Annotated in this window: 48 protein-coding genes (1 of these 48 running past the window's edge); 32 read left to right on the forward strand and 16 right to left on the reverse strand. The window is 34.1% G+C overall.

What is annotated here, in order from left to right; all coding sequences use genetic code 11:
* Positions 1 to 227 precede the first annotated feature (227 nt).
* Positions 228 to 380, reverse strand: coding sequence for an SsrA-binding protein (locus tag FGF67_RS12695; protein WP_139698133.1), 153 nt, complete (start codon positions 378 to 380; stop codon positions 228 to 230).
* Between the two features lie 560 nt (positions 381 to 940).
* On the opposite strand from FGF67_RS12695, the gene FGF67_RS12700 reads away from it, so the two are divergent.
* Both FGF67_RS12700 and FGF67_RS12705 read left to right on the forward strand, forming a co-directional pair.
* Positions 941 to 1492 carry a lipid-binding SYLF domain-containing protein gene (locus FGF67_RS12700; RefSeq protein ID WP_139698134.1) on the forward strand — a complete coding sequence of 184 codons (552 nt, stop codon included), beginning with the start codon at positions 941 to 943 and terminating at the stop codon, positions 1490 to 1492.
* A 176-nt stretch (positions 1493 to 1668) separates the two neighbouring features.
* Positions 1669 to 2610 carry a calcium/sodium antiporter gene (locus tag FGF67_RS12705; RefSeq protein ID WP_139698135.1) on the forward strand — a complete coding sequence of 314 codons (942 nt, stop codon included), beginning with the start codon at positions 1669 to 1671 and terminating at the stop codon, positions 2608 to 2610.
* A gap of 95 nt (positions 2611 to 2705) precedes the next feature.
* Here the strand turns inward: FGF67_RS12705 and FGF67_RS12710 are convergent, their stop codons facing one another.
* A complete protein-coding gene (locus FGF67_RS12710; RefSeq protein WP_139698136.1) occupies positions 2706 to 3728 on the reverse strand; it encodes a glutamine synthetase beta-grasp domain-containing protein in 1023 nt (340 codons plus the stop codon).
* 266 nt (positions 3729 to 3994) lie between these two features.
* Between FGF67_RS12710 and FGF67_RS12715 the strand changes: the two genes are divergently transcribed.
* The 4 genes from FGF67_RS12715 (at position 3995) to FGF67_RS12730 (ending at position 11225) form a co-directional block, all read left to right on the forward strand.
* Positions 3995 to 6181: a glutamine synthetase III family protein gene (locus FGF67_RS12715; protein WP_139698137.1), complete on the forward strand. Its 2187-nt coding sequence runs from the start codon at positions 3995 to 3997 to the stop codon at positions 6179 to 6181.
* Between the two features lie 80 nt (positions 6182 to 6261).
* Complete coding sequence (locus FGF67_RS12720; protein ID WP_139698138.1) at positions 6262 to 7440, forward strand: AIR synthase related protein; 1179 nt, start codon at positions 6262 to 6264, stop codon at positions 7438 to 7440.
* 76 nt (positions 7441 to 7516) lie between these two features.
* Positions 7517 to 8479, forward strand: a complete 963-nt coding sequence (locus FGF67_RS12725) for a DUF3078 domain-containing protein (protein ID WP_139698139.1) — start codon at positions 7517 to 7519, stop codon at positions 8477 to 8479.
* A 190-nt stretch (positions 8480 to 8669) separates the two neighbouring features.
* Positions 8670 to 11225: an adenosylcobalamin-dependent ribonucleoside-diphosphate reductase gene (locus tag FGF67_RS12730; RefSeq protein WP_139698140.1), complete on the forward strand. Its 2556-nt coding sequence runs from the start codon at positions 8670 to 8672 to the stop codon at positions 11223 to 11225.
* A gap of 38 nt (positions 11226 to 11263) precedes the next feature.
* On the opposite strand, the gene FGF67_RS12735 is transcribed toward FGF67_RS12730, so the two are convergent.
* Positions 11264 to 11947, reverse strand: a complete 684-nt coding sequence (locus FGF67_RS12735; protein WP_139698141.1) for an ATP-binding cassette domain-containing protein — start codon at positions 11945 to 11947, stop codon at positions 11264 to 11266.
* 402 nt (positions 11948 to 12349) lie between these two features.
* Here FGF67_RS12735 and prfA point away from each other — a divergent pair, with 402 nt between their 5' ends.
* Genes prfA through FGF67_RS12750 form a run of 3 tightly spaced genes read left to right on the forward strand, consistent with a single transcriptional unit; the run spans position 12350 to position 15072 of the window.
* Positions 12350 to 13426: a peptide chain release factor 1 gene (gene prfA, locus FGF67_RS12740; protein ID WP_139698142.1), complete on the forward strand. Its 1077-nt coding sequence runs from the start codon at positions 12350 to 12352 to the stop codon at positions 13424 to 13426.
* A 10-nt stretch (positions 13427 to 13436) separates the two neighbouring features.
* Positions 13437 to 14249, forward strand: a complete 813-nt coding sequence (gene pyrF / locus FGF67_RS12745) for an orotidine-5'-phosphate decarboxylase (RefSeq protein WP_139698143.1) — start codon at positions 13437 to 13439, stop codon at positions 14247 to 14249.
* A gap of 13 nt (positions 14250 to 14262) precedes the next feature.
* The gene (locus tag FGF67_RS12750; RefSeq protein ID WP_139698144.1) at positions 14263 to 15072 is read left to right on the forward strand and encodes an ABC transporter substrate-binding protein; all 810 of its coding nucleotides are present in this window, start codon (positions 14263 to 14265) and stop codon (positions 15070 to 15072) included.
* Between the two features lie 186 nt (positions 15073 to 15258).
* Here FGF67_RS12750 and FGF67_RS12755 read toward each other — a convergent pair whose 3' ends face one another.
* The 4 genes from FGF67_RS12755 to purU form a co-directional block, all read right to left on the reverse strand.
* Positions 15259 to 15444, reverse strand: a complete 186-nt coding sequence (locus tag FGF67_RS12755) for a Lacal_2735 family protein (protein ID WP_139698145.1) — start codon at positions 15442 to 15444, stop codon at positions 15259 to 15261.
* A gap of 77 nt (positions 15445 to 15521) precedes the next feature.
* Positions 15522 to 15719 carry a Lacal_2735 family protein gene (locus tag FGF67_RS12760; RefSeq protein ID WP_139698146.1) on the reverse strand — a complete coding sequence of 66 codons (198 nt, stop codon included), beginning with the start codon at positions 15717 to 15719 and terminating at the stop codon, positions 15522 to 15524.
* A gap of 480 nt (positions 15720 to 16199) precedes the next feature.
* Positions 16200 to 16904, reverse strand: coding sequence for a DUF4197 domain-containing protein (locus FGF67_RS12765; protein WP_139698147.1), 705 nt, complete (start codon positions 16902 to 16904; stop codon positions 16200 to 16202).
* Positions 16905 to 16982: 78 nt separating this feature from the next.
* Positions 16983 to 17837 carry a formyltetrahydrofolate deformylase gene (purU, locus tag FGF67_RS12770; protein ID WP_139698148.1) on the reverse strand — a complete coding sequence of 285 codons (855 nt, stop codon included), beginning with the start codon at positions 17835 to 17837 and terminating at the stop codon, positions 16983 to 16985.
* 145 nt (positions 17838 to 17982) lie between these two features.
* On the opposite strand from purU, the gene FGF67_RS12775 reads away from it, so the two are divergent.
* Positions 17983 to 21411, forward strand: a complete 3429-nt coding sequence (locus FGF67_RS12775) for a methylmalonyl-CoA mutase family protein (RefSeq protein WP_139698149.1) — start codon at positions 17983 to 17985, stop codon at positions 21409 to 21411.
* A gap of 649 nt (positions 21412 to 22060) precedes the next feature.
* Here FGF67_RS12775 and FGF67_RS12780 read toward each other — a convergent pair.
* Entirely contained in the window at positions 22061 to 22456 is a 396-nt protein-coding gene (locus FGF67_RS12780; RefSeq protein ID WP_139698150.1) for a hypothetical protein, read from the reverse strand.
* Between the two features lie 123 nt (positions 22457 to 22579).
* Between FGF67_RS12780 and FGF67_RS12785 the strand changes: the two genes are divergently transcribed.
* On the forward strand, positions 22580 to 23026 hold the full coding sequence (locus FGF67_RS12785) for an Lrp/AsnC family transcriptional regulator (protein WP_139698151.1): 447 nt from the start codon (positions 22580 to 22582) through the stop codon (positions 23024 to 23026).
* 3 nt (positions 23027 to 23029) lie between these two features.
* Here the strand turns inward: FGF67_RS12785 and FGF67_RS12790 are convergent, their stop codons facing one another.
* The 3 genes from FGF67_RS12790 to FGF67_RS12800 are packed head-to-tail and all read right to left on the reverse strand — an operon-like array spanning position 23030 to position 25613.
* Positions 23030 to 23407, reverse strand: coding sequence for a VOC family protein (locus tag FGF67_RS12790; protein ID WP_139698152.1), 378 nt, complete (start codon positions 23405 to 23407; stop codon positions 23030 to 23032).
* A 2-nt stretch (positions 23408 to 23409) separates the two neighbouring features.
* The gene (locus tag FGF67_RS12795; RefSeq protein WP_139698153.1) at positions 23410 to 24387 is read right to left on the reverse strand and encodes a YpdA family putative bacillithiol disulfide reductase; all 978 of its coding nucleotides are present in this window, start codon (positions 24385 to 24387) and stop codon (positions 23410 to 23412) included.
* Positions 24384 to 25613 carry an MDR family MFS transporter gene (locus FGF67_RS12800; protein WP_139698154.1) on the reverse strand — a complete coding sequence of 410 codons (1230 nt, stop codon included), beginning with the start codon at positions 25611 to 25613 and terminating at the stop codon, positions 24384 to 24386. The genes FGF67_RS12795 and FGF67_RS12800 overlap by 4 nt, the downstream gene beginning before the upstream one ends.
* A 366-nt stretch (positions 25614 to 25979) precedes the next feature.
* On the opposite strand from FGF67_RS12800, the gene FGF67_RS12805 reads away from it, so the two are divergent.
* Positions 25980 to 26588: a DUF1684 domain-containing protein gene (locus FGF67_RS12805; RefSeq protein ID WP_139698155.1), complete on the forward strand. Its 609-nt coding sequence runs from the start codon at positions 25980 to 25982 to the stop codon at positions 26586 to 26588.
* A 4-nt stretch (positions 26589 to 26592) separates the two neighbouring features.
* Here the strand turns inward: FGF67_RS12805 and FGF67_RS12810 are convergent, their stop codons facing one another.
* Entirely contained in the window at positions 26593 to 27615 is a 1023-nt protein-coding gene (locus tag FGF67_RS12810; RefSeq protein ID WP_139698156.1) for an SRPBCC family protein, read from the reverse strand.
* A gap of 184 nt (positions 27616 to 27799) precedes the next feature.
* On the opposite strand from FGF67_RS12810, the gene FGF67_RS12815 reads away from it, so the two are divergent.
* The gene (locus tag FGF67_RS12815) at positions 27800 to 29839 is read left to right on the forward strand and encodes a dipeptidyl-peptidase 3 family protein (RefSeq protein ID WP_139698157.1); all 2040 of its coding nucleotides are present in this window, start codon (positions 27800 to 27802) and stop codon (positions 29837 to 29839) included.
* A 483-nt stretch (positions 29840 to 30322) separates the two neighbouring features.
* The gene (locus tag FGF67_RS12825; protein ID WP_139698159.1) at positions 30323 to 30709 is read left to right on the forward strand and encodes a pyrophosphohydrolase domain-containing protein; all 387 of its coding nucleotides are present in this window, start codon (positions 30323 to 30325) and stop codon (positions 30707 to 30709) included.
* A 24-nt stretch (positions 30710 to 30733) separates the two neighbouring features.
* On the opposite strand, the gene FGF67_RS12830 is transcribed toward FGF67_RS12825, so the two are convergent.
* Positions 30734 to 31801 (reverse strand): branched-chain amino acid aminotransferase, encoded by a 1068-nt coding sequence (locus tag FGF67_RS12830; protein WP_139698160.1) that lies wholly within the window; start codon positions 31799 to 31801, stop codon positions 30734 to 30736.
* A 244-nt stretch (positions 31802 to 32045) separates the two neighbouring features.
* Here FGF67_RS12830 and mnmD point away from each other — a divergent pair, with 244 nt between their 5' ends.
* Entirely contained in the window at positions 32046 to 32735 is a 690-nt protein-coding gene (gene mnmD, locus FGF67_RS12835) for a tRNA (5-methylaminomethyl-2-thiouridine)(34)-methyltransferase MnmD (RefSeq protein WP_139698161.1), read from the forward strand.
* Between the two features lie 103 nt (positions 32736 to 32838).
* Positions 32839 to 33744 (forward strand): TIGR01777 family oxidoreductase, encoded by a 906-nt coding sequence (locus tag FGF67_RS12840; protein WP_139698162.1) that lies wholly within the window; start codon positions 32839 to 32841, stop codon positions 33742 to 33744.
* 7 nt (positions 33745 to 33751) lie between these two features.
* Here FGF67_RS12840 and FGF67_RS12845 read toward each other — a convergent pair whose 3' ends face one another.
* Both FGF67_RS12845 and FGF67_RS12850 read right to left on the reverse strand, forming a co-directional pair.
* The gene (locus FGF67_RS12845) at positions 33752 to 34309 is read right to left on the reverse strand and encodes a hypothetical protein (RefSeq protein WP_139698163.1); all 558 of its coding nucleotides are present in this window, start codon (positions 34307 to 34309) and stop codon (positions 33752 to 33754) included.
* Positions 34310 to 34439: 130 nt separating this feature from the next.
* Positions 34440 to 35099 (reverse strand): YceI family protein, encoded by a 660-nt coding sequence (locus FGF67_RS12850; RefSeq protein WP_139698164.1) that lies wholly within the window; start codon positions 35097 to 35099, stop codon positions 34440 to 34442.
* A 151-nt stretch (positions 35100 to 35250) separates the two neighbouring features.
* On the opposite strand from FGF67_RS12850, the gene FGF67_RS12855 reads away from it, so the two are divergent.
* The 7 genes from FGF67_RS12855 (at position 35251) to FGF67_RS12885 (ending at position 42484) form a co-directional block, all read left to right on the forward strand.
* Positions 35251 to 35802, forward strand: coding sequence for a nucleotide exchange factor GrpE (locus FGF67_RS12855; RefSeq protein ID WP_139698165.1), 552 nt, complete (start codon positions 35251 to 35253; stop codon positions 35800 to 35802).
* 8 nt (positions 35803 to 35810) lie between these two features.
* Positions 35811 to 36926 (forward strand): molecular chaperone DnaJ, encoded by a 1116-nt coding sequence (gene dnaJ, locus FGF67_RS12860; protein WP_139698166.1) that lies wholly within the window; start codon positions 35811 to 35813, stop codon positions 36924 to 36926.
* A gap of 303 nt (positions 36927 to 37229) precedes the next feature.
* Complete coding sequence (locus FGF67_RS12865) at positions 37230 to 38156, forward strand: ABC transporter ATP-binding protein (protein WP_139698167.1); 927 nt, start codon at positions 37230 to 37232, stop codon at positions 38154 to 38156.
* On the forward strand, positions 38157 to 39464 hold the full coding sequence (locus tag FGF67_RS12870) for an ABC transporter permease (RefSeq protein WP_139698168.1): 1308 nt from the start codon (positions 38157 to 38159) through the stop codon (positions 39462 to 39464).
* An 11-nt stretch (positions 39465 to 39475) separates the two neighbouring features.
* Positions 39476 to 40408, forward strand: coding sequence for a mechanosensitive ion channel family protein (locus FGF67_RS12875; protein ID WP_139698169.1), 933 nt, complete (start codon positions 39476 to 39478; stop codon positions 40406 to 40408).
* Between the two features lie 21 nt (positions 40409 to 40429).
* A complete protein-coding gene (locus FGF67_RS12880) occupies positions 40430 to 41314 on the forward strand; it encodes a DUF6268 family outer membrane beta-barrel protein (protein WP_139698170.1) in 885 nt (294 codons plus the stop codon).
* 6 nt (positions 41315 to 41320) lie between these two features.
* Positions 41321 to 42484 carry a sigma-54-dependent transcriptional regulator gene (locus tag FGF67_RS12885; protein ID WP_139698171.1) on the forward strand — a complete coding sequence of 388 codons (1164 nt, stop codon included), beginning with the start codon at positions 41321 to 41323 and terminating at the stop codon, positions 42482 to 42484.
* Positions 42485 to 42532: 48 nt separating this feature from the next.
* Here the strand turns inward: FGF67_RS12885 and FGF67_RS12890 are convergent, their stop codons facing one another.
* Positions 42533 to 43294 carry a hypothetical protein gene (locus FGF67_RS12890; protein WP_139698172.1) on the reverse strand — a complete coding sequence of 254 codons (762 nt, stop codon included), beginning with the start codon at positions 43292 to 43294 and terminating at the stop codon, positions 42533 to 42535.
* Between the two features lie 135 nt (positions 43295 to 43429).
* Between FGF67_RS12890 and FGF67_RS12895 the strand changes: the two genes are divergently transcribed.
* The 9 genes from FGF67_RS12895 to FGF67_RS12935 form a co-directional block, all read left to right on the forward strand.
* Positions 43430 to 44287 (forward strand): PPK2 family polyphosphate kinase, encoded by an 858-nt coding sequence (locus tag FGF67_RS12895; RefSeq protein WP_139698173.1) that lies wholly within the window; start codon positions 43430 to 43432, stop codon positions 44285 to 44287.
* A gap of 156 nt (positions 44288 to 44443) precedes the next feature.
* Positions 44444 to 45838 carry a M28 family peptidase gene (locus FGF67_RS12900; protein ID WP_139698174.1) on the forward strand — a complete coding sequence of 465 codons (1395 nt, stop codon included), beginning with the start codon at positions 44444 to 44446 and terminating at the stop codon, positions 45836 to 45838.
* 59 nt (positions 45839 to 45897) lie between these two features.
* Entirely contained in the window at positions 45898 to 46458 is a 561-nt protein-coding gene (locus tag FGF67_RS12905; protein ID WP_139698175.1) for a hypothetical protein, read from the forward strand.
* 253 nt (positions 46459 to 46711) lie between these two features.
* Positions 46712 to 47854, forward strand: a complete 1143-nt coding sequence (locus tag FGF67_RS12910; protein WP_139698176.1) for an AraC family transcriptional regulator — start codon at positions 46712 to 46714, stop codon at positions 47852 to 47854.
* A 388-nt stretch (positions 47855 to 48242) separates the two neighbouring features.
* The gene (locus FGF67_RS12915; RefSeq protein WP_139698177.1) at positions 48243 to 49919 is read left to right on the forward strand and encodes a hypothetical protein; all 1677 of its coding nucleotides are present in this window, start codon (positions 48243 to 48245) and stop codon (positions 49917 to 49919) included.
* A 141-nt stretch (positions 49920 to 50060) separates the two neighbouring features.
* The gene (locus FGF67_RS12920; RefSeq protein ID WP_139698178.1) at positions 50061 to 53138 is read left to right on the forward strand and encodes a SusC/RagA family TonB-linked outer membrane protein; all 3078 of its coding nucleotides are present in this window, start codon (positions 50061 to 50063) and stop codon (positions 53136 to 53138) included.
* A gap of 19 nt (positions 53139 to 53157) precedes the next feature.
* Positions 53158 to 54573, forward strand: coding sequence for a RagB/SusD family nutrient uptake outer membrane protein (locus FGF67_RS12925; RefSeq protein ID WP_158293220.1), 1416 nt, complete (start codon positions 53158 to 53160; stop codon positions 54571 to 54573).
* 10 nt (positions 54574 to 54583) lie between these two features.
* Positions 54584 to 56062 carry an FISUMP domain-containing protein gene (locus tag FGF67_RS12930; RefSeq protein WP_139698180.1) on the forward strand — a complete coding sequence of 493 codons (1479 nt, stop codon included), beginning with the start codon at positions 54584 to 54586 and terminating at the stop codon, positions 56060 to 56062.
* Positions 56063 to 56095: 33 nt separating this feature from the next.
* A protein-coding gene (locus FGF67_RS12935) for a S8 family serine peptidase (RefSeq protein WP_139698181.1) crosses the window boundary here: on the forward strand, positions 56096 to 57671 show its beginning. It continues 5897 nt past the right edge of the window; only the first 1576 of its 7473 coding nucleotides appear in the window; the start codon lies at positions 56096 to 56098; the stop codon falls past the right edge of the window.

A 57671-nucleotide genomic window follows, 5' to 3' on the forward strand; every position in this document is an offset into this window, starting at 1 on the left:
ATATCGGTTTCTCAAGTGGTAAAACCATTACTGCCATTTTTGCTAATCATGGTATTGGTACTCCTTTTAATAACCTATATCCCTGAAATTTCTATGTATTTACCAAATTTGTTTGGGCTTTAAGAACAGCCTATTAAAATATAGCGATAGAAGAGTAGTTTTTTGCTCTAAAGCACACGTGGCATAAGTGGATATAATAATTCTAAAAACTTTTTTAAAGAAGTATTTTAGTCTAGGGCATTTCTAGTCACATACCAACGCCAACCAATAATTGCTAATTGAAATTTAGTAGCCTTTGAAAGATCCAACTTTTTTTTAGAATAGCTGGGTAAAATAGCTTTATTAATTTTAGCCAAAACGTTAAAAACTTGCTTTTTCATAGAACAAAAATAGTAAAACTTATTCTAGACTAAGTTTTACATTCTTCTGATTAAATAATTGAAAGTATAAAGAGTATAAATTCAACTAAAAGTTTGGCAAGTATGATCATTAGTTTTGGTTTTAAGGGTTAATAAATAGATGTTGTTTGCTCAATGAGTTTTCAATATATATTTTAGAGTATATTATCTCCAAACGTTTTGATAAAAATTGATGAAATTGAATACTAATGTGTAAGTGAAAAAACAAATTACGTTTCGATATTTTATATTGTATCTTTGAATTTGTTTTTAATTGAAACTTATTTTTGTTTTTTAATTGTTTTTTGAAATAATTCAAGAGGGTTTTATGCCTGCTTTTTATAAACCAAGGAGGATTTTGCTATTAAAATCATGGTTTTCTTACATTTCGTTTTTTTGGAACAGAATTATTACCGTTAAATGTATTGAGTTTTGCTCCGTTATTATTAATATAAAAATGCTTTATTTTAATGTTTTTGTTTTTGTTAGAAATAAGTAACTTGTTGGCAAAAACAAGGTTGTTAAATATAATTTTTTAGGGTATGGAATTTAAAGTCTTAAAAGGTAGTCAATTACTTATTTTGGTGTTTGTGTTCACATTTGTGGGTTCTGCTATCTCTCAAGTTGGTGGTTGGAAACCAGAATTAGAAAATGATGCAAATAATGCATTGTCTGAAATGATAAGCAATAGTCCTAAATTAAATACATTTAAGGAAAAAGCTTATGGATATGTTGTATTTCCAAAGGTAACAAAAGCCGGGTTAGGTATTGGCGGGGCAGCAGGTTCTGGAATGGTTTATCTTAGTCATGAACCTGTGGGGATTTCAAAATTAAAGCAAGCATCTTTTGGCTTGCAAGCCGGAGGTCAGCAATACAGTGAAGTTATATTCTTTGAAAACAAAGAAGCTTTTGACCGTTTTACAAGTGGTAAGTTAAAATTTGATGCGCAAGCTTCAGCGGTGGCTATAACGGCAGGAGCTTCTGTTGATGTCGCCTATCAAAATGGCGTTGCTGTTTTTACACATACATTAGGCGGTTTAATGTATGAAGCTTCTATTGGCGGACAACACTTTTCATATAAACCAAAGAAGTAATCATAGTAAACCTGAGCTATAAGTTTAAGTGCATTCAAGCTAAAACAAAATCTGATTATAAGGATGGGAGGTTGCTTGATGATTAATAGGTTGAAGTATAAGTAGTCTTTAAGTAAAATGTCAATTCAAGTTGATTATAACGTTTTACTTTCAGTTATATTCGCAAAAAAAAGTTTATGAGTATACTTTGGGTTGTATTAGGTTTTATTTTATTAGTTGTTGGCGGTGAGTATTTGGTAAGGTCTTCAGTAGCCCTTTCTTTTAAGTTCAACGTTTCGAAGATGGTTATAGGTATGACGGTTGTTTCTTTTGCAACGTCTGCTCCAGAGCTTTTAGTGAGTTTACAAGCTGCTCTAACAGGTTCTCCAGCTATAGCGATTAATAATGTAGTAGGATCTAATATCGCCAATATAGGTTTAGTTTTAGGGGTTACGGCTATGATTGGATTCATTACTGTTGATAGATCTTTCTATAGGTTGAACTGGCCAGCAATGATGTTGTTTTCCATGTTACTCTATTATTTTTTGAAGAATGATAATAAACTATCAACCATTGAAGGAGGTATTTTATTTGCGGGTTTGCTCGTTTTTTTAATCGTTTTGATGAAAAGTGCAAAAAAGGAAGTGGTTGTTGAAGAAGTAGATGAGGCTTTAGCTATAGTGTCTAACTTTAAAATAATTTTATGGATGCTCATTGGGGCAACGGCACTTTACTTTGGTAGTGAGTGGTTAGTTGATGGGGCAAAAACTATTGCGCGTTCATTGGGTGTAAGTGAATCTGTAATAGGGGTTTCTCTCATTGCTATAGGAACCAGTGTGCCAGAAATGGCAGCTTCGGTAATAGCGGCCGCTAGAAAAGAGAAAGCCATTTCTTTGGGAAATTTGATAGGCTCTAATATTTTTAATATCGGTTCAGTTTTAGGTTTAACAGCTTTAGTAAAACCGATTCCTGTAACAGAGACTTCTATATTAACTGTGGATGTTGTTTGGATGCTTGCTTATGCAGCTCTTTTATTGCCGCTTATATTCTTGCCTAAAAGCATGCAAATAAGCAGGTGGAAAGGTTTTGTGTTAGTAATAGGTTACGGCGTTTTTATGTTTTTATTATTTACTTCGTAAATATGAAAGTAGAATTAATTGGTAAAAGTAAATAAATAAAAAACTCACATTGTTAAATGTGAGTTTTTTATTATGAACAAAACTAGCGTTATATATTAAACGTTTGCAGATTTAACCGTTTTAATAATTCTAGCCGCAATTTTATAAGGGTCACCGTTTGAAGCTGGTCTTCTATCTTCAAGCCATCCTTTGTACCCTTTTTCAACAGTGATAATAGGAATACGAATTGATGCACCACGGTCAGAAACTCCATAAGAGAAATCAGTAATAGCAGCGGTTTCGTGTAACCCTGTTAAACGTTGGTCGTTAAACTCACCGTAAACAGCAATGTGCTCATCAACTACAGGACGGAAAGCTTCACATATTTTTTCATAAATCTCTTTAGAACCACAAGTTCTTAAAGTATTGTTAGAGAAGTTGGCATGCATGCCAGAACCATTCCAGTCCATATCTTTACCTAATGGTTTTGGGTGGTAATCAATGTAGTATCCGTATTTTTCTGTTAAACGGTCTAATAAATATCTAGCAACCCAAATTTCGTCACCAGCTTTTTTAGCACCTTTAGCAAATAATTGGAATTCCCATTGTCCACAAGCAACCTCTTGGTTGATTCCTTCAAAATTTAATCCAGCAGCAATACATAAATCAGCATGCTCTTCAACTAAATCTCTACCGTGTGTGTTTTTTCCACCTACTGAACAGTAATACATACCTTGAGGAGCTGGATAACCACCAACAGGGAATCCTAAAGGTAGTTGTGTTGCAGTATCCATGATAAAATATTCTTGCTCAAAACCAAACCAGAAATCATCATCCTCATCATCAATGGTAGCTCTACCGTTAGAAACGTGAGGCGTTCCATCTGCATTCATAACTTCAGTCATTACTAAATAACCATTAACACGCTCTGGGTCAGGGTAAATAGCAACAGGAACTAATAAACAGTCAGAAGAACCTCCTTCAGCTTGTCTTGTTGAAGATCCGTCAAAAGACCAATTTCCAATTTCTTCTAATGTTCCTTGGAAGTTTTCATGCTCCTCTACTTTGGTTTTACTTCTCATATTCTGAGTTGGGAAATACCCATCTAACCAAATGTATTCTAATTTAATTTTTGCCATAATAAATATTTTATGATTGTAATATTGATAATAATGACACAAATATAAATTTTTATATAAATACTCTATATATTTAGGGGGTGTTTTCCTAAACATCAAACTTATTTTTATTTATACCCTATTTTTTTTGGGTATAATTAAAAAATAATTGGTTTTTTTATTTAAAAACTGAAAAAATGTTAACAATAAATTTTTGAGTTGTAAGGCTTATTTGATGAAGCTGATTATTTTTGCTTTTCAATTCATTTTCAATTCATTTTTAAAGAATGGCTACATTAAGATTACATGCTATTAAAAAGTCTCTTGATTCAAAACCAGTCGTTTTTGAGGAACATGAGCGCCGATCAGTTTTGTTTGGAAAAAATGTGTTTAATGAAAACACAATGCGTCAATATTTAACCAAAGATGCCTTTTTAGGGGTGATGGATGCCGTTCGGTATGGTAAAAAAATAGACAGAGCCATTGCAGATCAAGTCGCTTCTTCAATGAAAGATTGGGCTCTATCTAAAGGTGTGACCCACTACACACATTGGTTTCAACCCTTAACAGGTGCTACGGCCGAGAAGCATGATGCGTTCTTTGAAACGGTTGGAGAAGGCAATTCTATTGAAAAGTTTGGAGGCTCGCAATTGGTACAGCAAGAGCCTGATGCGTCTAGTTTTCCAAGTGGAGGTATTCGGAATACCTTCGAGGCTAGAGGTTATACAGCGTGGGATCCTACTTCGCCAGCTTTTATTTATGATACTACGCTGTGCATACCTACCATCTTTGTGGCTTATACCGGAGAGGCTTTAGATTATAAAACACCGCTTTTAAGAGCGTTACACGCTGTTGATGATGCGGCTACAGCGGTTTGTAAATATTTTGATAAGAATGTTAAAAAAGTTGTTTCCTCTTTGGGGTGGGAGCAGGAATATTTTTTGATAGACAAGCGGTTAGCAACTAGCCGCCCCGATATTATGTTAACGGGACGAACTTTATTAGGACATTCGTCAGCCAAAGGACAGCAACTCGATGATCATTATTTTGGATCGATTCCTAAAAGAGCATTAAATTTCATGAAAGAGTTGGAAACCGAATGTATGCTTTTAGGGATTCCATTGAAGACAAGACATAATGAAGTGGCTCCTAATCAATTTGAATTGGCTCCTATTTTTGAAGAGGCCAATCTGGCTGTAGATCATAATGCTTTATTAATGGATATTATGGGGCGGGTGGCTTCAAAACATAATTTTAAGGTACTGCTTCATGAAAAACCATTTGCAGGAGTGAATGGCTCGGGAAAACACAATAACTGGTCGCTGTCTACAGATACGGGTGTAAATCTTCTAGCTCCAGGAAAAACACCAATGAGTAGCCTTCAATTTCTTACATTTTTTATTAATACTATAAAGGCGGTACACGAACATGAAGCATTGTTAAGAGCTGCTATTGCGTCTGCTAGTAATGATCATAGATTAGGAGCCAACGAAGCGCCGCCGGCAATAATTTCTGTGTTTATAGGAGAGCAATTAACGCGAGTTTTAGAGGAGTTAGAAGGGGTGACTAAAGGGAAATTGTCGCCTAAAGAGAAAACAGAACTCAAGTTAAATGTGGTGGGTAAAATTCCAGACGTACTTTTAGATAATACAGATAGGAATAGAACGTCACCTTTTGCATTTACGGGAAATAAATTTGAGTTTAGGGCAGTAGGATCAATGGCAAATTGCGGAAATCCCATGACAGTGTTAAATACCATTGTGGCAAAGCAGTTGAAAGATTTTAAGAAAGAAGTTGATACGTTAATAGATAAGAAAGATTTAAAGAAAGATGAAGCGGTATTTAATGTGCTAAGAGAATATATAAAGTCAACAAAGCCTATTCTTTTTGAAGGTAATGGCTATGATGCTGCCTGGGAAGCTGAAGCGAAAAAAAGAGGGTTAAGTAACAATAAAACCACTCCTGAGGCTTTAAAAGCTAGAATATCTAAGGCTTCAATAGCTTTGTTTGAAGAAATGGGGGTAATGAGTGCTATTGAAACTAAAGCGCGTTATGAAATTGAAATTGAAGCTTATATTTTGCATATTCAAATTGAGAGTCGCGTCTTGGCTGATGTGGCAAGAAATCATATAGTGCCAACGGCTGTAAAGTATCAAAATATTCTGATTGAAAATGTAAGAGGCTTGAAAGAGATTTTTGAAAATAACTACAAAACGGTTTCTAAAGAACAAATTAATTTAATTGAGCAAATATCAAGTCATATTGAAGGTATTAATGCTAATGTGACTAAAATGATTGAAGCCAGAAAACATGCCAATCAAATGGATAACATAGAAAAGAAGGCAGAGTATTATTGTAACCATGTAAAGTCACTTTTTGATGATATTAGATATCATTGCGATAAATTAGAATTGCTTGTTGATGATGAAATTTGGCCCTTAACAAAGTATAGAGAGTTATTATTTACAAGATAGTTTATAACTTATAAAATCCTGCTTGAAAAAGGCAGGATTTTTTAATTCAAAAAAGTAAATTTGCACCACAATATAACATTATGAGTCAAGAAGTTTCAAAAAGGTATGCCCAACGTGGTGTTTCGGCATCAAAAGAAGATGTGCACAATGCAATAAAAAATATTGATAAAGGCTTATTTCCTAAAGCGTTTTGTAAAATAGTGCCCGACTATCTTACAGATGATGAGGATTATTGCTTAATTATGCATGCAGATGGGGCTGGAACAAAATCATCATTGGCTTACATGTACTGGAAAGAAACAGGTGATCTTTCAGTGTGGAAGGGTATTGCGCAAGACGCCTTAATCATGAATATTGATGATTTGTTATGTGTTGGTGCTACAGATAATATTATGTTGTCTTCAACTATTGGTAGAAACAAGAATGTAATTCCAGGAGAGGTTATTTCTGCTATCATTAATGGTACAGAAGAGCTTTTAAAAGATTTGAAATTGTTTGGCGTTACCATTTATTCTACCGGGGGTGAAACTGCTGATGTTGGTGATTTGGTTAGAACCATTATTGTGGATTCTACAGTGACCGCTAGAATGAAGCGAAGCGATGTTATAGATAATGCAAATATTCAAGCTGGAGATGTAATTGTGGGCTTAGAAAGTTTTGGTCAAGCAAGTTATGAGAAAGACTATAACGGCGGTATGGGGAGTAATGGTTTAACTTCTGCTAGGCATGATGTGTTTAGTAAGTATTTAGCTGAAAAATATCCTGAAAGTTTTGATGCTTCTGTTCCTGAAGACTTGGTGTATTCGGGTGGGGTACGATTAACAGATGCTGTGGCAAATGCGCCAATTGACGCAGGTAAACTGGTGTTATCACCAACAAGAACCTATGCACCTATCATAAAAAAGATTTTATCGAAATATAACAGAGCTAACATTCATGGTATGGTGCACTGCTCAGGTGGTGCTCAAACTAAAATTCTTCATTTTGTTGATCAGTTTCATATTGTGAAAGATAATATGTTCTCAATTCCACCTTTATTCAAATTGATTCAAGAGCAATCAAAAACAGATTGGAAAGAAATGTATCAAGTGTTTAATTGTGGACACCGAATGGAATTGTACGTTTCTCCTGATGTGGCTGAAAATATAATAGAGATTTCTAAATCGTTTAATGTTGATGCTAAAATTATAGGAAGAGTTGAAGCTTCAAAAACTAAAAAGCTTACAATAAAATCAGAATACGGTGAGTTTACATATTAATATTTGCATTTTTGTTGAAATGGAATAATTTTTGATAACAAATGTACTTTGTTAAATTAACCTTTTGTTTTTGTATATGAGAATACTCCTTTTTCTTGTGGTTTGCATGGTATTTAATAATGCTTATACACAACCTAATTGGTTGTTTTTAAGGGAAAAGGAGAAGGTATATGAAGGGCCGCAGTGGAAACAAGTTAACAAGGCTTCTTTAGATTTAAATCAATCTTCATTTGTAAACTGGAATGCTGGGGGTACCAATTCTATCTCTGGGCTTGTAGATGGCAAGTCTATGCTAAATTACAAGGATAAGTTTTATGTTTGGAACAATGATATTCATATGCGGTATGGTATCAATGCACAACAGGATAGAGAAACAAGAAAAACAGATGATTTAATAGAATTGAATTCTAATATTGGGTATCGATCAGATTCAAAGTCTAATTGGTACTACATGGCTCGAATGAATTTTAGAACCCAATTTACAAATGGGTATAAATACCCAAATACTGAAAATCCTATCTCTAAATTTATGGCACCTGGTTATGTGTTTTTTGGGGGAGGAATAGAGTATGGTAAGGATATTCAAGAGTTGTCGTTCTATTTTTCACCACTTACCTTAAAAGGCACATTTGTGTTAGATGAAAATTTGGCTAATTCGGGGTCTTTTGGGGTAACTCCTGCTGTTTATGATGATGAGGGAAATCTGATAACGCCAGGTGAGCGATTTAGAAAAGAATTTGGGGTGTTGTTAACCAATGCTTATGAAATGGATCTGGCTCAAAACATTAATGTAAAACATCAAATTAGTTTGTATTCTGATTATCTTAATAAATTTGGAAATATAGACCTAGATTGGCGTTTAGATTTTGCGTTTAAAGTAAATAGTTTTATGAGGGCTACTTTAGGGTCTCATATGCGTTATGATGATGATGTAAAAACAAAAGTTCCTTCAGAGGAAAATCCAGGCGAATTTGATGAAAGAGGCGCTAAATTACAGTGGAAACAGTTTCTTGGTATTGGTGTGGCTTTTGATTTTTAATAATTAATATTCAAGTTTTCTTAGAATTATTTGTTAACTTTTTCTTGTTGATAAATTTTTAACTTATTGTATAGCAGTGTTTTAGGTTGTTTTTGTGGTGAACTTTATGATTTTTGTCATATTTTTAATTGTACATTTGTACTTCCTTTATAGTTAATTAATCTAATCTGCTAAAACCTAGAAATCATCAATGAAGACAAAACTCACTGAAAGTAATCAAAAAGTTTACACACAAGAAGAAGCTTTTGAAGCCTCTTTAAAATACTTTAATAATGACGATTTAGCGGCCCGTGTTTGGCTAAATAAATATGCGCTTAAAGATTCTGATGGGAATATTTATGAAATATCTCCAGATGATATGCATAGACGTATTGCTAAAGAAATTGCTTCGGTTGAGGCAAAATATGCCAACCCAATGTCTGAAGATGATGTTTATAATTTAATTAAAAACTTCAAGTATATCGTTCCTCAAGGAAGCCCAATGGCTGGTATTGGTAATCCGTTTCAAATAGCGTCTTTGTCTAATTGTTTTGTTATAGGTAATAATGGTGAGTCTGATTCCTATGGTGGCATCATGAAAATAGATCAAGAGCAAGTACAACTTATGAAACGTCGTGGTGGTGTGGGGCATGATTTATCCCATATCAGACCAAAAGGGTCTGCCGTAAAGAATTCGGCGTTAACCTCTACAGGTATTGTACCTTTTATGGAACGTTATTCTAATTCAACTAGAGAGGTTGCTCAAGATGGAAGACGAGGGGCTTTAATGTTATCAGTATCTATAAATCATCCAGATTCTGAAGATTTTATTGATGCCAAATTAGAACAAGGAAAGGTTACTGGTGCTAATGTATCGGTGAGGATAGATGATGCCTTTATGAAAGCTGTAAAAAATGGAACAGATTATACCCAAAAGTATCCTATTTTTAGTGAGCATCCTAAAGTGTCAAAATTGGTTGATGCCAACAGTATTTGGAAAAAAATTGTGCACAATGCATGGAAATCTGCTGAACCTGGTATTTTATTTTGGGATACTATTATTAATGAGTCGGTTCCAGATTGTTATGCCGATTTGGGGTATAAAACAGTTTCAACAAATCCATGTGGTGAAATTCCCTTATGCCCTTATGATTCATGTAGGTTACTAGCTATTAATTTATTTTCCTATGTAGAAAATCCATTTACTTCTAAAGCGACGTTTAATTTTGAGCTTTTCAGAGAGCATGTAGCTGCAGCACAACGTATTATGGATGATATTATTGATTTAGAATTACAGAAAATTGATAATATTATGAAAAAGATTGATGCTGACCCTGAATTAGATGAAGTAAAAGCTACAGAACGTAATTTATGGTTAAATATTAGAAAAAAGGCTGAAGAAGGCCGAAGAACAGGTGTAGGCATCACAGCCGAAGGTGATATGTTGGCTGCTTTAGGGATTCAATATGGTAGTGAAGCGGGTAATGCCTTTTCTCTTGAAGTACATAAAACAATTGCTATTGAAGCGTATCGAGCTTCGGTACACTTGGCAAAAGAACGTGGGGCATTCGCTATTTTTGATGCTGAACGTGAAAAGAATAATCCATTTATTCTAAGACTGAAAGAAGCAGATAGTAAGTTGTACTATGAAATGTTAGAGTATGGACGACGTAATATAGCATTGCTAACCATTGCACCAACAGGAACTACAAGTTTAATGACACAAACTACTTCGGGTATTGAGCCTGTTTTTATGCCTGTATATAAAAGAAGACGAAAGGTAAATCCAAATGATAAAGAGGTTCGAGTAGATTTTGTGGACGAAGTTGGAGATTCTTGGGAGGAATATGTAGTATTTCATCATCGTTTTAAACAATGGATGGAGGTAAAAGGTATAGATACAGATAAGAATTATTCGCAAGATGAAATTAATGACCTTATAAAAAAATCACCTTATTATGGAGCAACTTCAAATGATGTTGATTGGTTGAGTAAAGTGAGCATGCAAGGCGCTATTCAAAAATGGGTAGATCATTCTATTAGTGTGACTATTAATTTACCTAGTGATGTGTCTGAAGATTTGGTAGGTGAATTGTATTTAAAAGCTTGGGAAGTAGGTTGTAAAGGGGTTACTGTTTATAGAGACGGATCGCGTTCTGGAGTATTAATATCAAATGAAGAAAAGAAGGAAGAACAAAATGATACTACATTAACAGCATTTCCAACAAAACGTCCGCAAGTGCTGGAGGCTGATGTGGTGCGTTTTCAAAACAATAAAGAAAAATGGATTGCTTTTATAGGGTTAATTGATGACCAGCCTTATGAGGTGTTTACTGGTTTAGCTGATGATGAAGATGGTATTTTAATTCCTAGGTGGGTTACGGAAGGACTCATCATCAAGAATAAAGATGAAGAAGGCAATACGCGTTATGATTTTCAATACAAAAATACTAGAGGATACAAAACAACCATTGAAGGCTTGTCTCATAAGTTTAATCCAGAGTTTTGGAACTATGCTAAGCTTATTTCAAGTACGTTGCGTCATGGTATGCCTATTGATAAAATTGTTGATTTAATTAATAGTTTACAGTTAGATAGCGCATCTATTAATACTTGGAAGAATGGGGTAGGTCGTGCTTTAAAGCGCTATGTAGCTGATGGTACAAAGGCTAAAGGACAACAATGTGATAATTGTAAATCTGAAAATTTAATTTATCAAGAAGGATGCTTAACCTGCAAAGATTGTGGATCTTCAAAATGTGGTTAATCTTAAGGTAAACCCATTTGTGAAAAAAGGAAGTCTTTTTAGACTTCCTTTTTTACTATGTTACTTAACGAACTATGACTTAAGTATTGATATGTTTCAAGGAGTTTTAAGTCGGTAACCAATTTACTATGCCCATTTTTTAAAAGGTAAATGTTTTCAGAAATAGCAATAATATGTTCATACATATGATCTGTAATTATAATTGCTTTTCTATGTTTTTCAACTTGAATTATAGCTTTTATGGTTTCAACGTATAAGGGTGATAAATGAGAAAAGGGTTCGTCCAATAGTATTATTCTTCTATCACTTTTTAATACGATGAAGATTTCTACTAAACGTTGCTCTCCCCCAGATAAATGATTAAATCTAGTGTTTTTTCGTTCCTTGAAATCCTTAAAATAAGCAATGAAATCGTACCAATTCACATTAAATAAATTAAATACCGTACTTAGTTTGTAGGTCTTTGGTATGAAATGATGTTGTGGAAGGTAACTAACAAGATTTGTTTTGTATAATGCTTTTACAATGGGTTTGTTATTTATTCTAACAAGTTTATACTTGGGTTTTAAACTTCCAAAAATAATATTCATCAAACAGCTTTTTCCACAGCCGTTACTACCTAAAATACCCGTTATTTTTCCAGTTTCACCTTTTATATAGATACCATTCAGAATACTTTTTTCTTTAAAGTATAATTCAATATTGTCTATTTCTAGTGTCATGAAAATGCATTAAAAATTATTAAAAAGGGTGTTGATAATATGGTGTCAATTAAGAATATGGACAAAAACAATTTTAGAGGCGAGAGACCAAGATTTTCATAAAAGATAAGTTGCTTCTTTCCTTCTACTTGATTAAATACATAGCATACGAATGTCATCAATATTAGTTTTATAAAAAGGATAATTAAAATAGGTGTTTTAGCAAATGGAAGAAACACATTTATACCAATGGACCAGAGAATAAAAGATTTGTAAAAAATAAATATGGCTAGAAACTTTTGCATCTAAGACTAATATAAGATTTTATCTTTTAAATTATGTTTCTTTTACATATTAGGGTAGAGAGAAACTACAAAAAAATCATAAATTATCGTATTTTTGGTTCCCAATTAAAAAAGGCAGATGTTAGAGAAATTACAAATTGTAAAGCAACGTTTTGATGAGGTGAGTGATTTAATCATTCAACCTGATATTATTTCCGATCAAAAGCGTTATGTTGAGCTAAATAGAGAGTATAAAGACTTACGTATTCTTATGGATAAACGTGAGCAATATATAGAGTTAACCAATAATTTGGCAGAAGCCGAAGAAATCATATCTGATGGTAGTGATGCTGAAATGGTTGAAATGGCTAAAATGCAATATGAGGAGGCTAAAGAGGGAATACCTAAATTAGAGGAAGAAATAAAAGTGCTACTTATACCTAAAGATCCTGAAGATGCTAAGAATGCGGTGGTTGAATTACGTGCAGGTACTGGAGGTGATGAAGCAAGTATTTTTGCTGGCGATTTATTTAGAATGTACACTAAGTATTGTGAAAGTAAAGGGTGGCGTGTTGATACGGTAGATTTTAGTGAAGGTACTAATGGCGGTTTTAAAGAAATTCAATTTGAAGTTTCTGGGGAAGACGTTTATGGAACCTTAAAGTTTGAAGCTGGGGTACATCGTGTACAACGTGTGCCACAAACAGAAACACAAGGTCGTGTTCATACAAGTGCTGCTACCGTGATGGTTTTTCCAGAAGCCGAAGAGTTTGATGTAGAGATTGATCCTAAAGAGGTAAGAATTGATTATTTCTGTTCCTCAGGACCAGGCGGACAGTCGGTAAATACTACTTATTCTGCGGTGCGTTTAACGCACATCCCAACAGGGTTGGTTGCGCAATGTCAAGATCAAAAGTCACAGCATAAAAATAAAGAGAAAGCCTTTAAAGTGTTACGCTCAAGATTATACGATTTAGAACTCGCTAAAAAGCAAGAAGAAGATGCTGCAAAACGTGGTAGTATGGTGTCTTCAGGTGACAGAAGTGCAAAAATTAGAACCTATAACTATCCACAAGGTCGTGTAACAGACCATAGAATAGGCTTAACTCTCTATGATTTGCAAAACATTGTAAACGGAGATATTCAAAAAATAATTGATGAATTACAGCTAGCTGAAAATACTGAAAAGTTAAAGGCTAGTAGTGATGAAATTTAACCTGATATAAGTGACAACAAGCCAACTCGTTCAAGAGATTAAAAAAAAGAAATCCTTTCTATGTATTGGATTAGATGTAGATTTAAATAAAATTCCTGAACACCTCTTAAAGGAAGAAGATCCTATTTTTGAATTTAACAAAGCTATTGTTGACGCTACACATCACTTATGTGTAGCTTATAAACCTAATACGGCCTTTTATGAAGCTTATGGGTTAAAAGGGTGGAGCGCCTTAGAAAAAACTATAAACTATATTAATAAAAATTATCCAGAGCTGTTCACTATAGCCGATGCTAAACGTGGTGATATAGGTAATACAAGTACCATGTATGCTAAAGCTTTTTTTGAAGATTTAGCGTTCGATTCTGTTACCGTGGCGCCTTATATGGGGAAAGATTCTGTTGAGCCGTTTTTGACTTTTAAGGATAAACACACCATTTTACTTGCCTTAACATCCAATCAAGGTGCTTTTGATTTTCAAACAAAAAACGCTGAGGGTAAAGAACTTTATAAGCAGGTTTTGGAAACGTCAAAAACTTGGAACAATGCTCAAAATTTAATGTATGTTGTGGGAGCAACAAAAGCCGAATTTTTGGCTGATATTAGACAAATAATTCCTGACAGTTTTCTTTTGGTTCCTGGAGTTGGTGCTCAAGGAGGAAATTTGCAAGATGTTTGTAAATATGGTATGAATGACTCCGTAGGCTTACTTATCAATTCATCACGTGGTATTATTTATGCCTCTAAAGAGACCGATTTTGCTAAAGCTGCAGCTTCAAAAGCTTCTGAACTTCAAGTTGAAATGGCTCAAATTCTTGGGTAAGATTTAGCTAGATGTGAAAGGCTATACAGACCAATTACAAAGAACTTTATTTTTACAAGAAACACCCAGGCGTATAGTATCGTTGGTGCCTAGCCAAACAGAACTTTTATGTGATTTGGGTTTAGAATCAGCACTGGTAGGTGTTACCAAGTTTTGTGTTCATCCGTCGCATATTAGAAAATTGGTGAAAGTTGTTGGAGGTACCAAACAAATCCATATTGAAAAGATAAAGGGTTTAAAGCCAGATATTATTGTATGCAACAAAGAAGAAAATACCAAAGATATTGTTGCTGCATGCCAAGCTATTTGTCCTGTTCATGTGTCTGATATTTATAATATTCAGGGTAGTTTACAACTCATATCTCAATACGGTGTTATTTTTAAGGTACAAGATAAGGCTGAGTCCATGATTGCAAAGCTTAAACAGGAATTAGAAGATTTTCAGTTGTTTATAAAAGACAAGCCTCAATATAGAGTTGCATATTTTATTTGGAAAGCCCCTTGGATGGTAGCCGCTAATACTACATTTATACAGTACCTTTTAGAACTCAATAATTTTGAGAATATTTACAAGCACCTTAATAGGTATCCTGAAATTAAGGTGGAGGAGGTAAATAAAGAAGAGCAGGTTGATTTTGTGTTATTATCGTCAGAACCATATCCCTTTAATAAAACACATGAGGCAGAATTTGGGCGCTACTATCCCAACTCCACTATTGTTTTAGTAGATGGAGAAATGTTTTCTTGGTATGGCTCAAGATTAACAAAAGCTTTTCAATATTTTAAAAAGCTCCGCTTAAGTATTCAGATAAATCAAGCTTAGTTCTGTCCTCAACATAATTAGCTATTCTATTTTCTAGTTGTTTTAAACTAATAAGTTCATTTAGGTTGGGTTTTATTCTTCCCACTCTGCAAAAATGTGTGTTCATGTTTTTTTTATTTTAAATTACGCTTAAGGATATTATTTAGGTATCATCAAACAGTTAATAAAAGGCTAAATGTTAAGTGCTTATTTTTTAGGGGCGTTAACATAAAGAAATTGTAATCTATTTATTTCGTTAAGAATTTTAATGGATTTATATTCAAATATATCGCTAAGGGGCGCATCAATTTGTCTAAAGTTATAAGCCAACTCTATAAGCTGCTTGTATTTTGCTTTTAATTTATTTTGATGATTTCTTATCTGGGTATTCATGACGTTAAGATTTATACAATAATTACGTCAATAATTAAGCTGCAGACGTGTAGAAATCGTTAAAAAAATGGTAAAAATTAAATAGCAGTTCTATTTTGGTCTCTGTAGAGGTATTTTAGTCTATTAAGCTTGTTAAGTAATTTAATAGCTTTATATTCAGAGATATCGCTTAAAGCAGAATCGGTTTGACGAAAATTATAAGCTTGCTCAACAAGTGTTTTATATTCTTGTTTTAGTTTGTCTTGCTTATATTTTATAATGTCAATACGCTTCATTGCTATTAACTGATTAACAGGCACTTAAATATACAAGTTTTATTTTAATATTAAAATTATATTTATTAAAATTTTGGAATATCAGTGTGACTTGTTATTGGTAGTAAAGCTTCAGGTATTTAGGGTATTGTCATTGTTGGTTTTAATTTTAAGTTTTTTAAATCTTATTACTATCAAAAGTACCGAAATGATCAATTGGATTGTAAAACCAGAAATTGAGCAAAAAATGCGCCAGCTCTCGCCAAAAATAAATACTTCTAAGCATCGTTTTAAACGTTCCAATCAAAAGAGCTATCGTAGGAGATAATACTAAAATAAAGGGGCTTTTTAGTTTGTTCGTTATTTTGTTTAATTCAATTTTTAATGTTTATTCTATAAGGTTATACAGTTGCGTTTTGAGTTTGCTGTATGTTAGAAAGATTACCCCTAATAATTACCGTAAGCCAGAGTATTCGGTTTTAACTATTTATAATGTATAGCCTAATCTTGTAGGGCAAACACTTTTTTAAGTAGATCGGTGGTTCTTGAATTTAGTTGTGTTCTTATTTCTTTTTCTTCAACCGCTATCATGGTGTAAACCCCATTAAGTGCTTCCTTGGTAACATAATCAGTCAGGTCTGGATTTACTTTGTTTGTAAACGGTATACTGTTGTATTTACTAATAAGGTTCGTCCAAATTTGATCTGCTCCAACCTTATTAAATGAATGTTTTATAACAGGATTAAACTTATCATACAGCGCTGTTTCTGTTTTATGGGTAAGATACATGGTTGCGGCATTATCATTGCCAAGTAGTATGTTTTTGGCATCACTAAAAGTAATACTTTTTACAGCATCAATAAATATGGGAGTAGCTTCTTTTACAGCATCTTCGGCGGCACGGTTTATGGCTTTTAAGCCTTCGTCAGCTAAATTACCTAAACCAATATCACGCAATGTTTTATCAACTTTTTGCAATTCTTCTGGTAGTAAAATTTTAACTAAATCATTTTTATAAAACCCATCGGTTTCAGTGAGTTTACTCACTTGTTTGTCAATGCCAAAATCTAGAGCTTGTCTTAATCCAGCTGCAATATCGCCATTGCTTATGGGTGTGTTTTGAGGTAATTGATGAACAACTTGTTGAAGTTCAGCACAGGCGGTTAGGTTAAAAATTAATACACAGGAAAGAATAATATGTTTCATGGTTTTGGGGTTTGTTTGTTTTGAATCCGCTATCGTTTTATGACCCTAAATAGAAGGTTAAGGTCACTAATCAGCTGTTTAGGTAAATATAACAGTTTTGTTATTGTAAACCATTACCTTTCTATCGGCGTGCAGTTTAACAGCGTTTGCCAGCACAACTTTTTCTAAATCTCTTCCTTTGGCAATTAAGTCGGTTATTTTATGGGTATGCGACACTCGGGTAACATCTTGTTCAATAATAGGACCAGCATCAAGCTCCTCTGTAACATAATGGCTAGTGGCTCCAATAATTTTTACACCGCGTTTATAAGCAGAATGATATGGTTTTGCGCCCACAAAGGCAGGTAAAAATGAGTGGTGAATGTTTATAATTTTGTTTGGATACTGACTAATGAGTTTACTAGATACAATTTGCATATAACGCGCAAGGACAATAAAATCGATACTGTGTTTTTGTAAAAGCTCCAGTTGTTTGTTTTCGGCTTTTTCTTTTGTGGTTTTTGTTACTGGAATATGGTAAAACGGAATATTGAAGTTGTCGGCAATAGGCTTTAAGTCTGAATGATTACTTATAATAAACGGAATTTCTAAATTAAGTTCGCCAGAATTATAACGCCCAAGCAAGTCATACAAGCAGTGATCATATTTTGAGATAAATAAGGCCATTTTAGGCTTCTTTTCAGAAGAATAAATGCGCCACTTCATCTTGAATGTTTCGGCCAAATCATTTTTAAAGTCAAGTTTAAAATCGATGGTCGAAAAATCATCCGTAGAAAATTCACTTTCTAAACGCATAAAGAAAATGTTCTGCTCTCTATCAACGTATTGATCAATGTATACAATGTTTCCTCCCTTTTTTGCAATAAAATTTGTGATTGAAGCAATGATATTAGGGCGATCCTTACAGTGAATTAAAATGGTGATTTTATTCATAATATGCTTGTGTTTTCTGGCTCAAAATTAGTTTAAAATTGATAAACACCCTATGTTTATAACGGTTTTAGATAATCATGGGTGTATGTTGGTTTTTTTTGAATATTCATTAAATTGCGGCTTAAAAAAATAAGAATCTTTACGAATGATCCAGCAAAATCCTTATAAACCTAAGAATAAAGTTCGTGTAGTTACTGCGGCTTCGCTATTTGATGGGCATGATGCCTCTATAAACATTATGCGCCGTATCATCCAATCAACGGGGGTTGAAGTGATTCACTTAGGACATGACAGAAGTGTTGAAGAAGTTGTTAATACTGCTGTTCAAGAAGATGTTAACGCTATTTGCTTAACATCTTATCAAGGCGGACATAACGAGTATTTTAAATACATGTTTGATTTGCTGAAAGAAAAAGGAGCAGAGCATATTAAGATTTTTGGTGGTGGCGGTGGCGTTATTCTACCTTCAGAGATAAAAGATTTGATGGATTATGGGATAACAAGAATTTATTCGCCTGATGATGGTAGAGAAATGGGCTTGCAGGGAATGATAAATGATTTAGTGTCACAATCTGATTTTCCTTTAGGTCAGGAATTGCTCTTTGAGTTGACGGATATAAAGCAAAAAAACACAAATGCCATAGCTAGGGTTATTTCTTCAGCGGAAAATTTTGAAGATATAGCAAAACACTTATTGGAAGAAATAAAAACTGAAAATCAAAATGCTACTATTCCTGTATTGGGAATTACAGGAACAGGAGGTGCAGGAAAGTCTAGTTTGGTTGATGAGCTGGTAAGACGGTTTTTGACTGATTTTCCAGATAAATCGGTGGGAATCATTTCGGTAGACCCCTCAAAGCGCAAAACAGGAGGGGCACTTTTAGGAGATAGAATCAGGATGAATGCTATAAACTCACCTAGGGTTTATATGCGAAGTTTGGCTACCCGACAATCTAATTTAGCCTTATCAAAGCATGCTAGCGATGCTATTGCTGTTTTAAAGGCGGCCAAATTTGATTTGATCATTCTTGAAACCTCTGGTATAGGGCAGTCAGATACAGAAATTGTTGAGCATGCTGATGTGTCACTCTATGTTATGACGCCAGAGTTTGGAGCGGCAACACAGTTGGAAAAAATTGATATGTTAGATTTTGCCGATTTGGTGGCCATCAACAAGTTTGATAAACGTGGTGCACAAGATGCTTTACGGGATGTTAAGAAGCAATACATGCGTAATAACCATTTATGGGATACACCTCAGGATGAGTTACCCGTTTTTGGTACCATAGCCTCTCAGTTTAATGATTCAGGCATGAACAACTTATATTGTGCTGTTTTAGGGCAACTGAAGAAAAAACTAGGGGTAGATTTGAATACTCTTGAAAAACCAATACCTAGTACTAGTGAGAAAACGTATGTTATCCCACCAGCAAGAACACGGTATTTATCTGAGATTTCAGAAAACAACAGGGCGTATGATGCAAAAGTAAAATCACAAGCAGATATAGCCCAGAAATTATTCGGTATTTTTAAAACTATTTTTACCGTAGGAAAGTTATCAGCTTCTTATGAATACTTAAACGAAACTGGCTTAGATCAGGAACAAATTTTAGCACAAATTGAGGCAGATCAAATACCAATTGTAAGATTGCTTCTGGCCGAATTTGATAAATTGAAAATGGATTTAGATCCAGACAATTGGAACATGATTTTAGGTTGGCGTAGAACAATAGATACCTATAAAAATCCTATTTATACATTCAAAGTACGAGATAAAGAGATTAATATTGAAACGCATACCACATCATTATCACATACCCAAATTCCTAAAGTAGCCTTACCCAAGTATGAAGCTTGGGGTGATGTTTTAGGCTGGTGTTTACAAGAAAATGTACCTGGTGTGTTTCCGTTCACTTCAGGACTTTATCCGTTTAAGAGAACAGGGGAGGATCCAGCACGTATGTTTGCGGGCGAAGGCGGCCCAGAGCGCACTAATAAACGCTTTCATTATGTGAGTCAGGGTATGCCAGCCAAGCGATTGTCAACCGCATTTGATAGTGTAACGTTATATGGGAATGACCCTGATTCTAGACCAGATATATACGGTAAAATTGGTAATGCAGGGGTATCGATATGTTGTTTAGATGACGCCAAAAAGTTGTATTCTGGATTTAACTTGGCAGATGTAAAAACTTCGGTTAGTATGACCATTAATGGGCCAGCTCCTATGCTTTTAGCGTACTTTATGAATGCGGCCATAGATCAGCAGTGCGAGATTTATATCAAGGAAAATAAATTAGAAGCGGAAGTAGAGGAGAAAATAGCAGCGCTTTATAAAGGCAAGGAACGTCCTGTTTATCATGGCAAACTACCAGAAGGAAATGATGGTTTAGGGCTAATGTTACTTGGCGTGACGGGAGACCAAGTGTTGCCACAAGAGGTTTACGCTAGTATTAAGGCTAAAACTATGGCTCAAGTGAGAGGAACCGTTCAAGCCGATATTTTAAAAGAAGATCAAGCTCAAAATACCTGTATTTTTTCTACAGAATTTGCCTTGCGGTTAATGGGCGATGTTCAAGAATATTTTATAGATCATAACATCCGCAATTTTTATTCTGTTTCTATTTCGGGATACCACATTGCAGAGGCAGGTGCCAATCCAATCACGCAATTGGCATTAACCCTATCAAATGGCTTTACTTATGTGGAGTATTACTTGAGTCGCGGGATGGATATCAATAAATTTGGTCCTAATTTATCCTTTTTCTTTTCCAATGGTATCGATCCAGAATATGCTGTAATTGGTAGAGTAGCACGAAAGATTTGGTCTAAGGCTATGAAGTATAAGTATGGTGCTAATGAACGATCACAGATGTTAAAATACCATATTCAAACATCAGGACGGAGTTTACATGCACAAGAAATAGACTTCAATGATATAAGAACGACACTTCAGGCCTTATACGCTATTTATGATAATTGTAACTCATTGCACACAAACGCCTATGATGAAGCTATAACAACCCCTACAGAAGAATCGGTAAGGCGTGCTATGGCTATTCAGCTTATTATTAATAAAGAGTTAGGTTTGGCTAAAAATGAGAATCCAATTCAAGGATCTTTTATTATAGAAGAGTTGACAGACCTAGTGGAAGAGGCTGTGCTTGTAGAGTTTGATAGAATAACTGAGCGTGGGGGTGTCTTAGGTGCCATGGAAACCATGTATCAAAGAAGTAAAATTCAGGAAGAGAGTTTGTACTATGAAACCCTTAAGCATAGTGGAGCGTTTCCTATAATTGGGGTAAATACATTTTTAAGTAGTAAAGGTTCTCCAACGGTATTACCAGTTGAGGTGATTAGAGCCACAGAAGACGAAAAACAACGTCAAATAAAAACACTAGAGCAGTTGCACCAACATTATGAAACAAATGGTTTGCTAAATGATTTAAAAACTAAGGCTGTAAATAATGAAAATATTTTTGAAGCCCTAATGGAGGTTTGTAAAGTTTGTTCCCTTGGACAAATAACGAGCACACTTTTTGAAGTAGGGGGGCAGTATAGACGAAATATGTAATAAAATATTATACAGATTTTTTCAATGTACTCATTTCAGCACCACGCACTTTACATCATTAACAGACTTATAGCATTTCATCACTATTAAATAGGAGTTTTTCACTAAATAAAAAGTCAAATGAGTTTAAAGTCAAAATGAAATTCATTTAAATTACCTGCGGTTTAATATATGGTATTTTAAAGAAATCTAAGGCTATGAAAAATTATTATTTATTGTTATTATATTTTGTTTTAACAGTAATATTTTTTAATTGCACCGATGACGATGAGAATCAATCTCCTGTATTTACAGAACCTACACTTCAGGGGACTCGGATTTTGGTTGGAGAGAAAAAGAGGGATACAGATTATAGTAATTCATTTGATCTGGTGACGAGTGAAAAAGAATTCAGTTTTTAGAAGATAATACATTGGCGGTAAATAGTACTTTATGCTCTATGTCAAATAGTGTAGGATCAACAATTTATACGGGTGTCTATAAGGTATTTGAAGGTGTGAATATAGCAGATGGTGAAATAATACCTGATAGTTGTACAGATGTTAATATATATTATACAATTGTAGAATCTAGCTTAATATTAACTTATGATTGTAGTTCGCAACATTGTGAACAAAAGTATGTAAAGATATAAAGATATAATGTTACATTACAGCGTAAGCAACCATTTACGCTGTAATTTTTTAAACTTTTTTAATTCACTTCTTAAAATAGGAAGAAAATCTTTGCCATTACTGTTTGATCTTTCTAATCGGTAGGAGTTTTTATAAAGCCGATTAGTAAGTCTTCTTAAGGATGCAATATGTTTATGTTTTCTGTCTGAGTGTCGTTCTAATTCAGCATTTAAAATTTCAGGTGCTAAAGACACCGATTGCTGAACAATATCTCCGGAAAAATAAATATGATGATCTTCAGTGCCATCTGGTTTCAAAGCAGATAAATCATCATTAAGGTATGTTGAGATATTTTGCGATAAAGCAAAAATATCAAGTGCCTTTTTATAAATCGGTAATTCCGATAGGTTTGATGGGGTATTAGTCAACATACTTTTTTATCTTTTTCAATTTATTCAAAATTACTCACTAGAAGCTAGATTTGACTTTAATAATTAAAGCAAAACATTATATTTGCTTTAATTATTAATTTTTTAGTCTAAAATTTCTTTTAAATGGTATTGGATGCTATAAACATAAAGATTTTGAAATGTTTGCAGGAAAATGCACGGCTTTCAAATGCTGAAATAGGTAGACAAGTTGGAATTACCTCTCCAGCGGTTTCTGAACGTATAAAAAAGATGGAGGATATGGGGATTATTGAAGGGTATCAAGCCATTGTGTCACCCTTTGAAATTGGGTATCAGCTTAAAGCCATCATCACATTGAGAGCCTTTATGGGTAAGTTAAAACCTTTTTTAGAAAAGGTAAAAACCTATGATGAGGTTATTAATTGCTATAGAATTACTGGTGATGAAAATATTGTTATGGAAGTCGTATTAAAAAATCAAAAACACCTTGAATCCTTTATTGACCAATTGATTAGTTATGGTGAATCAAAGACTCAAATTGTACTGTCTAGAGTTATTAAACAAAAGGAGGTTATTCCAATAACAAAATGAGGCTTAATGGATACGCCATGGCGGATTTTTTCTGTTTTCACCTGCATGATATAAAATGATATGATTGCCATCTGGGTCTAAAAGACGTGCTTCACGCCACAACCAAGGTTTGTCATTGGGTAACTCTTTAAATTCTATACCTTTTTTTTGAAGATTATGCACCCACGTATCTAAATGTTCCTCTTCAAAATAAATAGATATACCATGTTCTGGCATTATGTGGTCTACTTTGTGGATAGAAAATGTGGCTGAACCATCAGGGCATTCAAATCTTACATATTTAGGTAGGGCATTTACAATTAACTTAAGCCCTAATGTTTTATAAAATCGGGTTGCTTTTTCAACATTTAGTGACGGAATGGTAACTTGATTTAAATTCATGGTTAGGAAAAAATTTGTTGGCTTTCAATATGCGCAGCAATACGTTTGGCATGAATTCGTGAGTTTTCTATAAACCATTTGTGTGTTTCTGTTCCACCGCAAATAACACCTGCTAGATATAAACCCTTAATATTTGATTCCATGGTATGGGCATCGTATTCTGGAATCATTTTGTCGTTTGATAAGGCAATACCACAAGATTTTAAGAGTTCAAAGTTGGGCAAATACCCAGTTAAAGCCACAACATAATCATTTGGAATAACCTTAGAGCCTTCGGGTGTTGAAATAGTAAGGTTTTGTTCTCTTATGTCTTTAATCTCTGAATTAAAATAAGCTTTTATACTACCTTCTTCAATGCGGTTAATAATATCAGGTCGAACCCAATATTTTACCCGTTCTCCAATACTTTCACCACGTATTACCATGGAAACGTATCCGCCCTTTCTGTAAATTTCTAAAGCAGCATCAACAGCAGAATTACTTGCGCCAACAACCACAACATGCTGTAGTACGTAATTATGCGCTTCCTTATAGTAATGGGTTACCTTATTCAGGTTTTCTCCTGGTACATGTAATAGTTTAGGAATATCATAAAACCCAGTAGCTATGATAACTTTTTTAGCGGTATAGGTATGTTTATTCGTTTCTACATGAAATTGTTTAGAACCCTTATCAATATTAATAACTGTTTCATATAAATTTATATTCAGATTGTTGGAGGTTGTAACGCGTCGGTAATATTCTAAGGCTTCATCTCTATTAGGTTTAGGGTTGTTACTTATAAAAGGGATAGCATCAATTTCTAACTTTTCAGAAGTTGAAAAAAAAGTCATATTTTTTGGGTAATTGAAAAGCGAGTTGGTTAAAGCCCCCTTTTCAATTACCAAATAATTCCAGTTTCTTTTTTTACATTCTAGGGCACAAGCAATACCAATGGGGCCTGCACCAATAATTATGATATCTGTAGTTATATCTTTCAAATTATTATTTTTTTATACTTAGATTTCTTTATATGATTTAAATATTTGCTTAAAATAAACAGTAAAAATACACAAAGAGTGGCAAGTAGCGTTACAATAATCCAGGTACTATCAAAACCCAAGGCCTCAACCAAACGCATACCTGTATTGTGACCAAAAATATGGGCAATTGAGAAGGCGATAGAATACAAAGCCATATACTCTCCTTGATTGCCTTTTTTAGCTCTATCCATGGCAAATGCATTAGAGAAGGGAAAAGCTATCATTTCACCAAAAGTCATAAGCAACATACCAATGATTAATACACCACTCCAACTTGTAAAGTTTAAAATAACAAAGCTTAACCCAGTTAAAATAGCTCCAAAAAGCATTAAGCCACTTTTGGTAAATGAGGTGTTTTCTAGCCATTTAATTAAGGGCATTTCAAAAACAAAAATGAGAAATCCGTTCATACCTAAAAGTAAGCCAATTTCAAACTCGCTTAACAACCGAACATCTTTATAGTAAAGCGGCATGGTAGAAAAGTATTGTAGAAATACAATACCAAAAAGTATCATAGCTATCAGGAATATCAAGAATGCTTTGTCTTGATACGCAGATTCTGGATGTTCATTGGTTACGGTATCAAGAGTTTTCGCTTTTTTAGGATTTAAAACCTTAACAAGTACCAATGTAGCAATCAGGCAAGTAATGCCGTCAATCCAAAATAACCCACCATAACTTATCGACGTTATAATAAAACCTCCAACCGCTGGTCCTGCTGAAAACCCTAAATTTATAGCAAGCCTAATGAGTGTTACTGAACGGGTTTTATTCTCTGGTTTACTATAGGCGCTAAGGGCCACAAACATAGCCGGGCGAAAACTATCAGCAACAAGCATTACTAAAAAGATTCCAATACAGAAGGATGCAAAAGTGGTCAATACTTGGAGCCATATAAATAACACACCAGTTATAACAAGACTAAATACCATGACTTTATAATACCCAATTTTATCTGTGAGTTTGCCGCCTAACCAAGAGCCCACTACAGAACCCAAACCAAAGGCACTCATAACCCAACCTACATCACTTAAAGAAAAGTTTAAACGTTTGGTTAGGTAAAGCGATAAGAACGGTATAACCATAGTGCCTGCTCTATTAATAAGTGTGATGAGTGCTAACCACCACACCTCTCTAGAAAGGCCTTTAAATGTGTTTAGGTAATTGTGAAATAAAGTTCGCATGAGTTCTAAGTGTTCAATGTTATTTTTTTACATGTATTTATTTGTTGAATTCGATTTAGACTAAAAATAAAAAGTCCGACTGCGAAGTCGGACTTTTAAATATTGTAATATTTTATAACTATATCAACACAATATATAATAAGACCAACATCTTCTCTTTAAACAAGAGGTCCATTGTTTTCTATAAATTGTGACGTTATGACGCATTTTTATTTGTTTTTGAGACATCAAAGCTATGTAAAATTTTTATAAGTTGTATTTTTGAATTGAATTTTTTTGAAAATCATAAATTTAATTCAGAATATTTTTTGTTGTTTGATAGCGTTGCCTTTAATAAATTTCAAAGGCATTAATACACCTAACTTTATGAAAATAAAATATGCTTTTTGCTTTGTAGTTATTGTGCTATTGGTAGGTTGCAGTGAAAAGAAAAGACCGATAAAAGGAGACACCGAGTTTCAAAGGACATTGAATGCCGAATTCAAAGATGCTACAACCTCCCCTTTAAAAGTGAAGGACAGAAAGCAGTTTGATGGATTAAATTTTTTTAAGTTTGATTCTACTTATGTGGTAAACGCAAAGTTTGTGAGAACACCTGATGAGTTGCCTTTTAAAATGAAAACAACTACAAATCGTTTACCTGAATATGTTAAATATGGAGAGCTTCATTTTCAAATAAAAGGGGAGTCTTTTAAGCTTAATGTGTATCAAGATGAAAGTTTAAAACAAGAAAAAGGGTATGACGATTATTTGTTTTTGCCTTTTTTAGATGAAACAAGCGGTTTTGAAAGCTATGGTGGTGGACGCTATCTTGATGTAAGCATTCCAAAAGGAAATGAGTTAGTCATAGATTTTAATAAATCTTATAATCCGTATTGCGCGTATAATGATAAGTACTCATGCCCTGTAGTACCCAGAGAAAATTACTTAAAAACAAAAATTGAAGCTGGGGTAAAAGCGTTTAAAAAGAACTAATGTTTTACTTTATAGCAATGTATATTTCAGTGATCCATGCTGCAGGGTTCTCTATTCGATTTGGATCTGTGAGATAGGTTTCAAGCATAGGGCCATTTTCAACAACCTCTAAATTATTTTCAGAAATATAATTCATGGCTGTATCCCAGGCTTCCTTTAAGTTTTCATAATCTCCCTTTAAGGTTGTTTTTATGGCTTTAAAAGGTGATAGCTGTCCGGTTAAAATATCAGGTTCAGTAGAGATAATTTTTTCAGTTGTAGGAATACAGCAGGAAAACATAACAGCATTATTCGCTTCATCCCATTTGTGGTAATACACAAAAGGCGCCCCAGCAATTGGAATGTTATTTTTATTGGCGTATGTGGCAATTTTAGGGAGCATGACCTGCATTGTGTTGGCTAAATCTGAAATTTTGCAAGATGTTGAATTGTAAATATAAAAACCGCCGCCATGTTCGGTCAATCCATTTACTGCTACACTATAAGCTTTCATATCTCGAGTTACTACACTATCTAACTTAAATAAACCTCTATCAAAATCAGGTGCGGTATTCTCTTCAATAGATCCTGCAAATGTCGTGTACATTTTAGTCATAAAATCTTGCTCGCCTTTCATACCCCAAGTTACGGTGGTCCCTGCTTCTGTTTCTTCAAAAGTCCAATTAATATAAGATTCAGATTCAAAAGGTTTAATAAATTCTATATGTTGGGAAATGGAGGCATTATCATTAACAGCTAAGGTTGTCATTTTTCCTTCACCTAAAATAGCACCTTTCCATGAATAGCTGGCATTTACTCCCGATGTTTGTTCGCCATACGTTATTGTTGCATTGGGTTCTTGCTCAATCCATGGTGAAAAACTAGGCCAGTTTTTATAGTCGTTAACTTTTTCAAACAAAAGTGATTTAGGAGCTTTTATCACTCTGCTTCTTGAAAAATCAAATTGATTGGGTTGCACAGCAATGTATATAGACAGTCCAATTATAATGATAAGAAGAAGAAAAAGAACATATTTTAAAGCTTTCATATGGCTAGTTTGATAATATTGTTAAATCAAAGATAATCAATTTTATATTTTGGTTTTTAAATTGTTACATTTGTAGTTTATTGGTGATTGTTTTTTAGTTAATCTTTGTTTTATGGTTTTAATTAAAAGTATAAACAAAGGTTTTTGTTTAATTTTTATAAGTGATTAATTTTTTATTTTCAATATGCGACTAAACTTTATTCTAAATGTGATGCTCGTTGGGGCAATCATTACATCATGTGGTAATGAAAAAAATAAAACAAACAATAATGAGGTTTCTGTAAAAGAAGAGGTTTCTTTTGATTATAATGTTGAGCAATTTGCCGACGTTAAGGTTTTAAGATATCAAATTCCAGGTTTTGAAAAATTATCATTAAAAGAGAAAAAACTGGTGTACTATTTAACCCAGGCAGGACTGTCTGGTAGAGATATTATTTGGGATCAAAATTATAGGCACAATCTAAAGATTAGAAATGCTCTTGAAAACGTCTATAAGCATTATAATGGCGATAAAAATTCAAATGAATGGAACGCTTTTGAGGCGTATTTGAAACGTGTTTGGTTTAGTAATGGTATTCATCATCATTACTCAAATGATAAGCTTAAGCCTGGATTTTCACCTGAGTACTTGAATGAACTGTTGACTCAAACCAGCACAACATTAACAGGAGAACCGTTTGATGTTATTTTTAACGATAAAGATGTTAAAAAAGTAAATCAAGCTAAAGGTGTTGATAATGTGGCGCTTTCGGCCGTTAATTTTTATGGTAGTAACGTAACAAATTCAGATGTAGAACATTTTTATAAAACCAAAATATCACCAGATGCAAATAAACCACTGTCCTTTGGTTTAAACTCTCAATTGGTAAAAGAGAATGGGGTTTTGAAAGAACGCGTGTATAAGTCAGGAGGACTGTACGGTTCTGCGATTGATGAAATCATTAAATGGTTGGAGCTGGCTAAAAGTGTAGCAGAAAATGAACCACAAGCCAATGCTTTAGGTTTGTTGATTGACTATTATAAAACAGGCAATTTGCAAACTTGGGATGATTATAACATAGCTTGGACTAAGGCAACTGAGGGAAATATTGACTACATCAATAGTTTTATTGAGGTGTATAATGATCCACTAGGTTACCGCGGATCTTATGAAAGTATCATTCAAATTAACGATTTTGATATGTCTCAAAAAATGAAAGTGCTATCTGATAATGCGCAATGGTTTGAAGACAACTCTACTTTAATGGAAGCACATAAAAAGAAAAATGTGGTAGGGGTTACATACAAAGTTGTAAATGTGGCGGGAGAATCAGGGGATGCTTCTCCAAGTACGCCAATAGGTGTAAATCTGCCAAATGCCAATTGGATTCGTGCTGCCGTGGGAAGTAAATCGGTGTCTTTAGGAAATATAATTCATGCCTATAATAATGCAGGAAGCACAGGTAGATTAAAAGAGTTTGTTCATGATGATGAAGAATATCAGCTAGAGGAAAAGTATGGTCAATTGGCTGATAAATTGCATACAGCTTTACATGAGGTTATAGGTCATGCGTCAGGGCAACTAAACCCAGGTGTGGCCGAGACAAAAGAAACTTTAAAAAATTATAAGTCTACTTTAGAAGAAGGACGCGCTGATTTAGTAGGGTTGTATTATTTATATAATTCTAAGTTACAAGAATTAGGCCTGGTTGACGATTGGAAATCTGTTGGAAAAGCAGCTTACGATGGGTATATAAGAAATGGACTGATGACGCAACTCATTCGATTAAACTTGGGGGATGATGTAGAAGAGGCTCACATGAGAAACAGACAATGGGTTTCTGCTTGGGTGTTTGAAAAAGGCAAGGCCGATAAGGTTATTGAGAAAGTGACAAGAGATGGAAAAACATATTTTGATATAAAGAATTATGATAAACTGCGTGAACTTTTTGGGGAATTGCTTCGCGAAGCACAACGCATAAAATCAGAAGGTGATTTTGAGGCTGTTCAAGCTTTAGTAGAAGGCTATGGTGTTAAAGTAGATCAAGCACTACATGCAGAAGTTTTAGAACGTAACAAGCAGTTTACATCGGCACCATATAGCGGGTTTGTTAATCCTGTATTAATTCCAGAGAAAAATGAAGCAGGTGAAATTATAGATGTGAAAGTAAATCAACCAGAAACATTTTCAGGACAAATGTTAACGTATAGTGAAGACTACAGTTTTTTACCAGAGGTAAATTAGTTGAGTTTGTTATAGTGAAAAGAAAGCAGAATCTTAAATCAAGGTTCTGTTTTTTTGTTTACACTAAAAACTAAAAGAATTAAATTTACAACAGTCAGGGCACTTAAGATAAGTAGAATCTTCATGTTAGTTTGTTTTGATTAAACATAGCTATTTTAAAGATGCAACTAACAGAAAAAGGTTGCGTTAGATAAGACGTTATTTTTTAAAATAAAAAATAAAGAGCTACTTAAAGAAAAACTTTATTGCAGAAATTAAAAGAATAAAACCAATAAAGGCCAAAAGCATCCATATGCTTCCTTTGTAGAATTTTTTATGAAGTTTTAAATCTTTACGGTATGTGTACGCAATAATTACAGAAAATACCACAAAAAATAAAACTCCAAAAATGATTTGACCTTTACTGAACATATACTTATTTTTAGGCAAATTTAACTAATAATCATTAAAATCGGGTCTTCGGATTTGTTATAAATACCATTTATGAAAAATAAAATAGAGGCAGTAAAAGCGTTTCATACGGCTTTTAAAATAGGGCATAGAGAATCTCCTAAAGCCAATTTAGGGTTAGAAAAAAATATGTTGCGTTATAAATTGATGCGTGAGGAGAATGAAGAGTATTTAGACGCAGCAAATAATAACGATTTGGTTGAAGTGGCCGATGCCCTAGGCGATATGTTGTATATTTTATGCGGTACCATTATTGAGCATGGGTTGCAGTATAAAATAGAAGAAGTTTTTGATGAAATTCAGCGTAGTAATATGAGTAAACTTGGGGCAGACGGAAAGCCCATTTATCGTGAAGATGGTAAGGTGTTAAAAGGACCAAATTACTTTAAACCCAATATTGAATCTATATTAGACAAATAAAAAAAGAGCCTTTCGGCTCTCTTTTTATTTTACACTATATCTCCACCCAAAAGGATCATCCGTTTTATTGGTTTGAATATCGGTAATGCATTTTTTTAAGAAACTCGCATAGGTGTTATCTAATTTTGGTAAATCATAATCAACCTCCTTATATCCAAATCCAGATATAGGAGAAATGACAGCAGCTGTACCAGCGCCAAACATTTCTTTTAAGGAGCCATTCTTAGCAGCTTCAACTACTTCGGTTACTGTAATTTTTCTTACTTCAACGGGAATATATTCAGATTTTGCCAGCTCAATAATACTTTTACGGGTTATACCGTCCAAGATTCTATCACTTGTAGGACCTGTTATTAGCGTGTCATTAATACGAACAAATATATTCATAGCACCAGCTTCTTCAATATACTCGTGCGTGTTATCATCGGTCCAAATAACTTGTTGGTATCCTTTTTCTACGGCCAGTTGTGTTGGGTAAAATTGTCCTGCATAATTCCCTCCAGCTTTAGCATAACCAACGCCACCATTTGCAGAGCGAGAATATTTTTCCTCAATTAAAACTTTTACTTCACCAGCAAAATAAGCACCTGAAGGCGCTGTACAAATAATAAATTTATACGCATCTGCAGGTGAGGCATGGAAACCATTTCCTGAAGCAAAAATAAATGGTCTTATGTATAGTGAACTCCCTTCGTTTTGAGGAATCCAATCTTCGTCAACTTCTAGCAAGGCTTTTAGTCCTTCCATAAAATAATCTTCAGGTAATTCAGGAATGGCTAATCGTTTTGCCGAAATGTTTAAGCGTTTATAATTATCTAAAGGTCTAAAGAGCCATACTTTCCCTTCGGTATCTTTATAGGCTTTCATACCTTCAAAGACGGATTGACCGTAATGAAAAATTTTTGCAGACGGATCTAAAGTTATGGGTTGGTAAGGAACCACTTTTGGTTTTTCCCAATTACCGTTTTTATAGTTACACTCAAGCATGTGGTCTGAAAACACATGGCCAAATTTTAAATTATCAAAATCTACATCATTAATCTTTGTAGCTTTTGCTTTTATAATCTCAATATCATTGATTATAGCACTCATAGTCCTGTGATTTTATCATACAAATTTAAGTAAAATCGACTTTAAAAAAACTATATTTACTGATTATGATTTTTATTTATGTTTTTTTAAAATAAGATAGTGTTTAATACTTGTCTTAATGAGTCTTTTAGTTTATTCTTGTTAATCAAGAAAAGAAATCACTAATAGTATTCTACCCAAGAAAGATTTTGTATGTTGTTACAAATAGAGCTTTGTTTCTATTATAAAAAAGAGCTTTTATATTTTGAAACGTGAAATTATTATAACATCTGATGGATCTTCAACTATCCATTTACCAGATTGGAATGAACAATATCATTCTAAGCATGGTGCTATACAAGAAGCCTATCATGTGTTTATAAAGCATGGGTTTCATTATTACAAGCAACCACAATTAATAGGACATAAAAATGACCAAACAGTTGCTATTCTTGAAATTGGATTTGGTACGGGCTTAAATGCTTTAATTACTTTTTTAGAAAGCCATAAGCATCAGGTATATATTGATTATACTGGAGTAGAAGCTTTTCCTGTTTCTATTGACGAAGTTAGTTTACTGAATTACAGTAATCACTTATCAAGTGAATTGGAAGTGTCAAATGTTTTTAAGGAGATACATGAAATACCATGGGAACACCACCACCAAATGTCACCTTATTTTACTCTTAAGAAAGAAAAAAAGTTTTTTAAGGAGATTCAAAATAAATCAGCTTTTAATCTTATTTATTTTGACGCCTTTGGAGCGCGCGTACAACCCGAATTATGGACGGAGTCTATGTTTAAAATTATGTATGAAGCGTTGAAACCAGGCGGTGTTTTAGTCACGTATTCGGCTAAAGGAAGCGTAAGAAGAGCTATGATTAACGTGGGGTTTGCTGTTGAAAAACTACCCGGTCCTCCAGGTAAAAGAGAAATGCTTCGTGCCAAGAAGTAATAAATGACTTACTATACTTTCTTGAAAAAAAGCGTTATTCTGTTAAACCTTATATAAAACTGTAGCTGTAAGGGTTGGCATTTTGTATTTTTAAAAGAAAAATATGCGCGTTTTAATAACAGGAGCCACAGGTTTAATAGGGTCAAGGATAGTTGGGCTTTGTCATAAAAACAATATTCAGGTTAATTATCTTACCACCAGTAAGTCCAAAATTGAATATAAAAATGATTATAGAGGATTTTATTGGAATCTAAAAACGCAAGAGATTGACACAACATGTTTTGAAGACGTAAGTACTATTATACATCTTACTGGGGCTTCAATTTCAAAACGATGGACTTCAAAATATAAAAAAGAAATTATTGAAAGCAGAACCACATCAACGGCCTTATTGATCAATGCCTTAAAAGGAGAATCTCATGGCATAAAACAGGTTATTTCAGCTAGTGCCATTGGGGTGTACCCTCATTCCCTTATTAATTATTATGATGAAGGGAATAAAGCTATAAATGATTCATTTTTAGGTAAGGTTGTGACTGTTTGGGAGCAATCTGTAGATGGATTTTCAAAATTAGGAATTGAAGTTGCTAAGATTAGAATAGGATTGGTTTTAGCTGAAAATGGAGGTGCTTTGCAAGAAATAGTCAAACCTATAAAGTATGGTTTTGGAGCGGCTTTTGGTAGCGGAAAACAATGGCAATCTTGGATTCATATACAAGATTTGTCAAACTTATTTATTTTTGTGTTAAAATACAGATTACAGGGGGTTTTTAATGGCGTAGCACCAAATCCTGTAACCAATAAAGACCTTATAAAAACAACAGCACAGGTGTTAAGAAAACCTTTAATCTTGCCCAATATTCCTGAAATTTTAATGAAAATGATTCTAGGAGAGATGCACATCATATTGTTTGAAAGTCAAAGAGTGAGTTCTAAAAAACTTCAAAATAAAGGTTTTAATTTCAAATTCAATTATTTAGAATCAGCTCTTAAAGATTTACTCGCATAAAGATTGTTTAAACATAACCTATACCTTGCAAAAAATAATTCAATACAAAAAAGGCTAACAAAAAAATAGTGAAAACCACATGAACCCAGTATTTTTTTGTGAATATTAGTATAATATAAAATACAGAGAGTATAAGGGGTAACATCCAAGCGTATTTATGTTCGTACATAATAAATCGGTTAAGGGTGTACGAAAAAACGAATAGTGTGAGGAGTGTGAAATAATATTTTCGTTGTCCAAAATACCATTCTAACAGATTAAAGCCATCATCAGGCTCTCGGTCTGGCAAAACGGTAAGCATAACTAAGAGGATTAAAATAATGGGGACCAGCCATATAAAAAAGCCTAGGCTTGTGGCAATGAGAGGCGAATTGAGCTCCGCTTGAATATTATACCAAATAATAATCATGGCCTGAAAACTCATAAATGTATGTGCTAGTGGTAACCAATGCCATGAAATTGTATGGCGTTTTCTTAAAAGTCTATGAAAACTATGAATTAAATCTGTAAGACCTAATCCAGCAAGTATGGCTATGAATGTAATTAGAAGATCTTGATTTATCATAATTGAAATGTTAGAATTTAAAAAGTATCTCTAAAAACTAAAGTAGTAGAAAAAAAAGAAATACAATCTTAAACAAATGCAAAACCACCCTAATCGTAGAGTGGTTTTCCTGATATGCATGTGTGTTATATTATTTTTCTAAAGCAATGATGATGTTCAATTCAATTTCATCATTGATGAATTTATCCCCTAAATCGCCAAATATTGATTTAGACTTATATTTGATGTCCCATTTTGTGCGGTCAATTGTAAAAGTTGCACTAGATAATGTTAAGGTACTATTATCTTGAGTGATAGTCACAGGAAATTCAATGGTATTTGCAATGTTCTTAATAGTTAGGTTCCCAGAGATGACAGTAGCGCCATCTTTTTCTACGGTATTTAATACATTAAAAGTCGCTGTTGAATAAGTGTCTACACTAAAGAAATCATCACTTTTTAAATGATTAAGCAATTTTGCATGATTTTTATCTTCTTTAGGCATGTCTTGAATATCAATTGATGTCATATCAATTTCAAAAGAACCTGCTGAAATAATACCATCTGTAACGGTTAATGAACCATTTTTTAATGACACGGTACCAAAATGAGTTCCTGTGGGTTTTGATGCTTTCCAATTTATTTTTGAACTAGCTGTATTAGCCGTGTAGTTACCTGAATTTAATGTCGTTTTAGAGGGCGAAATCGTGGTGTCTTCAGAGGTGTTTTGTTCTTTTGATGTGTTTTTACAAGCGGTTAGTGTGCTAACCAGAAGTAGTGCACATACTATTATATTAAAAGCTTTTTTCATATTTAAATTGTTTTTAGTGTTTATTAGGATAAAAATATACAATCATATCTTAAAAAAAAATTAAAATTATTTTCGTGACATTATGACATTTTTATAATAATGGCAGTACTTTTGCCAACTAATTTCAGTATTGCAAAAAAATGAGTTTACCATGAGTAAAGAAGATAAAAAGAACGATATAGAAAAAGAGCAAGTAGACGGTGCACAAAATGAAGCTGTTGAAGTAGAAGAGCCTGTAGTTGAAGAACAAACAGCCGAAGAAAAATTAGAAGCAGATCTTAAACAAGAAAAAGATAAGTTTTTACGCTTATTTGCCGAGTTTGAAAACTATAAAAGACGTACAGCTAAAGAGCGCATAGAGTTGTTTGCAACCGCGAGTGAAGGAGTAATGAAAAATTTATTGCCTATACTTGATGATTTTGAGAGAGCTTTAAGTCATATTGAAGACGATAAAGAAGCCGAAGAATTAAGAAAAGGGGTGTTATTAATTTATCAAAAGTTAGTAAGCACTTTAGAAAAAGACGGCCTAAAAGCAATAGAAGTTGCTAATGGCGATGTTTTTGATGCCGATATACACGAAGCAATAACTCAAATTCCAGCACCGAGTGATGATTTAAAAGGAAAAATTATTGATACAGTAGAAAAAGGCTACAAGTTAGGAGATAAAATTATTCGTTTTCCAAAAGTGGTTATAGGACAATAAGAAAAGACATGGCGAAAAGAGATTATTACGAGGTATTAGGAGTTAGTAAAGGAGCAAGTGCTGCTGAAATTAAGAAAGCTTACCGAAAAAAAGCGATAGAATTTCATCCAGATAAAAACCCAAATAATAAAGAGGCTGAGGCTAAATTTAAAGAGGCCGCTGAAGCCTATGAGGTTTTAAGCGACGAGAATAAAAAAGCACGTTATGACCAATTTGGTCACCAAGCCTTTGAAAATGGCGGTGGCGGTTTTGGCGGTGGCGGTATGAATATGGAAGACATATTTAGCCAGTTTGGAGATATTTTTGGCGGCGGTTTTGGTGGAGGCTTTTCAGGGTTTGGTGGCGGTGGTCAACGCCGGGCAAAGGGCAGTAACTTAAGAATTCGAGTAAGATTAACCCTTGAAGAAGTAGCAAACGGCGTTGAAAAAAAGGTTAAAGTTAAGAGAAAAGTTCAGGCACCAGGCACCACTTATAAAACGTGCTCTACCTGTAATGGAAGTGGGCAAGTCACTCGTATAGCAAACACCATTTTAGGAAGAATGCAAACCTCTGCTCCTTGTAATGTATGTGGTGGTTCCGGGCAAATGATAGATAAAAAACCAAGTGATGCCGATGCACAAGGACTTAAGGTAGCGGAAGAAACTGTATCTATAAAAATACCAGCAGGTGTTGTTGATGGTATGCAATTGAAAGTATCAGGAAAGGGTAATGAAGCGCCTGGAAATGGTATATCAGGTGATTTAATTGTGGTTATAGAAGAAGCGGATCATGATAAACTTCAAAGAGAAGGTGATAATCTTCATTATGATTTATATGTTAGTTTTCCGGAGGCGGTGTTAGGAACCTCAAAAGAAATTGATACCGTGTCAGGTAAAGTGCGTATTAAAGTTGAAGCTGGTGTACAATCTGGTAAAATATTACGTTTACGTGGAAAAGGTATTCCTAGTATTAATGGTTACGGTAAAGGAGATCTCTTGGTTCATGTGAATGTATGGACACCTAAAACACTTAATAAACAGCAGAAAGAGTTTTTTGAGGCTATGCAAAATGATGAACATTTTATACCTAAACCAGAAAGCTCAGATAAATCATTCTTTGAAAAAGTTAAAGATATGTTTTCGTAAGGAAAGGACTAAATTATTTTAAATCCGCTTTTAAAGCGGATTTTTTTGCTTAAAAACAGTAAGATATCTAATAGTTTTGCTATTAGTATTGAAAAAAAAACTATATTTGGACATCACTAATTAATTAGTGATAATTTTTCTTTTTCATAGCAATTTTTTTCCCATCCTTAATTTTATTGAGGGTGGGTTTTGTTTTTTAGGTGTTTTATAGCCCCTTAAAGGTTGGTTGTTCAGGGACTGAATTTTATCAAAATGCGTCAATAATCTGGTTGAACATTTAATATATTTACACAAAAATTATCTATGACTAATTTATTGGAGGTTGATAAAGTTTCAAAGAATTTCGGAAATTTTAAAGCTCTAAATAACGTTTCAATTTCTGTTCCTAAAGGAAGTATTTTTGGTCTGTTAGGCCCCAATGGCGCTGGTAAAACCACATTAATTCGTGTGGTCAATCAAATTACCATGCCAGATGGTGGTCATGTAAGTTTAGATGGAGAACCGTTATGTGCAAAGCATATTCAAGATATTGGATACTTACCTGAGGAACGCGGACTCTACAAATCAATGAAAGTTGGCGAACAAGCACTTTACTTAGCACAATTAAAAGGGTTGAGTAAAGTAGAAGCAAAAAAGCGTTTGCATTATTGGTTTGACAGATTGGAAATAGGTGATTGGTGGAATAAGAAAATTCAAGAACTATCAAAAGGAATGGCGCAAAAAATACAGTTTGTAGTAACCGTTTTGCACCAACCTAAATTGCTGATTTTTGATGAACCTTTTTCAGGATTTGATCCAATAAATGCTAATTTAATTAAGGATGAAATTTTACGTTTAAGAGATAATGGCGCTACCGTTATTTTTTCAACGCACAGAATGGAATCGGTAGAAGAACTTTGTGATGAAATTGCTTTAATTCATAAATCAAATAAAATACTTGATGGCAAGCTTATTGACGTAAAACGTCAGTTTAAAACTAATACTTACGAAGTAGGCATTAGAGCTACCCATGAAACTGTGTTAGCAAAGGAACTTTCTGATAAGTTTAGTGTAACCAAGGCAGATTTTAAATCCTTAGAAAATGAGCTCAAATTCAATATTAAATTACATAGCGGTGAAAAACCCAATGATCTGCTTACGTTTTTAACCTCAAAAGGCGAGGTGTCACATTTTGTTGAGTTGATACCTAGTGTTAATGATATTTTTATTCAAACCATTAAGAATAATTAAATGAACCATTTACCACTCATTATAAAACGAGAATATCTAACTAAAGTTAGAAATAAATCGTTTATAATAATGACTTTTTTAAGTCCGCTTATATTTATCGCTTTAATAGCGTTTGTGGCCTATTTATCGCAATTAAATAGTGATAAAATAAGAGTTATAACCATCTTAGATGAAACAGGCATGATTCATGATGTTTTTAAAAATTCAGATAAAACCACTTACAATATTCTCCATGGCATGTCTCTTGAAGACGCCAAAAAGGTAGTAAAAGAAACTGAAGCCACAGGGTTATTACATGTTGTTTATATTGTAAATGAAAAGACACCGCGAGTGACTTTTTATTCAGAAGAATCCCCTTCTTTAAATTTAATTTCAGCCTTAGAAAGCAACATAGAGAAGAAACTAACAAATATTAATTTAGAAGAAAATGGAGTAGATGTTGAAAAAATTAACGCATCACGCGTTAATATTGACATAGCTCAGGAGAGTTTTGAAGGTGAAAAAACCTCGAAAATGGATAGCATTATAAAACTCATTTTTGGTGGAGCCGCAGGGTATTTGCTTTTTATGTTTATCATCATTTATGGTAATATGATTATGAGAAGTGTTATTGAAGAAAAAACGAGTAGAATTATTGAAGTTATCATTTCGTCGGTAAAGCCTGTACAATTAATGTTGGGTAAAATAATAGGAACATCGTTAGCAGGTATTACTCAGTTTGTTGTTTGGCTAATTGTTGGTAGTATTTTAATGACTATTACTTCATTTGTATTAGGGATTGACATGGTACAATTACAAACGCCTCAACAAGAAATGATGAAACAAGCCATGGAAAATCCTGAAATGAATATGCAAGCTCAAAATATTTTTAATGCGTTTTACCATTTACCATTAACCAACTTGATAATCGCTTTTATTTTGTTTTTTATAGGTGGTTATTTATTATATAGTTCATTATATGCAGCAATTGGCGCCGCTGTTGATAACGAAACAGATACCCAGCAATTTATGATGCCTATAATTATGCCGCTCATTTTGGCGGTTTATATAGGAATATTTACGGTTATTGAAGATCCACACGGTATGGTTTCAACAGTTTTTTCGTTTATACCGTTAACCTCTCCAGTAGTTATGCTTATGCGTATTCCTTTTGGAGTTCCTATTTGGCAACAAATTTTATCTTTAGTACTTTTAATAGGCTCATTTATGTGTACCGTATGGTTTGCTGCAAAAATTTATAGAGTGGGCATTTTAATGTATGGTAAAAAGCCAAGCTATAAAGAGCTGGCAAAGTGGATTAAATATTAAATTTTAGTGAAATGCAAGAGAAAAAGGCATCCGATAAAATAGAAGAAGGAGTAGAAAAGGTAAGCGAAGTCATTACAGAGAGTTCTTTATGGGAAAAATTTGTGGAGTTTCTTGAGTATAAGATTATTAATTTTAATTATGGTGTAGGAGATGAAGCCCATGTCATTGTACTTAAGGTAAAGTATGTGATACTGGTAGCCATTGTTTTAATGGGAACCACCTATGTTTTAAGATGGGTAAAACGATTGGTAACCCGAAAAATGCCAGATGAAGATAAGGTTAAATTTAATACTGTTTTTTCATTTGCTAGGTGGCTTATTTATTTAATAGTTATACTTGTTGTTTTTGACTCTATAGGTATTAATGTCACGGCCATTTTTGCAGCCTCAGCAGCCTTATTAATCGGTATTGGTTTAGCCTTACAAACCTTGTTTCAAGATATTATATCGGGTATTTTTATTCTTGTTGACCAGTCTGTTCACGTAGGAGATATTATCGAAATTGATGGTAAAGTTGGTCGTGTTGAAGAGATAAAGTTGCGCACTACCAGAGCAGTAACCATTGATAATAAAGTGTTGGTCATTCCTAATCATCTCTACCTCGAAAACATGTTATTTAACTGGACACAAAATGGAACACTCACCAGAGAGTCTGTAAGCGTTGGTGTGGCCTATGGTAGTGATGTTCAGTTGGTAAAAAAACTACTTATTCAAGCCGCGAGTACTCATCCAGATATATTAAGTACTCCTGAACCCTCAGTTATTTTTATGGACTTTGGGAGTAGTTCTTTAGATTTTAAGCTTATTTTTACCATAAATGATAGCTTCAAGTCACAATTTCCTAAAAGTGATTTACGTTTTGAAATAGATAGATTATTCAGAGAAAATAATATTAGTATTCCATTTCCGCAACGCGATATTCATATTATTAAGAAATTAGAGTAAAGAAGCCGCAAAGAAAAGTTTATGATTAATAACAAAATCAAATTATTTATTGGGATAAGTTTGTGTTTTGTTATTCAGTTTTCTCATGCTCAATTAACAGATTTAGCTCGTTTGGAGTATTCCTACATACCTAAAAGTAGGTCTGAAGATAGATACACTAGGCTTAAAGCCTCGCTCAATTACCCCATAAGGATAAGCGAAGATGGTTACCTTGTTGTTGGCGGTGAGTATAATAGAATACTACTGCATTTAGATGAGTCTTATCCTTTTGATACGTCTGGATTACACAGAATTCATATAATAGATTTCAATTTAGGGTATACTTTTAAATTAAGCTCAGGTTGGAGAATAGGAATGAATTTTAATCCAAGAATAGCCTCTACATTAACAAAAAGGTTGAACTCAGATGATTATTTTATGAATGGAGGTCTGTTTTTTATTTCTGATAGGCTGAAGGATCAAAACATAAGGCACCCTTACAGATTGATTCTTGGATTAACTTATAACGCTACAACTGGACTGCCATTTCCGTTGCCTTTTGTAAGTTATTATCGAGAAATTAATAACAAGTGGAGTTTTAATGCAGGAATACCAAAATCGAATGTGAAGTATAGTATTAATGAACATAATAATTTACAGGCCTTTGTAGGCTTAGATGGATATTTAGCACATTTGCAAGAACCCTCTATGGTGAATGGTCAGCATGTAGATCATATTTCATTATCTGTTGTGGTTGGTGGAGTTGGGTACGAATATTGCTTTACAAAACATTTGGTAGCCTATTTGTATTCTGGATATACCTTTAGGCTCAATAATGTTTTAAGAAATAAAAACAGAAAAGAAGTTTTTAAGTTGAACGATATCAATGCGTTTTATTTAAGAACTGGAATAAAATTTAAAATTTAAATAAGTATGTCAAAAATATTAGTAATTGAGGATGAATCGGCTATTAGACGCGTGCTGGTTAAGATTCTTTCAGAGGAAAATGATACCTATTTGGTTGAAGAAGCAGTGGACGGCTTAGTAGGAGTTGAAAAAATAAAAAATGACGACTATGACCTTGTCCTATGTGATATTAAAATGCCAAAAATGGATGGCGTAGAAGTGCTTGAGGCGGTTAAAAAAATAAAACCTGAAACGCCCATTGTTATGATTTCTGGACATGGTGATTTAGATACTGCCGTAAACACCATGCGATTAGGGGCTTATGACTATATTTCGAAACCACCAGATTTAAATAGGTTGTTAAATACCGTAAGGAATGCTTTAGATAGAAAAGAGCTTGTTGTTGAAAACAAAATTTTGAAAAGAAAAGTAAGCAAGAAATACGAAATGATAGGTGAGAGCAAACCTATTGTTCAAATCAAAGAAATTATAGATAAAGTAGCTCCTACTGATGCAAGGGTTTTAATTACTGGCCCCAATGGTACTGGAAAAGAATTGGTGGCTCATTGGTTGCATGAAAAAAGTGCCAGAGCCAAAGGTAATTTAATAGAAGTGAATTGCGCGGCTATACCTTCAGAACTTATTGAAAGTGAGTTGTTTGGTCATGTTAAAGGGGCGTTTACCAGTGCAAATAAAGACAGGGCAGGGAAGTTTGAAGCGGCCAACGGTGGTACTATTTTTCTTGATGAAATAGGCGATATGAGCTTGTCTGCGCAAGCCAAAGTGTTAAGAGCCTTGCAAGAGAATAAAATTCAAAGGGTTGGTAGTGATAAAGATATTAAGGTTGATGTGCGTGTTATTGCTGCTACCAACAAAAATTTAAAAAAGGAAATTGCTGATGGGAAATTCAGAGAAGATTTGTATCACAGACTGGCAGTTATTTTAATAAAAGTACCTGCGTTGAATGATAGACGTGATGATATTCCTATGTTGGTTAAACATTTTTCTATGAAAATTGCTGATGAACAAGGAACAACTCAAAAAGACTTTTCTAATCAAGCGCTTAAGTTGCTCCAGGAATATGATTGGACAGGTAATATTAGAGAGCTTAGAAACGTTGTTGAGCGCTTAATTATTCTGGGCGGAAGAGAGGTTAGCGAAGAAGATGTGAAGCTGTTTGCTAGTAAATAAGAAAAAAGTCTCGAAATTTTTATTTCGAGACTTTTTTATACAAGTTTTTTAATTACACTGATTTAATTCAGCTATATAATCAGACGCTAATGCTTTTAAATTTTCTGTAAAATAGTGTTTAATTTCATCTATAGATTTTGATGATAAATCTTCAGAAATGGTTGTATTTTCAAAAGCTTTATGTTGGCAATGACAAACAGATAATGACTCATTATAGGTCTTTACGTTGTTAGACATCACTTTTTTATACGAGGCAATAATTTGCTTCTTTTTTAAGCTTTCAGCTTCTAGTTTTTGAGCGGCTAATTTTGATTTTATTTCAGCTTCTTGTTTTTTTAAGGCCTCTTGTTGCTGTTGCAATTTAAGCTGTTCTTTTTGTAGGTCACTCAGTTGAGTGCTAGTATTATTAGGAGTTTCTACTGTTTGCGTACTCGTTTCTTGATAGTTGTTAAAAGCACATTGATCCATTTCAATGACGCTTTGTTTGGCAAATTCTCTACCGCGTTTTACAAAAAAACGACCATCTTCAAACGTTTCCTCTTGTTCCACTTTAAGCAATGCCTCAATGGCTTTATTTGCAAATTCTAGAGCCTTACTACACGGGCAATCTTTGAGTTGTTTTTTTGCAAGCTGGAAGGCTTCCACAGAACGATTGGCATAGTATTTTAAATGGCTAATATTATTTGATTCGTAGGAATCCTTTGCATGCGCGTAGGCATTAACTAAATAAGAATTGGCATTATCACAACTGTTTTGAGCATTAACAGTATATATGCTTATAAAAAATAGAATAAAGTAAACGTTTTTCATAGATTATGGGTTAAAAACATAAATAGGTAGAGCGAAAGTATTAAAATCGTAGCACTTATAGCTGTCGTTCATCGAAATTATGGATTTACTATATTTATAGGTTTAAAATAATCCTTCAATAAATTAATTATAAAAATGCAGATAGATCACTATAAAATCAATGGAAACATATCCTTAAAAAAAGTAAACACAAGAGAGGTTATTGAGGATGCGGAAAAGGAATTAAAATCAGTAAGAAAAAAGTTGGGAAAGCTTCAGGACACCCTATATGCTCATGGAAAGTACGCTGTTTTAATCTGTTTACAAGGCATGGATACCGCAGGTAAAGACAGTTTGATTCGTGAAGTTTTTAAAGATTTTAACGTCCGAGGGGTTGTGGTTCATAGTTTTAAAGTGCCAACGGAATTAGAATTAAAACACGATTATTTATGGCGTCATTATATAGCGCTTCCTGCCCGTGGAAAATTTGGAGTATTTAATAGAACACATTATGAGAATGTATTAGTAACACGCGTACATCCTGAATATATTTTAGGAGAGCATATTCCAACCATTAACAAGGTTGAAGATGTTAATGAGGCATTTTGGGATCAGCGTTTTGAACAGATAAATAATTTTGAAAAACATATCGCTGAAAATGGTACCCTCATTTTTAAATTCTTTTTAAATCTCTCAAAAGAAGAGCAAAAGAATAGGTTATTACGAAGATTGAATAAAGAAGAAAAGAACTGGAAATTTTCTGCAGGTGATTTAAAAGAACGAAAATTATGGGACAATTATCAAGATTGTTATGAAGATGTTTTGAATAGAACATCACAGCCCCATGCTCCTTGGTTTGTTATTCCAGCCGATGATAAACCAACAGCTAGGTATATCGTGGCAAAAATCATCTATGATACACTTAAAAGCTATTCAAATATCAAGGAACCTGAATTAGATGATGATATTAAAGCGCATATTGAACGTTATAAACAGCAATTGAAAAATGAATAGTAGTAACGGTAAATATATAACCTATTTGTTTTTTGTAAACTAAAAAGGATTTGCTCATGTGGCATAAACTATCATTGCGGTCTTAACATAAATTTAGGGTTAGATGTTACGGGCTATTGATAAGATATATTATCTTTCCGCCGAAAAAAATAATTTATGAATAGGATTAAGTTAGTACTTACCTTAATACTATGTCTTTGTGTTTTGCCCATGAAGGCGCAATCAGATGAAGCGGTTTTAAAAACCATTTATACACAAGCATTAACAAATGGTCATAGTTACGAATGGTTAAATTATTTATCGAATCAGATAGGGAGTAGGTTATCGGGTTCTTTAGGCGCCTCAAAAGCTGTTACCTATACTAAAGAAACATTTGAACAATTAGGTTTAGATAAGGTTTGGCTTCAACCCGTTATGGTACCGCGTTGGGTAAGAGGAACTAAAGAATATGCTTTTATTGAAGGGGTGTCTGGAAAAACCACCACGGTAAATATTTGTGCTTTAGGAGGTTCTGTGGCCACGCCTGCTTTAGGTGTTAAGGCTCAGGTGGTTGAAGTAAAAAGTATGGAAGAGCTTCAAGCGCTAGGCAAAGAAATCGTGCATGGTAAAATCGTTTTTTTTAACAAACCTTTACCTGCAGAACATATAAATCCTATAGAGGCCTACAACGCATGTGTACATTTGCGCGAACAAGGGGCTACCGAAGCCGCAAAATATGGGGCGGTTGGTATTATTGTTCGTTCCTTAACTTTTCGTATGCATGATTTACCACATACAGGTAGTATGACTTATAATGGGTTACCCGATAACGAACGAATTCCTGCTGCAGCCATTAGCACTAATGATGCCGAGCTACTCAGCACCATGTTAAAGTTAAATAATAACATTCAATTTTATTTTAAACAGAGTTGCAAACAGCTTAAGGAGGTTCAATCTTATAATGTTATAGGGGAGATCAAAGGAAGCAAATATCCGAATAAATATATTATTGTTGGGGCACATCTGGACTCTTGGGATTTAGGAGACGGAGCTCATGATAATGGGGCAGGTGTGGTACAAGCCATGGAGGTTTTACACTTACTAAAGAAATTAGATATTAAGCCCAAGCACAGTATTCGGGTGGTGCTATTTATGAATCAGGAAAACGGTTTACGTGGTGCTTCTACCTATGCCGAAGCGGTGAAACAAAACGATGAAAACCATATGTTTGCTATTGAAAGTGATACAGGTGGATTCAGCCCTAGAGGATTTAATTTTGATTGTAATGATCAGGCTTATAATCAAATGTTAAGTTGGCAGGGTTTATTTGAGCCTTATCTTGTGCATTCTTTTGAAAAAAATGAAAGTGAAGCAGATGTAAAACCATTAAAATCAGAGCATAACGTTGTTGCTGGACTGTTTACAGATAATCAGCGCTATTTTGATTATCATCATGCCAGTAATGATACCTTTGAGACGGTGAACAAACGAGAACTAGAACTAGGAGCAGCAACTATGGCAGCGTTAGTTTATTTGGTTGATAAATACGGTATAAAGGGCACTAAAAATTAGGCAGAGCTTTCTCAATGGCATTGAGGTATATTTAAAGAAAAAGATTTCAAAACAATCTGATGAAACATATTTTAATGATATTTAGTATACTAACTACTTTAGTAACTATGGGGCAAAATATAGATAACTTACCTTACCACGAAATTCCAGATTACCCAGAAACGTATACATCAAGAACAGTGGCAGCAAGAATGATTGATGGTTTAGGATTTAGATACTATTGGGCTACAGAAGGATTAACTAGCAAAGATTTATCGTATAAGTCTAGTGAGTCGAGCAGAACCAGTGAAGAGGTGCTCAATCATATTTATGAATTGTCAAAGTTCATTAGAAATAGTGTTTTAAGTGATAATAAGGATATGACAGAAAAAGAGGAATTGTTTGAATTTGAGGAAAAAAGAAGACAAACTTTGATGAACCTTAAAGTGGTTTCAGAGGCATTAACTGATACAAAAGGCCTTATAAAATTAGAAGATACAGAAGTGCCCTTTTGGAATATGATCAACGGCCCTATAGCCGATGCAATTTGGCACTGCGGACAAATAGTAATGCTTAGGCGCGCTTCTGGAAACCCTTTTAATTCAAAAGTGTCGTTGTTTTCAGGAAAACTGAGAAATTAATATGTTTTTGTTGATACTATTTCAGTGATTAAGGTTAGATAGTTACGTTTCAAAGGAAGTAAATTCATTCAAAAATAGTCTTTAAACGAAAAAATCAATTAGAAACAAATCTTTTACATGAGATAGTTTGTTAGTATTTAATAAATAAAAAAATAAACATTAATTTTAAAACAAAAATACGTTGTATATATCATAAAAAGCTAGATATATTTATCGAAGTTGTTTTAAATGATACAACAATGGGAATCACTAAATGATTATTGAAAGTTATTTTGAACTGATTTTGTTGATGGGAGGCGTATTGTCTTTTCTCCTAGCCATGTATCTTATTTTTTATCCAAGTAATTTTTATCCAAATAAAATTTTGGGTGCTTTAGTTTTTTCTTGGTCGGTAACCGTTTTCGTGTTTATTTTACACACCACAGATTTCTATCAACGCTATGTTCATTTATATGCTGTGCTAGATGTTTTTACATTAATGTTTTTTCCATTAATGTTCCTCTATTTAAGAAACTACTTGTACCGCGACATAAAGAAACCCATGCGGCAACTGTATCATTTTATACCAGCAGTTCTTTACTTATTGGTTTTAACGCCGTTTTTTGCGAAGTCCTCTGATGCAAAACTAGAAATGCTTCAAAATGGATTTCCTGTGTGGTATCTTATAGCGCAGTCTGTTTTTAATATTGTAATTATTATTCAAGGGATTTTCTATAGTATATTTTGTTTGAGAACCATTCACCGTTTTCAATATTTTAGAAAAAAACATCTTTCAGCATTTCAGTTATCCACATTAGTTTGGTTAAGACTGTTTGTGTTTATAAATATTATATTGTGGACTTTTGGTACTACAGGTGCTATATTGGAGTTGGCTGGCATTAAATTGTTTTTTAATCTATTTAATGTTTTTTATGCAGGTTTAACCTTATTTACAATTGTTTTAGGAATTTTTACCACCATGCGACCTGAACTTTTTTCTGAGTCTGAGGATATAAAAAATTTAATACGCACTAGTAAAAATAAACCTAGGTCTATTTCTGATCAAAATAATGAAGACTTTGAGGTATTATCGCAATATATTGAAAAGGAAAAACCATATTTAAAGACCGATCTTAAAATGCAGGATTTAGTAGAGTCCACAGGCATCACTTATAAGCGTATTTCAGAAGTGTTCAATAAAAATTTCAATAAATCCTTTTATGAAGTTATGAATGAGTATCGGTTAGAAGAAGCTAAGCATTTAATAGCTCAAGGATTTCATCAACATCACACACTAAATTATTTGGCCGAGAAAGCAGGATTCAATTCTAAAACAACATTTAATAGAATTTTTAAAAAATATACCGATCAAACCCCTTCGGATTATATTAAAAATCTAGATGATTCTATCATCTAAATTCACCTAATTTTTACTTTTAAAGCGGTTATATTTTTTTTTAATGGTGCCCTGATATTAGTTTTCAGCAAAACACACTTTATGATTTCATGTTCTGATGAGTAAGAAATATGTTTCTTTTTAACATGTTTATGGCATTAAACGAAAGCGTTATTAGTTCCTTTATGGAAATATTGGGCGTTTAAAAGGTTTTTAAGTTTTTTGTTTTTAATATGTTGTTTATTAATAAGTTAGAACATGTGTATCATTGCATAATATGTGTCAATTCATGCAATGACACCTAAAAACACCTAGTGGGGCTTTAAATTTTAAGTAAATAATTAATTATGCCACAGCGGAAAGCAATTTTAACTAACCCTTAAAAAATAATTAACTTAAAATTTAAATTATGAAAATTAAAACTATTTCCTGTTTGGTTCTTGCAGGTATGTTGTCCTTAAATAGTTGTGTTAAAGGAGACATAGATGAACTTCAAAATCAAATTAACGACTTAAATGAAAAAGTAAATGATTTAGAGTCAACACAACAAGAAGCCTTATTGGCTGCTATTGCAAAATTAGAAGCAGATTTAGCGGCTTTAAATTCTGAACTGGTTGGAGATTTAGAGTTATTAGAGCAGGAAATTGCAAATAATGCTAATGCTGTTTATTACGGTAATGTTATAACCGATGAAGATTATGCGGCTTTAACGGCTCAAGGTGCTACCATTATTACAGGTAGAGTTGTTGTAGGTGGTGATGCACACGTGAGTGCACTTTCAACAATTAAGTTAATTGGTAAAAGTCTTGAAGTTAATGGTGGAACGACCATTACAATGGATGCCTTACAAAGTATTGGTGAAAACTTAATTATTGAAGGTGTTGAAGCTGATGCTACCGTAAACTTTGCAGTGTTAGCTTCTATTGGTGGAGATTTTGAAGTTGTGGAAAATGCTGGGCTTACTAGTGTTGTGGCTGATGAATTGGTCTTAATTTCTGGAGCTTTAGCTACCGAAGAAAGTGAAATGTTAGCAACTTTATCTTTAGCAAAGCTTGATCAAGTTGGTGAATTAAGTATTGATAATTATTATGCCGATGATCCTACCTATATTAATATAGGTGCGCTTTCTAATTTAGATTTATCAGGTACAAATGTTTTAGGTGATGCTCATTTAAATTATTTGGGTGATGTTGAAGTGGTGTCTTTAGGAGATATTCACGGAAACTTTGATTTTGTTCAAGGTAATGTAGTAAAACTTTCTATTTCAGGAGAAACGGTAGATGGCAATTTCACACTGTCTTTTAATAAAAGATTAAAAACAGTTGAAACCCCTAATCTTAAATCAATTAATGGAAGTTTAGATATTTCTGGTAATTCTGATTGGCAGTTGGCAGGAGCCTCTTTAGAAGCATTGCCTAGTTTCCCAGCTTTAGAATTTATTGGAGGAAATGTGACTATTGGAAGTAATTCAGATTTAGTTTCTATTGATGCCTTTAATAACGTGACTCAATTAACAGGAGATATTAGTTTATCAGAAAGTGCTAAGATTGAGAGTGTTAATATCTTTAATGCATTAGTTGAAACAGGAGCAAATCAGTGGTCAAATGCTAATATATACATCAGTTTTCAAACCAATTGGTTTAATGGATTTAATGAATTGCTTGAAGCTGGAGAAGTAACAATTACTGTTAAAGTACCAAGTGCTGATGACGGTGGAATTGGTATTAGCTCAACATCTTCTGCAAGTGCTTTAGCTGATGTTGCTAAAATGGAAGGTTTTGCAAAATTAACAGAGTCTACAAACATGCAACTATATTTTAGTGAAGTAACTGAATTTAATGCTTTTGCATCTTATACAAATTTCAAAAGAACTTACGGAACTGGTTTTAAATTACAAATGCCAGCTGAAGGAATTGGTATGTGCGCCATGGAGCCATTCTTAACCAAAGTAAAAAATGGTGATTTTGGAACAAAACCAATGGTTTTTGAAGAAATGGCAGAAAACGAATGGGGATGGATGGTGCCTACTGAAGTAGATAAAGATACTGCAGTAGATAGACTTCTTGCGCCTTGTACTACACCATAATTATAATAAATAAGTGATTAATAGTTAATAATGTCTCGGCACCCCTTTTTGGGGTGTAGGGGTGTTATTACCAAAACCATATTAGTTAATCTTAATTAGCTATTTTCCTAAGAAATTAAGATGCTATAATTCAAATAAACAATGAAAAAACTATTAGGCTGCCTAATATTATTCTGCCTTATGAGTGTTAACATGACTTACGCTCAATCTATAACGGTAGAGGGCCATGTTAATGATGAAAGTGGGTTACCCTTACCAGGAGTGACCATTGTAGTAGAGGGAACAAACCAAGGAACTACAACAGATTTTGAAGGTTTTTATACCATTTCAATTCCTAGTGGCGAGGCAAAACTTGTTTTTTCGTATGTTGGAATGCAAACCCTTACTGAAGCAGTAAATAATAGAACTACTGTTGATGTGGTTTTAAAAGAAAATTTAGAAGAATTAGAATCCGTAATCGTTGTAGCTTACGGTACTTCTACAAAAGAAGCGTACACAGGAGCAGCTTCGGTGGTTGATAATGAAATTATTGAAAACCGTCCGGTAAGTTCTTTTGAAAAAGCTTTGCAAGGTACTACACCAGGGCTTATGGTATCTAGTGCTTCAGGACAACCAGGGGCAGGTTCAACGGTTAGAATCAGAGGTATTGGTTCCTTAAGTGCAAGCAGTGCGCCTTTATTTGTTCTTGACGGTGTACCCATGTCAGGATCTATTTCAGATATCAATCCCAATGATATTGAGAGTGTAACAGTTCTAAAAGATGCAGCCGCATCATCACTCTATGGCTCACGTGCAGCCAACGGTGTTATCTTGATCACCACAAAACAAGGAAAATCAGGCACCACAAAAATTGATTTTACAAGTCAATTAGGTGTTTCAGAACGTATTTCAAAAGGGTATGATTTAATGAATTCTACCCAATTTTATGAGCAATCTTGGATGGGACTTTATAACCAAGCCCTTCTTGATGGGCAATCTGTTACAGAGGCAAAAGCCTATGCGCATGATGAGGTTGAACAAATAGTAGGTTATAACCCATTTGGGGTAGATAAACCCTTAGATGATAATGGTAAATTAATACCAGGAACACAGGTTCGTACCAACACAGATTGGCGCGATGAAGTTTATAAAAACGGGATTATTCAAACTTATAACTTAAATGTTTCAGGAGGTTCAGATATTACTAAAGTTTTTATGTCCTTAGGATATTTTAAAGACTCAGGAACAACTATAGGGGCTAACTTTAATAGAATAACTAACAAAATTAATGTATCACATCAAATCAATAGTTTTTTAAAAGCAGGGATTAATTCTCATTTATCATATTCAAAAACAAATGCACCGCCAAGTGGAACGGGCGGTGCTAACCCTGTGAGGTCGGCCGAAATTATTAATGCTGCTTCACCGGTTTATGATGGTTCAGGAAATTTTGAATGGGGTAACAAAGCTATTTTTGATTTTAATCCAGTAGGCTTAGCAGCTCTTGATAAGTATGAGTACAAAACCAAAAGAGCAGTTGTAAACACGTATTTAGATATTGATATCTCACCATCTTTTAAATTTAGAACAACAGGAGGTATTGATACGAGTTTAGATGACGGATTAAATTATTATAATCCAGAGCATGGTAATGGGGCAGGTGTAAACGGAAGAAGTTCAGCCTCACATTCTGATAACTTGGCTTGGAATATTTCTAATATATTAACCTATTCAAAATCATCTGATAAATCTTATTTTGAAGTGTTACTAGGGCATGAAGCCCTTGGCGCTGATTTCTCAGTGTTATCTGCCGAGGTTACTGATTTTTCTGTGCCAGGTAAACCTGATTTGGTTTGGGGATCTAAACCAGAACAGCCAGGAAGCTTTACGTCTTCTTGGAATATGGTATCTTATTTATCTCAGGTAAAGTACGATTATGATAACCGCTTGTATTTATCAGGAAGTGCGCGTGTTGATGGTAGTTCAAGATTTGGAAAAAACAACAAGTATGGTCTATTCTATTCTGTAGGCGCAGGATGGAATATTTCAAAAGAAAACTGGATGCCAGAATGGTCATGGCTTGGTAATGCTAAGTTAAGAGCTAGTTATGGTACTTCTGGTAATAATAACATTGGTAATTATGCATCTTTGGGGCTTTACGGCAGTGGTGCCAACTATGGTGGTTTCCCAGGATTAACGCCTGTACAATTATCAAATGCTGATTTAAGCTGGGAAAAGATTGAAAGTTTTAACATTGGTTTAGACCTTAATATCTTCAGAAGATTTGATGCCACTTTCGAATTTTATAACAGAAATTCAGATGGTTTGTTGTTTGCTAGACCATTATCGGCTGGTAATGGATTTGGCTCCATTCTGTCTAATCTAGGAGCAATGAAAAATACGGGTGTTGAGGCATCATTTAAGTATTTACTAATTGATAATGGCAATTTTAACAGTTCTATTGGCTTTAATATTTCAACCAATACCAACGAGATTTTACAGTTAACTACAGAAAAAATTGTTTCAGGTACTAAATTACTGGAAGAAGGAAGCAGTATTTATCAATTTTACATGCGTGAATGGGCTGGTGTAAATCCTGATAACGGCTTACCAATGTGGTATGTAAATGCCGATTCTGATGATAAAGATGACAATACCATTCCAAACTCAGCATATAATGATCCGTTAGGTTCAGGAAGACAAGTAACCAGCGAATATAATGATGCCGAAAGAAAACGCTTAGGAAATTCACTGCCAACAGTATTTGGTGGTATTAACTACGATTTAAGTTACAAAAACCTGTCCCTTAATTTTTACTTGTACTACAGTTTAGGCGGGAAAGTATATAACAGTGACTACGCGGCCAATATGCATGACGGTACCAATACGGGGACAAACTTAGCCGCTGACGCAGCAAATGCTTGGACACCAAATAATAGGTTTACCAATGTACCAAGATATGTAACCAATAACACTGATCAATCCAATCAAATGTCTTCAAGATTTATTGAAGATGCGTCATACTTGAGATTGAAAAATATTAATGTGGCTTATCAATTTCCAGAAAAGTTATGTAAAGCCATTAAGTTGAACAGTTTAAGAGCATTTATATCTGCAGAAAACCTTTTAACCTTTACTAAGTTTAAAGGTTTTGACCCAGAAGTAGCCATAAACGGAACAACCAATGGTAGAATCCCTGGTGTTAAAGTTGTAACCATGGGCTTAAAATTAGAGCTATAGAAAAATGAGATCATATATCATGAAGAATAGAATAAAACATATAATAATAACTACGGTATTAGGACTGATATTGGTAGGATGTAGTAATGATTTTTTAGAGCTTGAACCTACAGATTCCATTTCTGAGGACAAAGTTTTTGATTCATACGTAACAGCAAATTCAGCTTTAATCGGTGCTTACAATCAATTAAGTAGCTTCAATTTTGAAGGTTTATACAACCCCATTATGGCAGATATTATGGGGGAAGACCTTATGGTAAATGCCGTTGATAACTGGAACTGGTTTATATCTGTATACCAAATGGATGTATTACCTAACTATGTGTATGTTGATAACCCTTGGTGGTCTGGTTATAAGTTAATTTATGATGCAAACAATATTATCAACAATGCCATTTATATTCCAGACGCGACTACAGAACAGATAGATAATTTAGTAGGCCAAGCAAGAGTACTTCGGGCTTATACATGGCTTAAGTTAGCACAAATGTATGCTCCGGCATATACCAAAGATCCAGATGCACCGTCAATTTTACTCAATACAGTAACTGGAGAAATTAAATCGGGTTTTCAACGTGCCCCACTATCAGAAGTGTATGCTCAAATTGAAAACGATTTGTTGGCAGCTACCAATCAATTGAAAGAAAATAGTGATAAAGGTTTTTTTGATTTACGCGCAGCACACGCTGTTTTAGCTCGTTTGTATTTAGAAATGGGTAATTGGTCCTCAGCCAGAGACCATGCCAAATTGGCTTCAGAAGGTTTAGAGTTAATGGATATCAACACCATGTTCTCTGGGTTTAACAGAAGAAACTCTGAAACTATTTATACCATTGCTTATACACAAGATGATAATAACACCTATTTATCTATTCCCTCATTTTATTGGCCAGTAGGAGGCTACAGTTCTATGCGCGCTGATAGTGAGTTTGTAAACACCTTTACTGCCGCAGATGCCAGAAAGTCGTTCTTTTTAAAGGTAGATGATATTGACCCAGATAGGTATCTTATCGTCAAGTTTGCCCACAATAATTCGGTTGGAAATGCCGAACGCATTTGTATTCGTGCATCAGAGATGTTACTTATAGAGGCAGAGTGTGAGGCAGAGTTAGGAAATTTCTCAGAAGCTCAAGATGCTTTATATGAGGTGCAAAGAAGATCTAACCCTGGCGTGTCAAAGAGTACATCAACAGGTCAAACCTTAATAGACGAGGTTTTATTAGAAAGACGTAAAGAGTTATTTGGTGAAGGTTTTAGATGGAATGATATTAAAAGAAGACAACTACCATTCCATAGAGCAGGAGAGCACTGGGTAAAATTATCATTTACAGCTCAAGATCCTGATTATTACAGAATGACTTTCCCTATACCTCAATCTGAAATTGATGCGAACGATGCATTAGATAATTCAGATCAAAATATTGGATATAAATAAAATCAGGAAGATGCTGAAAAACAAAGTGGTAACACATACAAATTTTAAACGGTTGGTGAGTATTGTAATGCTCTTAATAGCCTTTGGGTTATTAATGCAAGCCTGTTCACCTGATGAAGAACCTATAAACCTAAACCCTAATGCTGGGCCTAGTTTTATTGATATTGAAAATGACGGTTATGTGATACAGCTAAGTGCGGTTCCAGTAAAACCACCGTTAGTAGGTACATGGCGTATTTACAATGGAGAAAATGGACGCTTTGAAGACATTCATGACCCAAGAACTTTATTTTATGGAGAACCTGGTGAAACCTATACTATTGGATGGGAAGTTAGTCATGGCGATGCTTATGAGGCCGCTTCAATAACCGTGTCTTTTAAACCACTTATCCCTATCATTATTGAGCCTAAAGCTAGTGTAGATACCCTGAAGAATAATGTGTCCGCTTATCTTAAAGCAGAGGCTCCAAAATATGGTGCAACTGGAAAATGGGAAGTGATTAATGGTGATGGAAGAATTGAGAATGCTGATAATTTTAAAGCTGAATTTATAGGTAAGGAGAAATCTGAATATAAATTACGTTGGACTTTGAGCTATGGTTCAAAAGCGGTTTTTCAGGAGGTTGACTTTGTAACCGATGTGCTGAATGCCTACGCAGGTCCTGATCAACTCGATATTAAAAATGAAAAGGGTGCTGAGGATAAATATTTTACCCTTGAAGCCTATCTACCCGCCGGTGCCACAGCAGAATGGGAAGTTGTTAAAAACGCAAATCTCGCTACGGTTTATGGTAAAAACAATCCTAACTCTTTAATAAAAGGAGTGGCAGATTCCCTATACACCTTAAAATGGAAAGTTGTTCTTGATGCTTACACCTCAGTTGATAGTGTAGATATCAGGTTCCGTGGTAAATGGGGGATGTTTAAAGATAGTCGTGATAACCAAACTTACAAATACGCAGAGATAAATGGTTTGGAATGGATGGCAGAAAATTTTAATTATGCTGCCGATCCTGGAAATGGTTCTTGGTATTATGGGCATGCCTATAGAAGCATAATCGAAGAAGGGTTCCCTTTAGAAACCAAGGAAGATCGTAAAAAGTACGGACGCTTATACTCTTATTTCGCTGCTAGAGATTATGCTCCTGAAGGTTGGCGATTACCAACGCCACAAGAATATGGAGATTTAATTGTGTCACAGGGAGGTACTTTATATGCCAAAGACAAATTAGTTGAAGGGGGCCCAACAGGGTTCGATTTGGGCTATCCTGGGTATTTGGAATTCTCTAGCAGTTCAGATCCGGCTTTTAGGAACGTTTTTAGAGAACAAGATAAAACAGGTATATACTGGACGAACACTTATGTAGAAAGTAATGGTTCCTCTGTTGTATTATATATAACATTGAATGGTGCATCTGTAGATCCAGTGGTTTTGCCTGCTAATTTCTATGCGCTTCCTGTGAGATATGTAAGAGAGATTCAAGATTAATATTCCCATTTGACAAATAAAAAATTGAGAAAAATGAAAAACATTAAAATATTTATACTGCTACTTTTGGGAATGCTCCATTTTGGAGTGATGCAGGCTCAAGATGAAAGGCAATCAGAAGATGATATCCTAAGTGGTAAAATCCGATTAAAATTTAAGCAAGAGGCCATAAACCAATCTAAAAGTTTTAAGGTGGCTACGGGTAAAACAACCTCAAAAGAAGTTGGTTTGCCTAATGTAGATAAAGTAAGTAATCAAATAGGTATAAAACAAATAAAGCGTGTGTTTCCTTTTTCTCCAAAATTTGAAGCAAAACACAGAAAATACGGACTTCATTTATGGTATGAAGTAGAGTTCGATTCTAGCAAATCTGCTAAAGAAGTTATGAAACAATATGAGAGTATTGCTGACATTGACATTATAAAGCCTATCTATAAGAAAACCCAGATTGATGGAGGAAAAGAGCCTGTAGTGTTTAAATCTGATGAAGTGAAAAGTGCTATGGATGAGTCGATTGTACTAGAGTCTGATGATCCAAAATTATCAGAGCAGTGGCATTATGAAAGTAACGACAGGTTTGGAGAGTTTAGCTCTGATGTTGAATTATTTGAAGCATGGGAAACTACAACAGGGCATTCTGATATTATTGTAGCCATTGTTGACCAGGGTATTGATTTTAATCATGAAGATTTAAAAGATAATATGTGGCAGAATGAGGCCGAAATTAATGGAGTGGAAGGCGTTGATGATGATGGAAATGGTTATATAGATGATTTTTACGGATATAACTTTAATGTACGAGGTGCTATTACACCAGGTAATCATGGTACGCATGTTGCAGGAACAGTTGGTGCTGTTGGAAACAATGGTATTGGTGTTGCCGGAGTTGCTGGGGGCGATGGTTCAGGTAATGGTGTAAAATTAATATCTGCTCAGGTATTTGATAGTCGTACCAATGGGGGGCTTAATTTCGCAGAGGCTATAGTTTATGGAGCAGATAATGGTGCTGTAATTTCACAAAATTCTTGGGGGTATAATCGTCCAGATTATTATGAACCAGAGGTGCTTGATGCTATTCGTTATTTCATTGCTGAGGCTGGTCAATACCCAGGTAGCCCAATGAAAGGAGGTATTCTCTTCTTTGCAGCTGGTAATGACGCTGTAGAAAGCAATCGCTATCCAGGAGCCTTTGATGAGGTTGTAGCAGTTAGTAGCACAGGACCAACTGGGTTGCCAGCACCTTATACCAATTTTGGTGATTGGGTAGATATTTGTGCGCCCGGTGGCGATATGACAAATTTTGGTGAAGAAGGCGGCGTATTGAGTACCATTACGAATAATCAGTATGGTTATATTGAAGGTACCTCTATGGCATGTCCACATGTTTCAGGAGTTGCGGCTTTAGTCTTAGCTAAAAATATCAATGAGGGTAATACTATTACACCTGACGATTTACGCAGAATTATTATTAATTCAACAACCCCCTTTAGATTTATTCACAACAGTAAGTATGGGAAAGGTATCTTAAATGCTGCTAAAGCATTAGTGGATGATAACCGAATTCCGCCCAATGCAATTACCGACTTACGTGCTGCTGAAAGTTTTCATA

It is taken from the genome of Allotamlana fucoidanivorans, assembly GCF_006265225.1.
Lineage (GTDB): Bacteria > Bacteroidota > Bacteroidia > Flavobacteriales > Flavobacteriaceae > Allotamlana > Allotamlana fucoidanivorans.

Excerpts from the sequence above, each read along its gene's own strand:
- dnaJ (WP_139698166.1), top strand. The coding sequence starts at position 35,811 with ATGGCGAAAAGAGATTATTACGAGGTATTAGGAGTTAGTAAAGGAGCA.
- FGF67_RS12855 (WP_139698165.1), top strand. The coding sequence starts at position 35,251 with ATGAGTAAAGAAGATAAAAAGAACGATATAGAAAAAGAGCAAGTAGAC.
- FGF67_RS12725 (WP_139698139.1), top strand. The coding sequence starts at position 7,517 with ATGAGAATACTCCTTTTTCTTGTGGTTTGCATGGTATTTAATAATGCT.
- FGF67_RS12790 (WP_139698152.1), bottom strand. The coding sequence starts at position 23,407 with ATGAATTTAAATCAAGTTACCATTCCGTCACTAAATGTTGAAAAAGCA.
- FGF67_RS12870 (WP_139698168.1), top strand. The coding sequence starts at position 38,157 with ATGAACCATTTACCACTCATTATAAAACGAGAATATCTAACTAAAGTT.
- FGF67_RS12780 (WP_139698150.1), bottom strand. The coding sequence starts at position 22,456 with ATGTTGACTAATACCCCATCAAACCTATCGGAATTACCGATTTATAAA.
- FGF67_RS12830 (WP_139698160.1), bottom strand. The coding sequence starts at position 31,801 with ATGAGTGCTATAATCAATGATATTGAGATTATAAAAGCAAAAGCTACA.
- FGF67_RS12865 (WP_139698167.1), top strand. The coding sequence starts at position 37,230 with ATGACTAATTTATTGGAGGTTGATAAAGTTTCAAAGAATTTCGGAAAT.
- FGF67_RS12785 (WP_139698151.1), top strand. The coding sequence starts at position 22,580 with ATGGTATTGGATGCTATAAACATAAAGATTTTGAAATGTTTGCAGGAA.
- FGF67_RS12920 (WP_139698178.1), top strand. The coding sequence starts at position 50,061 with ATGAAAAAACTATTAGGCTGCCTAATATTATTCTGCCTTATGAGTGTT.
- FGF67_RS12850 (WP_139698164.1), bottom strand. The coding sequence starts at position 35,099 with ATGAAAAAAGCTTTTAATATAATAGTATGTGCACTACTTCTGGTTAGC.
- FGF67_RS12730 (WP_139698140.1), top strand. The coding sequence starts at position 8,670 with ATGAAGACAAAACTCACTGAAAGTAATCAAAAAGTTTACACACAAGAA.
- FGF67_RS12930 (WP_139698180.1), top strand. The coding sequence starts at position 54,584 with ATGCTGAAAAACAAAGTGGTAACACATACAAATTTTAAACGGTTGGTG.
- FGF67_RS12760 (WP_139698146.1), bottom strand. The coding sequence starts at position 15,719 with ATGAAGCGTATTGACATTATAAAATATAAGCAAGACAAACTAAAACAA.
- FGF67_RS12815 (WP_139698157.1), top strand. The coding sequence starts at position 27,800 with ATGCGACTAAACTTTATTCTAAATGTGATGCTCGTTGGGGCAATCATT.
- FGF67_RS12910 (WP_139698176.1), top strand. The coding sequence starts at position 46,712 with ATGATTATTGAAAGTTATTTTGAACTGATTTTGTTGATGGGAGGCGTA.
- FGF67_RS12840 (WP_139698162.1), top strand. The coding sequence starts at position 32,839 with ATGCGCGTTTTAATAACAGGAGCCACAGGTTTAATAGGGTCAAGGATA.
- prfA (WP_139698142.1), top strand. The coding sequence starts at position 12,350 with ATGTTAGAGAAATTACAAATTGTAAAGCAACGTTTTGATGAGGTGAGT.
- FGF67_RS12845 (WP_139698163.1), bottom strand. The coding sequence starts at position 34,309 with ATGATAAATCAAGATCTTCTAATTACATTCATAGCCATACTTGCTGGA.
- FGF67_RS12915 (WP_139698177.1), top strand. The coding sequence starts at position 48,243 with ATGAAAATTAAAACTATTTCCTGTTTGGTTCTTGCAGGTATGTTGTCC.
- FGF67_RS12775 (WP_139698149.1), top strand. The coding sequence starts at position 17,983 with ATGATCCAGCAAAATCCTTATAAACCTAAGAATAAAGTTCGTGTAGTT.
- FGF67_RS12805 (WP_139698155.1), top strand. The coding sequence starts at position 25,980 with ATGAAAATAAAATATGCTTTTTGCTTTGTAGTTATTGTGCTATTGGTA.
- FGF67_RS12800 (WP_139698154.1), bottom strand. The coding sequence starts at position 25,613 with ATGCGAACTTTATTTCACAATTACCTAAACACATTTAAAGGCCTTTCT.
- FGF67_RS12880 (WP_139698170.1), top strand. The coding sequence starts at position 40,430 with ATGATTAATAACAAAATCAAATTATTTATTGGGATAAGTTTGTGTTTT.
- FGF67_RS12715 (WP_139698137.1), top strand. The coding sequence starts at position 3,995 with ATGGCTACATTAAGATTACATGCTATTAAAAAGTCTCTTGATTCAAAA.
- FGF67_RS12905 (WP_139698175.1), top strand. The coding sequence starts at position 45,898 with ATGAAACATATTTTAATGATATTTAGTATACTAACTACTTTAGTAACT.
- FGF67_RS12765 (WP_139698147.1), bottom strand. The coding sequence starts at position 16,904 with ATGAAACATATTATTCTTTCCTGTGTATTAATTTTTAACCTAACCGCC.
- FGF67_RS12700 (WP_139698134.1), top strand. The coding sequence starts at position 941 with ATGGAATTTAAAGTCTTAAAAGGTAGTCAATTACTTATTTTGGTGTTT.
- FGF67_RS12755 (WP_139698145.1), bottom strand. The coding sequence starts at position 15,444 with ATGAATACCCAGATAAGAAATCATCAAAATAAATTAAAAGCAAAATAC.
- FGF67_RS12705 (WP_139698135.1), top strand. The coding sequence starts at position 1,669 with ATGAGTATACTTTGGGTTGTATTAGGTTTTATTTTATTAGTTGTTGGC.
- FGF67_RS12710 (WP_139698136.1), bottom strand. The coding sequence starts at position 3,728 with ATGGCAAAAATTAAATTAGAATACATTTGGTTAGATGGGTATTTCCCA.
- FGF67_RS12895 (WP_139698173.1), top strand. The coding sequence starts at position 43,430 with ATGCAGATAGATCACTATAAAATCAATGGAAACATATCCTTAAAAAAA.
- FGF67_RS12825 (WP_139698159.1), top strand. The coding sequence starts at position 30,323 with ATGAAAAATAAAATAGAGGCAGTAAAAGCGTTTCATACGGCTTTTAAA.
- FGF67_RS12810 (WP_139698156.1), bottom strand. The coding sequence starts at position 27,615 with ATGAAAGCTTTAAAATATGTTCTTTTTCTTCTTCTTATCATTATAATT.
- FGF67_RS12900 (WP_139698174.1), top strand. The coding sequence starts at position 44,444 with ATGAATAGGATTAAGTTAGTACTTACCTTAATACTATGTCTTTGTGTT.
- FGF67_RS12890 (WP_139698172.1), bottom strand. The coding sequence starts at position 43,294 with ATGAAAAACGTTTACTTTATTCTATTTTTTATAAGCATATATACTGTT.
- FGF67_RS12735 (WP_139698141.1), bottom strand. The coding sequence starts at position 11,947 with ATGACACTAGAAATAGACAATATTGAATTATACTTTAAAGAAAAAAGT.
- FGF67_RS12695 (WP_139698133.1), bottom strand. The coding sequence starts at position 380 with ATGAAAAAGCAAGTTTTTAACGTTTTGGCTAAAATTAATAAAGCTATT.
- FGF67_RS12875 (WP_139698169.1), top strand. The coding sequence starts at position 39,476 with ATGCAAGAGAAAAAGGCATCCGATAAAATAGAAGAAGGAGTAGAAAAG.
- purU (WP_139698148.1), bottom strand. The coding sequence starts at position 17,837 with ATGAATAAAATCACCATTTTAATTCACTGTAAGGATCGCCCTAATATC.
- FGF67_RS12925 (WP_158293220.1), top strand. The coding sequence starts at position 53,158 with ATGAAGAATAGAATAAAACATATAATAATAACTACGGTATTAGGACTG.
- FGF67_RS12885 (WP_139698171.1), top strand. The coding sequence starts at position 41,321 with ATGTCAAAAATATTAGTAATTGAGGATGAATCGGCTATTAGACGCGTG.
- FGF67_RS12720 (WP_139698138.1), top strand. The coding sequence starts at position 6,262 with ATGAGTCAAGAAGTTTCAAAAAGGTATGCCCAACGTGGTGTTTCGGCA.